The organism is Collinsella aerofaciens, assembly GCF_015670745.1.
Classification (GTDB): Bacteria; Actinomycetota; Coriobacteriia; order Coriobacteriales; family Coriobacteriaceae; genus Collinsella; species Collinsella aerofaciens_T.
Window position 1 is genome coordinate 1 of sequence record NZ_JADPCH010000015.1, and the last position, 57114, is coordinate 57114.

Annotated in this window: 53 protein-coding genes and 1 tRNA gene; 27 read left to right on the forward strand and 27 right to left on the reverse strand. The window is 60.8% G+C overall.

From position 1 onward, the window contains the following. Positions 1-85: 85 nt before the first annotated feature. Complete coding sequence (locus tag I4W07_RS09370; RefSeq protein ID WP_196026031.1) at positions 86-505, forward strand: arginase family protein; 420 nt, start codon at positions 86-88, stop codon at positions 503-505. A 529-nt stretch (positions 506-1034) separates the two neighbouring features. On the opposite strand, the gene I4W07_RS06415 is transcribed toward I4W07_RS09370, so the two are convergent. The 5 genes from I4W07_RS06415 to I4W07_RS06435 all read right to left on the reverse strand — a co-directional run bounded on the left by I4W07_RS06415 (position 1035) and on the right by I4W07_RS06435 (position 3921). After that, positions 1035-1718, reverse strand: a complete 684-nt coding sequence (locus I4W07_RS06415; protein ID WP_117848186.1) for a hypothetical protein — start codon at positions 1716-1718, stop codon at positions 1035-1037. Positions 1719-2131: 413 nt separating this feature from the next. Next, entirely contained in the window at positions 2132-2386 is a 255-nt protein-coding gene (locus I4W07_RS06420; protein WP_117848184.1) for a hypothetical protein, read from the reverse strand. 15 nt (positions 2387-2401) lie between these two features. Beyond that, positions 2402-3025 carry a DUF1700 domain-containing protein gene (locus I4W07_RS06425; protein ID WP_196026007.1) on the reverse strand — a complete coding sequence of 208 codons (624 nt, stop codon included), beginning with the start codon at positions 3023-3025 and terminating at the stop codon, positions 2402-2404. Then, the gene (locus tag I4W07_RS06430; RefSeq protein ID WP_022093836.1) at positions 3012-3332 is read right to left on the reverse strand and encodes a PadR family transcriptional regulator; all 321 of its coding nucleotides are present in this window, start codon (positions 3330-3332) and stop codon (positions 3012-3014) included. The genes I4W07_RS06425 and I4W07_RS06430 overlap by 14 nt, the downstream gene beginning before the upstream one ends. A 412-nt stretch (positions 3333-3744) precedes the next feature. Then, positions 3745-3921 carry a hypothetical protein gene (locus I4W07_RS06435; protein WP_195625189.1) on the reverse strand — a complete coding sequence of 59 codons (177 nt, stop codon included), beginning with the start codon at positions 3919-3921 and terminating at the stop codon, positions 3745-3747. A gap of 66 nt (positions 3922-3987) precedes the next feature. On the opposite strand from I4W07_RS06435, the gene I4W07_RS09165 reads away from it, so the two are divergent. The 3 genes from I4W07_RS09165 to I4W07_RS06450 all read left to right on the forward strand — a co-directional run bounded on the left by I4W07_RS09165 (position 3988) and on the right by I4W07_RS06450 (position 9514). Beyond that, on the forward strand, positions 3988-4992 hold the full coding sequence (locus I4W07_RS09165) for a helix-turn-helix domain-containing protein (protein WP_230317524.1): 1005 nt from the start codon (positions 3988-3990) through the stop codon (positions 4990-4992). 155 nt (positions 4993-5147) lie between these two features. Continuing rightward, positions 5148-6836 (forward strand): Ig-like domain-containing protein, encoded by a 1689-nt coding sequence (locus tag I4W07_RS06445; protein WP_196026008.1) that lies wholly within the window; start codon positions 5148-5150, stop codon positions 6834-6836. 107 nt (positions 6837-6943) lie between these two features. Then, complete coding sequence (locus I4W07_RS06450) at positions 6944-9514, forward strand: hypothetical protein (RefSeq protein ID WP_196026009.1); 2571 nt, start codon at positions 6944-6946, stop codon at positions 9512-9514. A gap of 112 nt (positions 9515-9626) precedes the next feature. Here I4W07_RS06450 and I4W07_RS06455 read toward each other — a convergent pair whose 3' ends face one another. After that, a complete protein-coding gene (locus I4W07_RS06455; RefSeq protein ID WP_161145419.1) occupies positions 9627-10643 on the reverse strand; it encodes a hypothetical protein in 1017 nt (338 codons plus the stop codon). A gap of 406 nt (positions 10644-11049) precedes the next feature. Between I4W07_RS06455 and I4W07_RS09320 the strand changes: the two genes are divergently transcribed. From I4W07_RS09320 to I4W07_RS06475, 4 genes are all read left to right on the forward strand, one after another. Then, on the forward strand, positions 11050-12432 hold the full coding sequence (locus tag I4W07_RS09320) for an ATP-binding protein (RefSeq protein ID WP_040358713.1): 1383 nt from the start codon (positions 11050-11052) through the stop codon (positions 12430-12432). 157 nt (positions 12433-12589) lie between these two features. Further along, on the forward strand, positions 12590-14587 hold the full coding sequence (locus I4W07_RS06465; protein ID WP_196026010.1) for a DNA gyrase/topoisomerase IV subunit B: 1998 nt from the start codon (positions 12590-12592) through the stop codon (positions 14585-14587). A 45-nt stretch (positions 14588-14632) separates the two neighbouring features. Then, positions 14633-16873, forward strand: a complete 2241-nt coding sequence (locus I4W07_RS06470; protein ID WP_196026011.1) for a DNA gyrase subunit A — start codon at positions 14633-14635, stop codon at positions 16871-16873. Between the two features lie 380 nt (positions 16874-17253). Further along, positions 17254-17544, forward strand: coding sequence for a hypothetical protein (locus tag I4W07_RS06475; RefSeq protein WP_147330594.1), 291 nt, complete (start codon positions 17254-17256; stop codon positions 17542-17544). Positions 17545-17652: 108 nt separating this feature from the next. Here the strand turns inward: I4W07_RS06475 and I4W07_RS06480 are convergent, their stop codons facing one another. After that, positions 17653-18183 (reverse strand): flavodoxin family protein, encoded by a 531-nt coding sequence (locus I4W07_RS06480; protein ID WP_195233028.1) that lies wholly within the window; start codon positions 18181-18183, stop codon positions 17653-17655. A gap of 613 nt (positions 18184-18796) precedes the next feature. Between I4W07_RS06480 and I4W07_RS06485 the strand changes: the two genes are divergently transcribed. Then, positions 18797-19216 (forward strand): YjdF family protein, encoded by a 420-nt coding sequence (locus I4W07_RS06485; protein WP_196026012.1) that lies wholly within the window; start codon positions 18797-18799, stop codon positions 19214-19216. A 208-nt stretch (positions 19217-19424) separates the two neighbouring features. On the opposite strand, the gene I4W07_RS06490 is transcribed toward I4W07_RS06485, so the two are convergent. Beyond that, the gene (locus I4W07_RS06490; RefSeq protein WP_196026013.1) at positions 19425-19874 is read right to left on the reverse strand and encodes a hypothetical protein; all 450 of its coding nucleotides are present in this window, start codon (positions 19872-19874) and stop codon (positions 19425-19427) included. Positions 19875-20606: 732 nt separating this feature from the next. On the opposite strand from I4W07_RS06490, the gene I4W07_RS06495 reads away from it, so the two are divergent. Genes I4W07_RS06495 through I4W07_RS06520 form a run of 6 tightly spaced genes read left to right on the forward strand, consistent with a single transcriptional unit; the run spans position 20607 to position 25223 of the window. Beyond that, complete coding sequence (locus tag I4W07_RS06495) at positions 20607-21335, forward strand: lantibiotic protection ABC transporter ATP-binding protein (RefSeq protein ID WP_138374932.1); 729 nt, start codon at positions 20607-20609, stop codon at positions 21333-21335. Then, the gene (locus tag I4W07_RS06500) at positions 21332-22102 is read left to right on the forward strand and encodes an ABC-2 family transporter permease (RefSeq protein WP_196026014.1); all 771 of its coding nucleotides are present in this window, start codon (positions 21332-21334) and stop codon (positions 22100-22102) included. Before I4W07_RS06495 ends, I4W07_RS06500 begins: the two co-directional genes overlap by 4 nt. Beyond that, a complete protein-coding gene (locus I4W07_RS06505) occupies positions 22102-22917 on the forward strand; it encodes an ABC-2 family transporter permease (RefSeq protein WP_196026015.1) in 816 nt (271 codons plus the stop codon). Before I4W07_RS06500 ends, I4W07_RS06505 begins: the two co-directional genes overlap by 1 nt. Beyond that, entirely contained in the window at positions 22910-23092 is a 183-nt protein-coding gene (locus I4W07_RS06510) for a hypothetical protein (protein ID WP_196026016.1), read from the forward strand. Before I4W07_RS06505 ends, I4W07_RS06510 begins: the two co-directional genes overlap by 8 nt. Positions 23093-23136: 44 nt before the next feature. Then, positions 23137-23799, forward strand: a complete 663-nt coding sequence (locus tag I4W07_RS06515; RefSeq protein ID WP_196026017.1) for a response regulator transcription factor — start codon at positions 23137-23139, stop codon at positions 23797-23799. A gap of 26 nt (positions 23800-23825) precedes the next feature. Then, the gene (locus I4W07_RS06520; protein WP_196026018.1) at positions 23826-25223 is read left to right on the forward strand and encodes a sensor histidine kinase; all 1398 of its coding nucleotides are present in this window, start codon (positions 23826-23828) and stop codon (positions 25221-25223) included. Positions 25224-25303: 80 nt separating this feature from the next. On the opposite strand, the gene I4W07_RS09255 is transcribed toward I4W07_RS06520, so the two are convergent. Next, positions 25304-25426 (reverse strand): hypothetical protein, encoded by a 123-nt coding sequence (locus tag I4W07_RS09255; protein ID WP_268865717.1) that lies wholly within the window; start codon positions 25424-25426, stop codon positions 25304-25306. A gap of 89 nt (positions 25427-25515) precedes the next feature. Between I4W07_RS09255 and I4W07_RS06525 the strand changes: the two genes are divergently transcribed. After that, entirely contained in the window at positions 25516-25689 is a 174-nt protein-coding gene (locus tag I4W07_RS06525; protein ID WP_230317525.1) for a hypothetical protein, read from the forward strand. 64 nt (positions 25690-25753) lie between these two features. Continuing rightward, positions 25754-26428, forward strand: a complete 675-nt coding sequence (locus I4W07_RS06530; protein WP_196026019.1) for a DUF3800 domain-containing protein — start codon at positions 25754-25756, stop codon at positions 26426-26428. A gap of 242 nt (positions 26429-26670) precedes the next feature. Here the strand turns inward: I4W07_RS06530 and I4W07_RS06535 are convergent, their stop codons facing one another. From I4W07_RS06535 to I4W07_RS06545, 3 genes are all read right to left on the reverse strand, one after another. Beyond that, complete coding sequence (locus tag I4W07_RS06535) at positions 26671-27255, reverse strand: hypothetical protein (protein WP_196026020.1); 585 nt, start codon at positions 27253-27255, stop codon at positions 26671-26673. 28 nt (positions 27256-27283) lie between these two features. Beyond that, positions 27284-29032 (reverse strand): DUF4365 domain-containing protein, encoded by a 1749-nt coding sequence (locus tag I4W07_RS06540; protein WP_196026021.1) that lies wholly within the window; start codon positions 29030-29032, stop codon positions 27284-27286. Positions 29033-29121: 89 nt separating this feature from the next. Then, on the reverse strand, positions 29122-30387 hold the full coding sequence (locus tag I4W07_RS06545; protein ID WP_230317526.1) for an ATP-binding protein: 1266 nt from the start codon (positions 30385-30387) through the stop codon (positions 29122-29124). Between the two features lie 694 nt (positions 30388-31081). Here I4W07_RS06545 and I4W07_RS06555 point away from each other — a divergent pair. From I4W07_RS06555 to I4W07_RS06565, 3 genes are all read left to right on the forward strand, one after another. Further along, positions 31082-31711 carry a class I SAM-dependent methyltransferase gene (locus I4W07_RS06555; protein ID WP_195443717.1) on the forward strand — a complete coding sequence of 210 codons (630 nt, stop codon included), beginning with the start codon at positions 31082-31084 and terminating at the stop codon, positions 31709-31711. Further along, positions 31698-32303, forward strand: coding sequence for a class I SAM-dependent methyltransferase (locus tag I4W07_RS06560; protein ID WP_196026022.1), 606 nt, complete (start codon positions 31698-31700; stop codon positions 32301-32303). Before I4W07_RS06555 ends, I4W07_RS06560 begins: the two co-directional genes overlap by 14 nt. 115 nt (positions 32304-32418) lie before the next feature. Then, positions 32419-33249, forward strand: coding sequence for a class I SAM-dependent methyltransferase (locus I4W07_RS06565; RefSeq protein ID WP_196026023.1), 831 nt, complete (start codon positions 32419-32421; stop codon positions 33247-33249). Positions 33250-33344: 95 nt separating this feature from the next. Here the strand turns inward: I4W07_RS06565 and I4W07_RS06570 are convergent, their stop codons facing one another. The 7 genes from I4W07_RS06570 to I4W07_RS06600 all read right to left on the reverse strand — a co-directional run bounded on the left by I4W07_RS06570 (position 33345) and on the right by I4W07_RS06600 (position 40840). Continuing rightward, positions 33345-34229: an ROK family protein gene (locus I4W07_RS06570; RefSeq protein WP_230317527.1), complete on the reverse strand. Its 885-nt coding sequence runs from the start codon at positions 34227-34229 to the stop codon at positions 33345-33347. A gap of 79 nt (positions 34230-34308) precedes the next feature. Next, on the reverse strand, positions 34309-35433 hold the full coding sequence (locus I4W07_RS06575) for a glycoside hydrolase family 172 protein (protein WP_172676343.1): 1125 nt from the start codon (positions 35431-35433) through the stop codon (positions 34309-34311). A gap of 12 nt (positions 35434-35445) precedes the next feature. Beyond that, positions 35446-35844 carry a PTS sugar transporter subunit IIA gene (locus I4W07_RS06580; RefSeq protein ID WP_055287011.1) on the reverse strand — a complete coding sequence of 133 codons (399 nt, stop codon included), beginning with the start codon at positions 35842-35844 and terminating at the stop codon, positions 35446-35448. 26 nt (positions 35845-35870) lie between these two features. Further along, positions 35871-36704 (reverse strand): PTS system mannose/fructose/sorbose family transporter subunit IID, encoded by an 834-nt coding sequence (locus tag I4W07_RS06585; RefSeq protein ID WP_055287013.1) that lies wholly within the window; start codon positions 36702-36704, stop codon positions 35871-35873. Between the two features lie 2 nt (positions 36705-36706). Then, a complete protein-coding gene (locus I4W07_RS06590) occupies positions 36707-37492 on the reverse strand; it encodes a PTS mannose/fructose/sorbose/N-acetylgalactosamine transporter subunit IIC (RefSeq protein WP_055287014.1) in 786 nt (261 codons plus the stop codon). Between the two features lie 9 nt (positions 37493-37501). After that, positions 37502-37975 (reverse strand): PTS system mannose/fructose/N-acetylgalactosamine-transporter subunit IIB, encoded by a 474-nt coding sequence (locus I4W07_RS06595; RefSeq protein ID WP_055287016.1) that lies wholly within the window; start codon positions 37973-37975, stop codon positions 37502-37504. Between the two features lie 123 nt (positions 37976-38098). After that, positions 38099-40840 (reverse strand): PRD domain-containing protein, encoded by a 2742-nt coding sequence (locus tag I4W07_RS06600; RefSeq protein ID WP_196026024.1) that lies wholly within the window; start codon positions 40838-40840, stop codon positions 38099-38101. A gap of 59 nt (positions 40841-40899) precedes the next feature. Here I4W07_RS06600 and I4W07_RS06605 point away from each other — a divergent pair, with 59 nt between their 5' ends. Next, a complete protein-coding gene (locus I4W07_RS06605; RefSeq protein ID WP_196026025.1) occupies positions 40900-41325 on the forward strand; it encodes a hypothetical protein in 426 nt (141 codons plus the stop codon). A gap of 257 nt (positions 41326-41582) precedes the next feature. On the opposite strand, the gene guaA is transcribed toward I4W07_RS06605, so the two are convergent. Beyond that, on the reverse strand, positions 41583-43181 hold the full coding sequence (gene guaA, locus I4W07_RS06610) for a glutamine-hydrolyzing GMP synthase (RefSeq protein WP_035136929.1): 1599 nt from the start codon (positions 43179-43181) through the stop codon (positions 41583-41585). 267 nt (positions 43182-43448) lie between these two features. Here guaA and I4W07_RS06615 point away from each other — a divergent pair, with 267 nt between their 5' ends. Next, complete coding sequence (locus tag I4W07_RS06615) at positions 43449-44462, forward strand: asparaginase (protein WP_196026026.1); 1014 nt, start codon at positions 43449-43451, stop codon at positions 44460-44462. A gap of 22 nt (positions 44463-44484) precedes the next feature. On the opposite strand, the gene I4W07_RS09375 is transcribed toward I4W07_RS06615, so the two are convergent. After that, the gene (locus tag I4W07_RS09375) at positions 44485-44703 is read right to left on the reverse strand and encodes a helix-turn-helix domain-containing protein (protein WP_035136926.1); all 219 of its coding nucleotides are present in this window, start codon (positions 44701-44703) and stop codon (positions 44485-44487) included. 76 nt (positions 44704-44779) lie between these two features. Here I4W07_RS09375 and I4W07_RS06625 point away from each other — a divergent pair, with 76 nt between their 5' ends. Next, positions 44780-45169, forward strand: coding sequence for a hypothetical protein (locus I4W07_RS06625; protein ID WP_195240289.1), 390 nt, complete (start codon positions 44780-44782; stop codon positions 45167-45169). A 9-nt stretch (positions 45170-45178) separates the two neighbouring features. Here I4W07_RS06625 and I4W07_RS06630 read toward each other — a convergent pair whose 3' ends face one another. The 6 genes from I4W07_RS06630 to I4W07_RS06655 form a co-directional block, all read right to left on the reverse strand. Beyond that, entirely contained in the window at positions 45179-45562 is a 384-nt protein-coding gene (locus I4W07_RS06630) for a DUF1648 domain-containing protein (protein WP_089572786.1), read from the reverse strand. An 11-nt stretch (positions 45563-45573) separates the two neighbouring features. Beyond that, positions 45574-46650: a redox-regulated ATPase YchF gene (ychF, locus tag I4W07_RS06635; RefSeq protein WP_196026027.1), complete on the reverse strand. Its 1077-nt coding sequence runs from the start codon at positions 46648-46650 to the stop codon at positions 45574-45576. 114 nt (positions 46651-46764) lie between these two features. Beyond that, a complete protein-coding gene (locus tag I4W07_RS06640; protein WP_195443546.1) occupies positions 46765-48018 on the reverse strand; it encodes a 4Fe-4S binding protein in 1254 nt (417 codons plus the stop codon). 151 nt (positions 48019-48169) lie between these two features. After that, the gene (locus I4W07_RS06645) at positions 48170-49237 is read right to left on the reverse strand and encodes a glycerol dehydrogenase (RefSeq protein ID WP_196026028.1); all 1068 of its coding nucleotides are present in this window, start codon (positions 49235-49237) and stop codon (positions 48170-48172) included. Between the two features lie 113 nt (positions 49238-49350). Continuing rightward, positions 49351-50451, reverse strand: coding sequence for a glycerol dehydrogenase (locus I4W07_RS06650; RefSeq protein ID WP_117745718.1), 1101 nt, complete (start codon positions 50449-50451; stop codon positions 49351-49353). A gap of 83 nt (positions 50452-50534) precedes the next feature. Then, the gene (locus tag I4W07_RS06655) at positions 50535-51758 is read right to left on the reverse strand and encodes an iron-containing alcohol dehydrogenase (RefSeq protein ID WP_022093871.1); all 1224 of its coding nucleotides are present in this window, start codon (positions 51756-51758) and stop codon (positions 50535-50537) included. Positions 51759-52258: 500 nt separating this feature from the next. Between I4W07_RS06655 and I4W07_RS06660 the strand changes: the two genes are divergently transcribed. From I4W07_RS06660 to I4W07_RS06680, 4 genes are all read left to right on the forward strand, one after another. Next, complete coding sequence (locus I4W07_RS06660; RefSeq protein WP_196026029.1) at positions 52259-53335, forward strand: tetratricopeptide repeat protein; 1077 nt, start codon at positions 52259-52261, stop codon at positions 53333-53335. Continuing rightward, positions 53335-54378, forward strand: a complete 1044-nt coding sequence (locus tag I4W07_RS06665; protein ID WP_196026030.1) for a hypothetical protein — start codon at positions 53335-53337, stop codon at positions 54376-54378. The genes I4W07_RS06660 and I4W07_RS06665 overlap by 1 nt, the downstream gene beginning before the upstream one ends. Positions 54379-54423: 45 nt before the next feature. Beyond that, on the forward strand, positions 54424-56601 hold the full coding sequence (locus I4W07_RS09180; protein ID WP_230317529.1) for a MurT ligase domain-containing protein: 2178 nt from the start codon (positions 54424-54426) through the stop codon (positions 56599-56601). Positions 56602-56701: 100 nt separating this feature from the next. Next, positions 56702-56778: transfer RNA gene (locus tag I4W07_RS06680), tRNA-Glu, on the forward strand. The last annotated feature ends 336 nt before the right edge of the window (positions 56779-57114 follow it).

Sequence of the window (57114 nt, forward strand, 5' to 3'; positions counted from 1 at the left end):
CATGTCTCCAGTGGAATACGAGCGGCAATACGCTTGAGGATCCTTAAAAGAAAGTCCAGTTTATCCTTCCCACTCCACAGTTCGCATCTATGCCGAGGACGAAGTCCTGGCGGGGATTCAGGATGCGCAGAGGAAGCTTGCGGCAGAAAACCCCGACAGAGTCGTGACCGTCGGCGGCAACTGTATGGTGTCGCCTGCCCTCTTCGATTACCTGCACGGGAAATACGAGAACGTTGGAATCGTCTGGATCTATGCGCATCCGGATGTATCCACGCTGAATGATGGCTACCCCAACGCTCACGCCATGGTACTTGGCAGCCTTTTGGAACAGGGTGCACCGCAACTCGTTTCGCGGATGCGGCATCCGGTGTTTAAGCCGAGCGATGTCCTGCATATCGGGCTACAGCAGCTCCACGACTATCAGGAAGTTTGCTTAAACAAGCATAGGTGTTGCGGTTTTAGCCGATGTCCTCATGGAGGAAAACGACATGCTGGGTCTGTCTGATTAAAGTCCAACAGTTTCCATGAGGCATCTAGCACGGTAAAAGCTAAAGACCCGGGAGACCCCAAACTGTCAACCATCTTTACGGGTGCAAGGGAAACGGGCAAGACAGCCCCCTCTCGCTCCTATCCGAAACGGCGCTTGAACACGGCTGGATTGCAGCGAATGTCTCCGCCATGCCCGGCATGCTCGAAGATATCATCGAGCACACAAAGGAGGCCGCAGGCCGTTACCTCTCGCAGCCCCATACACGCGTGAGCGGAGTTCAAGTTGGGCAGCGGGGCGGTTTAGCGCGCCAATATAATCAAATCGTGCACTTCCATAGCCTCTCGTCTACGTGGTGTACCGTCGTCTCCCCTTTTATCAGAGTTGGGCGATTTTCAGGCACCCGAGCTGAACTCAAATTGAACTCAACGATGCCTTATCGGTCGAGGGCGTCCTAGCGAGAATATACAGAGGCGCACATTTCGCAGGGAACCTCCCATTCGTTATCATATCGGGATGCTGTCAAGGCAGCGTCAATGCGTTCGACCTACACCTTCTCGCTTTTCGAGGCCTCGTCTGCAGGACCATCGGAATCGATACGGAATCGATCGGCATACCATTCATCCGAAGCAATCACCTTATGGAGCATCTGGAGATGCAGGTCGACATAGTGGCAGAACGCCTTGCCGCATTCCACGAGAGGCGCATTGTTTCTCTCGTTGGGCTCGGCTCCAAAATTAAACTCGACCTCATAGCCCTCCCCAGGCACACCCATGCTCGGCAGAATATCAATGGAGAAGTGGACGAATCCAGACGTCACCTTGTATACATCTTTTACCTTTGGATCGAACTTCTCGAGTAAGTCTTGAAGTCTTCCATCGGACATCTTCTCACCCGAGAAATCTTTCAGCTTGTTCACAGGCACACCTTGAAACACCTGCTTGAGAAAGTCATCCTGGTCTTCGGCGGCGAATAATGCGAATGTCCGCAGGCAGACTCCAACCTGTGCGCGGAGAAGCTGGGCGACGCAAACAAGATTCCTCGACTCGAGCATGGAGATGAATCCGTCTATCAGTCTCATCGCATACTCAGAGGAGGATGCCAGATATAGATCCCATTGGGTAAAGTCGCCGTTCATGAAGGGAATCACTGCATTGCGCTCGGCGACTCTCAAGGCACTCAGGCTTTGTTCTATTTTCTCAGCTTCTTGTTTGAACTGTTCGCTATCCAAAATGCCCCCAAATGCCGGCTTCTCAACAAATCAAAAAAGCAAGAGAGACAGAGATTAGGTTCCTGCTCCACTGAACCCACGCTTCCAGTCGAGACACTCCTCCTCGAAGATCTCCCCAGAGTCCCGCCTCTCGCGCCCCTCACGGAACTGTCCATATCAGTGTAGCCAATCCAAGCACAGCCCCACCGCACGGCCCAGTCGCTTCCGGTCCTGCGTGGCCCCGTGAAGGCGGAAGGGCGTGGTTGTCGTCATCGCGTTCCTTTCTCCTCGTACCTTTTTGGGCATGCGTCACGGGCCCCCGCGCGGCGCTGAGAGCGAATCGGCGCAGGCTTGGGGCCAGTTGCGTAGAGGTTGAGGTTCGGGTTTCGCCGGCTTACGCAGCTTGGCGGGCAGAGCGCCCGGGCTCGCTGCGCCTAGGGCGCGGCGGGATCCGCGACGCCGGAGGTGTCGATCTCGCCCAGATTGGCGAGCTGCTCGATGAGGGGGAGGCCCATCGGGTCGTCCACCTCGACGCCGCCGAGCACGATGGTGCTGTCGCGTGTGTCTATATGGGTTGTGAACACGGCCGGGTCGAAACCCGAAGCGATAAAGCCAATGCCCGCGAGGACAACACCCGCGGCAACGAGCCCGCCCGCCACGGCGAGGTAGATCTTCTTCGCACTGGTCATGGTACTCACTCCTTTCTACGCCGCGAGATGCGCGGCAGCGCCGCCCTTCTCGCCCTTACCCTTCCAGAAGGGCGAGGCGGCCTTCCTCGCCCAGAGCGCCGAGAGGCGCGCAATTTGTTTTGAGGCTGCCCAAGCGCCAGCACCAGCGAAGAGCGCCACGCCGACGAGGCCGAGCCCCACGCCCGCCGAGGCGAGGGCGTACGGGAAGTGGCCGATGATGACGCCGCTTACGGCAAGCAGGAGCCCAACTACGCCCACGCCCCCGAGTGCCACCGCGACGATCCACACGCAGAGCGCCAGCACCCAGATGCAGATATAGACCGTGACGGCCACGGCGGCGAAGGCGGCGAGCAGCGGCACCCACACCGGGGAGCCCACGATGGCCAGCACCCACAGCAGCGCGGTGCTGCGCCGGCGCGTCCTCGCGATCGCGCGCGGCACGGCGGGCAGGTCGTCGAGCGTGGCCTCCGCCACCTCGCCGGGCGTGCCCATGGCGGCCACGGCCTCCTCCTCGCTCATACCGTCCTCCATGCGGTCGGCGATGGCCTCCGCATAGAACGCCTTGGTCTCCTCCACCTGCTCGGCCGGCAGGCAGGCGAGCAGCTCGCCCAACCGGCCCAGAAACTCATCGCGCGTCATGGTGCGCCTCCTCAACGTATGCGTAAATCTCCCGTACGGACGGCCACTCGGCCAGGAACTCCTCGATGCGCGCTCGCCCGTCGTCCGTGATGCGGTAGTACCGGCGCAGCCGCCCGTTGTGCTCGGCGGAGCGCGCCGTGATGCACCCGGCCTTCTCCAGGCGCTTGAGCAGCGGGTAGAGCGTCGACTCCGTGAGCCCCATGCTCGCCGGTACGTCCTTCACGATCTGGTAGCCGTAGGACTCCTCGCCGGAGACGGCCGCGAGCACGCAGGCCTCCAGGAAGCCGCGCTTCATCTGTGCCTCCATCCGCACACCTCCTCTCGTCATATACTATGCTATACACTATACGATGCAAGGTATTAGACGTCAACTCTCATCGCGAAGATTCTCCGGCCCCTGCGCGCTGCGAACGTGATATCGCGGGGCGGTTGGCATTATGCATGAAACGTCAAGTAACGCTCTTTTGATCCACTTCCACTCGGCCCCATATGCCTTGTACAACACCCCCCTTCAACCTTGGGTTCAAGGGAGCCGCTAGGCTGGGCGTGCCGGACGGTAAGGTCCTGGACGCGATGGTGGACTTCTCCGATGCCATAGGGGTCATGGGTCTACGCCGATGGAGGCCCACGCACGCGGCAGGGCTCGCCCGTCACCGCTGGTCGCCGGACGGTCCCCACGCCCCGCTCGCCAACGCGCAGGCGACAGCAGCAGTCCAGCGCTAGCTGGAGACGCCGGAATGCCCAGAAGATGCGTTTCCCATCACTGCGACAGAGCTTTTTGCAGGGGTGGCAATTTTTCCTAATATCGAGGTCAGCTTGGCTTCGGTAGCCACCTTGAGAGCATCGCCAATAGACTCTTCCTTTATGCGTTCGGCATAATCGTAGGCAATACCCAAAAATTCCAGTCCCGAGTAACAGGAGTACAATTGCTGCCAGTGTTGCCAGCTGTTGGGAGATGGAAGATGGACTGCGATGGCTACCCATGCGTTCCCATGCCGTTGATGTGCACCGCCTTTGTGCCGGGGCAGATTGACGCTGCGGTTGCAGGCATTTCCGACCCCAATTCGCGTGCCATTGCCACGGCAGAAGCGCTGTACTTTCGCGGACAGGCCACGCTCGCCGCCGAGGCAGCACGCCCCTATCTTGACGCCACCGACCCCGCACTGCGCTATTCCGCATGCCTTATCTGCGGATATGCCAGTCTGTCGCTCAATCGTATCGCCGATGCCCGCCGTTGCCTTGCGGGCATCCTCGATACGCCAACTGACGAGGAATCGCCCGCCGTCCACGCCACGCATATCCTATTCGCCTCCGCCGCGAGCGTCCTGCTGCACTTGCCTTCCCCGCATTCCGCCGAAGAGTTTTATCCGCTTGCGGCGCATCTGCCCGAAGGCCTGCGCCTGTTCGCCAGCTACGTGATGGCGCATGCCCTGTATCTGCGCGGCGAATACGGCCGCAGCCTGGGCATGGTGGAAAATGCCCTGATCATGAAACAGGGAAGCTATCCCATCTCGGAGCTATTCCTGCACTTGTCGGCTTCTATGGCATGCATGAGCCTCAAGGACATCGACGCCGCAAAATCGCACTTCGGAGCCGCTTGGGACACCGCGCGTCCCGACGGCCTTATCGAGCTCATTGGCGAGCACCACGGCCTTTTGCAGGGGCTCATCGAGGCATGCCTAAAATCGCAATACCCTGACGATTTCGCACGCATCATCGAGATCACGTATCGATTCAGCTACGGTTGGCGGCGCATCCACAACCCCGATTCGGGCGAGGACGTGGCCGACGATCTAACGACCACGGAATTCACCATGGCCATGCTCGCCTGTCGTGGGTGGACCAACGCCGAAATCGCACGCCATATGGGAGTATCGCCGGGCACCGTCAAAAACCGCCTATCAGGAGTGTATGCCAAGCTTGGTATCGGAACTCGCGCCGAGCTGGTCGCGCATATGTTACGTTAGCGACCGGACTACCAAGCGCATCGAACGCGTTCCGGAACCCGGCGCTTCGCTCGATCAATTTGGACATTTTGACCCTTGAATGACACTACCGCCACGTGGTGCCTTCTCGCAAAATTGGATTATTTCCACCGATACCTGCGGGATGGGAGCCAAAGATGCTTGATCGCCGTTCGTTACTTGTTGCTGGAGCGTCCTCGCTGGCGAGCATTATGTTGCCGCGCGTGCCGGGAAGCGCAAACGCCTTCATACTGCCGTTCGCGCCCACCGCGGCCTATGCCGACGAAAAAGACCCCTTCAGGGTGCTCGTTCTCTCGCGCACCATGTTTGGTGTGGTCGTAGTCGACGTCGCCAACAAGAATACGCCCATCACGGGTGCCCAAGTCACGCTCACATCGCGCTATGCCGCAGGCAAGCAGCTCACCGCCACGACCGATGACGAAGGCACGGCCATCTTTGAGGTCGCGCCTCTTTCGGAAGGCTACGTGGACGAGGCAACGCTTCTCGACGCGTACGACTTTAACGGCGGCATCTCCATTGGCATGGCGGGCTACCGTGATGTCGAGATTCCCCTTGCGCGTATCCAGGGCGGTACCGCCATAACCGCGCCCACGCGTCCGCTTTCCGACGGCGAGCCGTACTTTCGCCAGCTCACATTCGACGAATGGGACATCCAGTACGCTGAAGCCACGTTCATGACATTGCCGAAGGACGACACGGCAAACGAGCAGCCCGATACGCACGCCTTTACCGTGCAGGCACATCTGCCACAGGGTGGACAGGCAACGCTGCGCATCAACAAAGTGACGCCTGCCGCGGGCAGCTCACCCGAAACCTTCACGCAGATTGGCCAAGTCAAGGCCAGCGCATCGGGCGCGGATAATCTGGCGACGTTCACGCTCGAAGACAAGTTTCTCGACGCGGCAACGGGCCTTCTGGAAGAAGGGTGCAAGCTGCGCTTTGTCCTCGACTATCAGGGCAAAACCTACACGCTCTCATCCCCTATGGCCGTTGTCACCGCTCCGGCCGCAAAGGCGGAATCGGGCTCGACCACCATCGTCCCCACTACCATGGACCAAGAGATCACTCCGTTTGATTTCCCGGCGGCGTTTCCCGGCATCGGCGGCAATAAGTTCACCTGCTGGATGCCCTCGTTCCCCATTTTGTTCGATTTCTCGTTTGCCGGATACGTGCTGTTTGGCGGAGGATACAAACCGGTCGGCTACATGAACGATTCAGGCAGTCCGGATCCGGAGTACTGGAAGAAGTCACCGCGCGAGTCGGGTGCCAAGCAAGCAAACCGCTACCTCGACGAGATGGAGGGGAAGTGGAATCAGTACAAAAGCATGAGTGCCGGTTCGGGCACCGATCCAAGAAACACCAAGCTCCTTCGCCATCATTGCACGCTGCTGTTCACGATGGATATCGCCACACAGCTGTACGGCTCGCTCGCCTACGATTGGGTGGGCAAAACCTGGGGCAACAACAACGACCCCGCATACGGCAATATTAAGGCACTCTTCCAAGTAAGAACCGACCTCAATTGGACCGAGCAGTTTACCCTAGGACCGGTGCCGTTTTTCTTAAACGTCAACCCCTGGGTGCTGGCGAAGCTGGCGCTCGCCGTGGGTGCCCACACGCACGGCAGCGGCGCGGCGTTTTTAAAAACATTTCGCTCGACTATTCAAACACGTCGGGCTCGTTCACCATCCAGATCGGGCTTGCCGTCACCTTTGGCGCCGGCGTTGCAGGCGTCGCCTCGTCTGCCGTGCGCGGCGCCGCATCCCTCACGCTGTTCATTGGGTACGAGAAGGCAGATGGACACCAGCTTCCGCGACTGCGCGTAGGTGCAGATGTCGATGTCGATGTGATACTCCAGTTCGTAATGTTCAAGTGGACCACCAAGGCTTGGTCGGGGTCGTGGCCCACACTCCTCGATTCGTGGAATATGTCGGTGAACAATGGCAACCAGTATGTGCTCCAGCGCTCTGAGCTCGCATTGGGTGGAGATACGCCTTACACGCTGGATGCCTGCTTCGGCACGCCCGGCAACATCGAGGCGGGCGGCGTGCCGCAATTTATCGCATCGGCCACCATCGTCACCAACGCCGAGCTACTCGCACGCGCCGAGGTTGCAGCCACCGCGATAAACGTCGCGCCTGTCGTGCGCGATTGGGATCAAGCGGTCACGCGCATTGAACTCGAGGCAGATGCAGAAAGCGACAACACGGGACAAATCGAGCATTTCGTCCATGCACTGATAGAGAACGGCGAAAACGCCGCGCCGATGTATGCGTACACCCATATCGGGCAGACGAAGGACGCCGTTGCGGACCCCAACGCCAATTCTGCTGGTGTATCGGAGGACGAGCGTGGCGGCATCAAGCCCTCGAGCGACAACGTGCTGTTTACTGGCGTGCTCAGCGAAGCCCACATGAAGCTGACGATTATCGCCGGCGTAGAATGCCTGTTCCGCATCGCCTCGGTGCGCTACGGCGACAATGGCCGCTCGCGTCTGGTGGTGCACACAAAGGCAAACGGCACATGGTCCGCCCCCATGCCCGTGGACTTTCCCCTTGGGTTTGGTGAGGGCGACGTGGAACGCGACGGCATATACGATTACGACTTCGACGTGGTGGAATATACGGACGGAAGAGGAAACCAGGACGCCTACGTGTTGCTGGTCTCGGGCGAGCGGCGTGACGGCGACGACACCCTTTTCGATACGGCAAGCACAGCCGGCATACTGTCCGTTGTGCGTCTGCGCATAAGTAATGACGAGACCCGCGTGGTATCGCACACGTCATGGCGCAGCATTTCGCGCGGCCGCCTGCAAGAGGATGGCTACCATTGCCTGCAGTGCCCGCGCATCACGGTGGGCAAGACGCTGGTCGACGGACGTCTGTCGGGTGCCTACCTCCACCGCCGCGGAACCACCGCAGAAAAGGCGCTCGGCAGCGAGGCCGAGGTTGCGCTGGAGTGCTTTACCCTGTGGTCGGACGTTTCGGGCGACAGCCTGACGTTCCGCCAAGTTCTCCGCTTTCCACAAGCGCCGTCGAGTATCGAGCTGGGCGAGCCCGAGGATATCAACGGCAAAATGGTGGTGCCCGTTGCGTACGAGACTGCAGACGGTTGCGGCTGCGCATCGTACGCCGTGATCGGCCAGTCCATTGCGGGCTGGGGCGTTATGCCACCAGACGCCACGGTACCCCGTGCGGTGCCGTGGCCACAACATTCGGGCTTTTTGGCAACCGTCAACGAACAGCTGCAGCATATTACTTGGACGCAAAGCGCATCGGCATTTGCAACGCAGCCCGTGGGCGCCGCAGGCTGTGGCCCGGCATCGTTTAGCGTAAGCAACAACGGCAGGTGCGTGCTCTATGTAGAGAATACCGATGGCAAGGTGGGACAAACCTACGACGAAGAAGGCAACCCGGTAGCAGTAATGGGCAAGCACTTCCGCATCTTCGCCAGCACCTTGGCAGGCGATCTGTTTACGGAGCCGTTCGTGATGTGCGAGCTGGACCATCCCGTCGATCAGATAACGACATTTTTGACGTCGGGGAGCATGCTCTCCGCGCTCGCCACGCACATTGTGAGCGCGGAGAAGAGCGAGGCAGAACTACACGGCATCGAAGTGCCCTTGGTGGCGTGTGCCACTCCGACGGGCGCAGTCGCTACCTCGGGCGCGGTGGTGCCCGGAGCAGCAGGCGAATCCTTCATGGTCACGGTGCGAAACGACGGCAACACCTTGCTGACCGCCGGCACAATCGATCTGTACCGAGAGGGCTCCAGCCAGCCGTTCTCCAGCGCATCCATCGGGTTCGGAGCGAACACACGCATGGCATCGATCTACGATCCAGAGCTTGCCGAGGACGCTTCGGTCAACGACATGGCACACGTGAAGCACGCGCTCGAAACGCTGGGCACACCTTTTGCAACGCACCCGCTGGTAGCCGACAGTGGCAACGCCGTGCTGGCACCGGGTTGCACGGCACAGTTCCGCATGAGCTTCGCTATCCCCGAGAGTTGGAGCGACGAAGTGGGCAAACGCGTAACGCTGTATGCGAAGGCGCGTAATCTGGTGGCGCTCGATCCCGTAACGCTCGAGGAAATTCGACCGGGCGCAAACTCGGCGCTGGGTGCCGTACTGCACGAGCTTCATGTGCCCGACGCGGCATGCGAACGCTCAGAAGTTCAGGTCGGCGTATGCGACAGCGCGGATACGACAGAACTTCACGACGCCCCGATGACAGTAGACGACGATGGCGGCTCGAGTGGCGGCGGTACCGACGAGGGCGGCGGCTCCGGCGGAAGGAGCTCCGGCAGTGGCAAGGACCACAGCAATAACAAGCGCTCCGGAAAAGCGGGCGCGCTCGCTGGCACGGGCGATGTCAATGCTCCCCTTACGGCAGCCGCTACAGCACTCGCCGCGGCAGGCGCCGGCCTCATCGCCTACAGCGCCCGCCGCACGGCGCTCGAAAAAGACACCGCCAATGAGGTCAATTCGGATAGGTCTCGCTAGCTCCTAGTTACTTTTGTGAGAGACGCCGACTCGGCTCATCGAACACCAAAAGGGGCTGGCCCCGATAACTCGGAGCCAGCCCTGAGTCGCCTGACATGGGAATCGCAACCCGCTACTTGAGCTTCAATGCCTCCATCATGGGCGCGGCGGCGTCCCAATCGATCTTCCAGCCAATCGACACGCGGACGGTCTCGCCCGTCGCGGGAGCCGTCGCAAACAGCGTATGGCCGTTGTCGGGACCGGTAAAGCGCAGCCACGTTATGCCGTTGTACTCGACCTGGTCGGTTGTTGTCTCCTTGCCTTCGTAGACCTGCTCTAGGCTTGCAACCTCTTCCTCCGGCGAGCGCGGGAAGATGCTGATGTTCAGGCGTCCTCCAGTCTCGTCGTGGAAGAAGTTTGCCTTTTCGCGCTCTTCGTCGGACGAATCCAGCGTGTAACCATCGGCGGCCTCGATGCTGTACGATGCGCAGTCGATGCCCGTTAAATCTGCCTTCTCGCCAGAATCGGCCACGCCGCCGGCCGCCTTGAACTCCTTGGTCTCGCATCCCGTGGTGTCAAAGTGCATGGCCTCATGATTCTTGGCGGGGGCATAAGCGTCTACGAACTCGACAGTGATGGGCCCGTAGTACGCCGTCTTGGGCGCCCAGAAATACACGTACTCAACGGTCTCGCCCGGGCCGATATCTGGCCTCTCGGAAAGGTCGATGCCCTCGTGCAGCTCATCGGGAGCCTCGCTTGCAACGTAGTCGAGCACGGCCGCCTTGCCGGAAGTAAACAACGGGTCGCCTGCCTCAAGATCGCCCTGGGCAGCATGCACGTTAAAGGAACTGAACGTCCTGTTCTTTGTGTTGTTGTTGGTGATCTTGATGTGCAGGTAAAAGCCGTCCTGCAGCTTGGCATCGCCGCGATAGAACGTGCCGTGAGCCACCGACTCATAGGTAATGCCTGCCACCTCGACCGTCTGCGAATCATAGGCCCTGGGCTTTTCCTGCACAGGCGCGCTGCCGCCCGAACCGCCAGGCGAGCCGCTCGGAGCACTACCGCCACAGCCGGCCACTGTACACGCCAGCACGGCCGAAAGCGTCACGGTGGGAATTCCTAACAGCAGTTTCTTTGTCATGGGCCTCATCATTCTCACCGCTCCTTTCGGCTTGCAGCTCATCCATTGCCCGAGTCCCAAGTCGACCCCGTGGCATCGGCTTCCACTATGAGCGTATGACGAAACACGGCGCCGGCGAAGTGACCCGTGGCCCAAATAACGACCCACCAGCGTTCCTTATGGGCCAAAAGAACTCGCACATGCACGCCCCCGGCCCATAAAACGAGACGTCTGTCCCAATGTTCGATTCGATCCAACAATCCGCACGACACGTTTTCGACAACGTATCCAACCGCAAACGCAGCAAGACGCATTCGGCCGCCTTCAAATTTACTCGGGCAGAACCGACTCGGTTTTGTCCGAGTAAACTCGAGCATAAACTGATCCATGCGATACAATTAACTCGGACAAAACCGAGTCGGAAGGAACCGAGTAAGTGGAATTTATTGGCAGGGAGCGTGAGCTCGCCCGTATTAAGAAAACGCTCAAAGCACCCGAGCAGCGCAATGTTCTCATTTACGGCAGGCGTCGCGTCGGAAAAAGTGAGCTCATCAAGCAGGCGCTAACCGATTTGTCGGACGTCGCAACGGTCTATTACGAGTGCCGCCAAACCTCCGAGGCAGACAACCTCGAGAGTCTGTCCGTCCTTGTTGCTGAAGCGCTGAGCTTTCCTCCGCTCGCCTTCACAGGCATCCGCGAGCTCATCGAATTTCTGTTTGCCCAAGCTAAAGACAAGAACATTACCCTCGTTCTCGACGAATACCCCTACTTGAGAGATGCGGTTAAAGGCTTAGACAGCATTCTTCAGACCTCAATCGACGCCCACAGGGAAGACTCACGTTTAAACATTGTCCTGTGCGGCTCCTACGTTGAGATTATGAAATCCCTCATCGAGCATGAAAGCCCCCTCTACGGGCGAATTGATCTCGCGCTTGAGCTTAAGCCCATGGATTACTTTGACGCTGCGAAGTTCTATCCCGCGTTCTCGCCCGAGGACAAGGTGCGGCTCTATAGCGTTTTTGGCGGTATCCCCTTTTACAATCGCCTCATCGATCAATCCCAAAGCGTACGCGACAACATCATCGAGCTCGTCACGGAACCTGGCGCCCGCTTAGAAAGCGAGGTGCCGTCCTATCTCAACGCCGAGATCTCGAAGATGACCAACGCCAACGAAGTTTTCGGGGCTCTCGCACAAGGCTACTCCCGTTGGGGGGACGTGCTGGCACAGTCGCACGTCTCGAGCGGTCCGGCCATGGCAGACGTGCTCGACAAGCTCATGTCACTCGAAATCGTCCAAAAGCGTGCACCCATCAACGACCCTACGAACAAGCGCAAGTCTGGCTACTTTGTAGTGGATCCGCTTTCGCTCTTTTACTATCGCTATGTTTTCCGCAATGCCTCAGCGCGTCAGCTGCTCGACCCGGAAGTCTTCTATGATCGTCACGTCTTCCAAGACTTCGAGGAAAACTACGTTCCTCATATGTTCGAGGAGATCTGCCGTCAATACCTCGTGCGGCAGAACAGGACCGGCAAGATCGAACCGGCTTTCGACGCCATAGGCAAGTACTGGTACGACGACCCCGCAAACAAAACGAGCGGCGAATTCGATGTGGTAACGCAAGACCCCGAGGGCTACGCATTCTACGAAGCAAAGTTCCGCAAATCCCCCATCACGCAAAAAATGGTCGACGAGGAAATCGCCCAAGTCGAGGCAACGGGACTCAAGTGCCATCGCTATGGATTCTTCTCCCGTTCGGGCTTCGAAGCTGGCGAAAGCGATCGAACCGTCTTCATCGACCTGCCGCAGATGTTTGGATAGGACAGGACAGGTCCCTCCCGCATTCCAAGCATTCATTATCTAATCGAACGGTTGTTCGATGGATTTCGTGTTGGTTGGAATCGTCTGTGGGCTGGGCTATGCTACCTTGACTATCTATATGACTTAAACGCAGCAAAGGAGCACCGAGAGAGCGAGTATGGCAAAAAACACCGCAAACTATGGTAACGACAGTATCCGCCAGCTCAAGGACGAGGAGCGCGTACGCCTGCGCCCCGCCGTCATCTTTGGCTCGGACGGACTCGACGGCTGCGCGCATGCCGCCTTCGAGATCCTGTCCAACGCCGTTGACGAGGCGCGCCAGGGCTACGGCAAGCTCATCACCCTTACCGCCTTTCGCGATGGTTCCATTCAGGTAGAGGACAACGGCCGCGGCTGCCCGCTCGACTGGAACCCCTCCGAGAAGCGCTTTAACTGGGAGCTCGTCTTTTGCGAGCTCTACGCAGGTGGCAAATACAACAACAACCAGGGCGGCGACTACGACTTCTCGCTCGGTACCAACGGCCTGGGCTCGTGCGCGACCCAGTACGCCTCCGAATACATGGACGTCACGGTTTGGCGCGACGGCAACAAGTACTCCCTGCACTTTAAAAAGGGCAAGGTCGTTGGCGCCAAAAAGAAGGCACTCGAGATTGAGCCCAGCGACGAGGACCGTACCGGCACCACCATCAAATGGCGCCCCGATCTTGAGGTCTTTACCTCCATCAGCATCCCCCACGATTGGTATCGCGAGACCATGCGCCGCCAGGCCGTGGTCAACGCCAACGTGACCTTCCGCCTGCGCATTGAGGGCGACGATGGCGAGTTTTCCGAAGAAGACTTTTGCTATCCCAAGGGCATCGAAGACTACGTGCTCGAGAAGGTCGGTACCGACTACCTCACCGAGCCCTTCTTTATCGAGGCCGACCGTCGCGGTCGCGATCGCGAGGACCTGCCCGACTACAATGTAAAGATCACCGCGTGCATGTGCTTCTCGCGCACCTTCATGATGCAGGAGTACTACCACAACTCATCGTGGCTCGAGAATGGCGGCTCGCCCGAGAAGGCCGCCCGCAGCGCTCTGACCAGTGCCATCGATGCTTACATTAAGCAACAGGGCAAGTACAACAAAAACGAGAGCGGCATTAAGTGGCAGGACGTCCAGGACTGTCTGGTGCTGGTGACCAACTGCTTCTCCACCCAGACGTCCTACGAAAACCAGACTAAGAAGGCCATCAACAACCGCTTTATCCAGCAGGCTATGACGGCCTTCTTTAAGGAGCGCCTCTCGACTTACCTGATCGAGAACAAAGACGCCGCCAACAAGATCATGGAGCAGGTGCTCATCAACAAGCGTTCGCGCGAGAACGCCGAGAAAACGCGCCAGAGTATCAAAACCAACCTGCAGCAGAAGACCGACATGGCCAACCGCGTGCAGAAGTTCATCGACTGCCGCTCCAAGGACAAGAGCCGCCGCGAGATCTACATCGTAGAGGGTGACTCGGCAGCAGGTGCCATTCGCACCTCGCGCGATGCCGAGTTCCAGGGCGTCATGCCCGTCCGCGGCAAGATCCTCAACTGCCTGAAGGAGGATTATCCGCGCATCTTTAAGTCCGACATCATCATGGACCTCATGCGCGTACTGGGCTGCGGCGTGGAGATCAAGGACAAGCGCATCAAGAACCTTGGCGCCTTCGACCTGGACAACCTCAACTGGAACAAGGTCATCATCTGTACGGACGCCGACGTCGACGGTTACCACATCCGCACGCTCGTGCTCACCATGCTCTACCGCCTGGTGCCCACACTTATCGACGAGGGCTACGTGTATATCGCCGAGTCGCCGCTCTACGAGATCAACTGCAAAGAAAAGACCTACTTTGCCTACACCGAGCTCGAGAAGAACGGCATTCTCAAGGAGATTGGCGACCAGAAGTGCTCCATCAACCGCTCCAAGGGTCTTGGTGAGAACGATCCGGACATGATGTGGCTCACCACCATGAACCCCGAGACGCGTCGCCTAATCAAGGTGGAGCCCGAGGACGTCACCAAAATGGAAACCATGTTCAACCTGTTGCTGGGCAACGACGAGGCGGGCCGTAAGCGCCACATCTCCGAGCACGGCAGGGAATACCTGGACCAGCTGGACCTGCAGTAGCAGCAAATCGATAACGACGGCCCATAAGAAGTTCAAGAGGAAATCGTGGCAAAGAAAAAGACGAAGAACCAGCCAAAGAAAAAGCAGGTCAACGCCGAGAACGTCATCGGCCTGCACTCCGAGGTCACCGACCAGCCGATCACGCAGACGCTCGAGGTCAACTACATGCCCTACGCCATGAGCGTCAATGTCTCGCGTGCGTTCCCCGAGATTGACGGCTTTAAGCCCTCGCACCGCAAGCTGCTCTACACCATGTACAAGATGGGTCTGCTCAAGGGCGAGCGCCAGAAGAGCGCCAACATCGTGGGCCAGACCATGAAGCTCAACCCACACGGCGACGCCGCGATCTACGAGACGATGGTACGTCTGGCCACCGGCAACGAGGCGTTGCTCGCGCCGTTCGTTGAGTCGAAGGGCAACTTTGGCAAGTACTATTCGAGCGATCTGAGCTACGCCGCCTCGCGTTATACCGAGGCCAAGCTCTCCCCCATCAGCGCCGAGATCTTCAAGGACATCGACAAGGACCCGGTCGACTTCGTCGACAGCTACGACGGCGCCATGAAGGAACCGCGCCTGCTGCCCACCACGTTCCCCAACATCCTCGTCTCGGCCAATAAGGGCATCGGCGTCGCCATGGCTTCTGACATCTGTGGCTTCAACCTCAACGAGGTCTGCACCGCCACGATGCACTACCTCAAGGATCCCGACTGCGACCTGCTTGAGTATATGCCCACGCCCGACTTCTCGACCGGCGGCGAGATCATCTACCGCCGCGAGGAGATGGAAAAGATTATCGAGACCGGCCTTGGCAGCTTCCAGATCCGCTCCCGCTGGCGCTGGATTCCCGAAGAGCGCATCATCGAGGTCTACGAGATCCCCTACACCACCAAGACCGATGTCATCATCGAGCGCATCGTCAAGCTCTCCAAAGAGGGCAAGGTCAAGGAGATCGCTGACATCCGCGACGAGACCGACCTCTCGGGCCTGCGCATCGCCATCGACCTTAAGCGCGGCGTCGACCCCGACAAGCTCATGGCCAAGCTCTATCGCTCGACCACGCTGCAGGATTCGTTCTCATGCAACTTCAACGTGCTCGTCGATGGTTATCCTCGCGTTATGGGCGTGCGCCAGATCTTGCACGAGTGGGTCAAGTGGCGTATTGAGTCCACGCGTCGCCGCATTAACTTTGACCTGGGCAAAAAGTCCGAGCGCCTGCACCTGCTGCACGGCCTCGAGGCGATCTTGCTCGACATCGACAAGGCTATCGCCATCATCCGTGGCACCAAGCTCGAAGCCGAGGTCGTGCCCAACCTTATGAAGGGTTTCGACATCGACGAGACCCAGGCCGAGTTTGTTGCCGAGCTTAAGCTCCGCAATATCAACGAGGAATACATCCTCAACCGCACCAAGGACATTGCCAAGCTTGAGGGCGAGATTGCCGAGCTTGAGGAGACCCTCTCCAGCGAGGAGAACATCAAGAAGGTCATCAGCGACGAGCTGGCCGCAGTCAACAAGAAGTACGTGATGCCGCGCCGCACGGGCAGGATCGAGCCCCACGAGGTCATCGAGGTAAGCCTGGAGCCCGAGGTCGAGGAGTACCCGGTTACCATCATGCTCTCGCGCGAGGGTTACCTTAAAAAGATGACGGACCGCGTGCTCAAGAAGGCCACCACGCTCAAGTACAAGGATGGCGACAAACCCTTTATCGAGTTCCCGTCCTCCAACACCCACGAGCTGCTGGTCTTTACCAACAAGAGCCAGGTGTACAAATGCAAAGTCGCGGCGTTTGAGGATACCAAGTCGGCCCAGCTGGGCTCGTACCTGCCGACCGATCTTGAGATGGAACCCGACGAGAGCGTCATCTGGGTCATCGACCCCGAGGACTATAAGGCCGACGTGCTGTTTGTCTTTGAGAACGGCCGCGTGGTGCGTGTCGCACTTTCTGGATACGTCACCAAGACCAACCGCAAGCGCCTCAAGAACGCTATCTACGGCGGCAGCAAGCTGCTGTATGCCCAGGTGCTCAAGGAAGACCGCGACATCGCACTGGTCTCGAGCGACTATCGTTTGATGAACTTCAACACGTCGTTGCTCAAGACCAAGACGACTACCAACACGCAGGGCGTCCAGGCCTTTACCGCCAAGAAGGGCCGCTCGGTCACCACCGTCGGCACAACCGAAGAGATCCTTGGCGCCGGCGTCTCGGCCGAGAAGTTCACCGCGCAGAGCCTCCCCTCAGCCGGTGCCCTCATGAAAGAAAACGACATGCCGAGTTTGTTTGATTAGGACGACGGCAGAACCGCCATGGTTTTACAAAGCAGCGGGGCCCGGAGCGCAGCAATATCGCGCCCCGGGCCCCGCTCGTTGCGGAGGTCATCCTCGGAAATGTCGACGATACGGGGGCTTCCCGCACCGTCCTAAGCCGTTAGCAAAACTCGCAAAAGTTAGCAAAAGTTGCAAAAATTAGCAAAACTTGCAAAGGAGCCACCATGGAGTACAGCAAATGGCTCCGCCATGCCAGGCATGCTCGAAGATATTATCGAGCGAACCAAAGAAGCGGCAGATAGCTACCTTTCACAGTCTCACGCGCGCATGAACGGCGTTCAAATTGGTCCAGTGGGCATCGATTGGACATATGTTCAAGAAGCCCAGGGCAACTGGCGCACGTGCATGAATGGCATCTTCAGGCAACTCGAGAAGCATGGCATCGGGCTTCTCTCGAAACGACCTATCGAGAGCTTTCCGATAAAGACATTGAGTTTTTGCTCGCGATGCTGCCCGATTCTGGCCCCAGCAGGATCTCGGAGATAGCCAAACGCATGGGCGTCGCCAGCAACTACGCAAGCCAATACAAACGCCGCCTCCTCGAGGACGGCGTTATCGGGGAACGTGGGCGTGGCCTCGTCGGCTTCGACATCCCCGCGTTCAGAGAATTCTTGAACGAGAAGGCGTTTTAGCACACCGGAATTGTCCGCGGGAGCATCGTTGCATGGCAATCAGCATTCCTCCTGGTAAGGGCAGCAAGCATTTCCGCTAGTGCTGATTGCCATGCGCCCCTCTTGTCCTTAGGCGAGCTTGCGGGCGAGCTCTCGCACCCCTTCCAACTTGGGCGACGATGCCATGCTGTCGCGCTCGGTCATGCCGCTGATGGTGACAATGCCCTGGTCCTCCCACTTGCAGTACGCGCATGTGGCCCTGTACATAGCAATCGCCGCATCATAGACGCCCTCGCTGTGGCTATCGAGCAAAAGGGCCGTCTTGGTGAACGGGAAGCCTGTAGCACCGAAGGCGTACAGGCGGTCGATGGCGGCCTTCTCCTGCGCAGTGATATCAAACCAGTAGATAGGCGAAGCGAAGACAACCATATCGGCGCCTTTCAGCGACTCGATCACGTCGACCATGTCATCCTTCTGCACGCAAGTGCCCTCGTGGGCGAAGCAATACTGACACCCCAGGCAACCACCGATTTTCTTGCTGGCAACACGGACGACCTCGACCGTATTGCCGCCCTCACGCGCGGTCTCGGCAAACGCCTCGACCATGGTGTCGGTATTGGCGCCCCTGCGCGGGCTACCACTCAATACAACGATATTCATAGAAATCTCCCTCCCTCATGCCGCAGGCGCGCGGCACACATTTTGTTGTAACCAAAACGGATGGAGCTATTCAGTCGTCTGCAGGCCACATCACTTGTTCGTGTTCTCTAGACAAGGCGCAAACGGTGCTGCACCCCCCTGTCGCGCTATATCCCTACGCAGTGTTCAGAACCCCTGCTCACCGAGCAGCACCGCGCGAGGTCCAGCACGAGTACGCCTTCCCGGGTACAGGTCTCATGCCCTATGCGGGAGATGAGGACCTTCGGGAACACGTCCCCGATGGGCAGAAGCGACGCGAGCTCCCCCTCAAGCATCAAGTTGATGCTCATATCGCCTCTCACATACGCTCTCCTTCCCGGTTTCGAAACTCGAATTGATTTAAAGTTTCGAAACCGGGAAGGCAATATACAAAAGGATGTGTCGAGGAACGAATCCCAGCCACGTCATGTCGGCAGCGATGAAGGGCGCATCCGCGCGTGCTACAATGCGGGCATCAGAGATGAAAACACAGTCCCCGTCGGGTAGTCGTGGGCGTGCGGGAGTCCGCATCAGTAACCTGCCTCCTTGGTTGTCCCTTCTCTGCATGGTCATCTACATAAAGGAGGAACCAGCCATGCAGATCAGCGTGTCGTCCACCCTGACCGTATATCACGACGGTCAATTCTGGGTCGGGCTGGCGGAGCACGTCGAGGGCGGAAAGTACGGCGTCGCCCGCATCGTCTTCGGCGCGGAGCCGTCCGATGAGGAGATCCTGCGATTCGTTACAAGCGAATGGGAGAAGCTCTCGTTCTTCGGCGACAAGGCCATTGAAACAAACAAGCCCGCGAAGAACCCCAAGCGGCGCGCCCGTGAGGCGGCGAAAGCCCTTAAGCGGCCGGCAGTGAGCACCAAAGCACAACAGGCGCTCGCGGCACAGCGGGAAGCAATGAAGCGGGAGTCGGCTCAAGCAAGAAGCCAGCGTCGCGCGGACGAGACGGAGGTGCGCTTCGAGCAGCGAAAGCTGAAGCGCAAGCAGAAGCATCGTGGGCATTGATCGCCATTTGCAGCAAGGCAAACCATATACAGCAGCGGCGCCAGTTCCACTTGAAGCCGACGCCGCGTAGACGCTGATGGTGACGGCTATGCACGGGCACGGGCGCGCCACCGCACTTCACAGCTTGTTTCTCAAGTATTTGGGACGCACACGCGGCGTTCAAAAATGCGAAGCGACTCCGCATGGCTCGAGACTGAGCCGAGGTGCCCTACTTCTCGCCTTCCAGCAGGCCCACGATGCGATCGATGTCGACGGCAAAGCGGGGCCTTCCCTCGCGCTCATAGAGGTCAAGGTACGCCTGGCACTCGGAGACAATGCGTTTGGTGTTGCCATCGATGATGCGCTGGAGCGTCTCGTAGTAGGCCGAGCCCTCGGTCCTGAAGCGGCGCTGGTAGGCCTTGGTTATGGGGAACATCTTGATGTAGTGGATGCCGTGGCGGCAGCCGGGGCGCGTCGTGGGGCGGGGTGGCAACGCAAAGTACTGGTCTTTGGGCACGTTAGGGGCGATGTTGGAACGCAGCGGCACGGCGAAGTCCCTGCGCTTTCCGCGGAAACGCAGCCTCACCACCACGATGCAGGGGCGATTGTGCTTAAGCATGAGCTCACGGTCGCCATCGACGAGGTCGAAGAAGTCCTGGGAGATGGATACGATCTTCATCGGTTGCGCCCCCTTCATACGAAGCGGGGCCCGCATCGCTGCAGGCCCCTACAGGTGGGCGATATTCTACGCCTTGCGGCACCCCGTCGCCCACGGAGGTTAAACGTACACGTAAGCCGTACTCTGAAAGCCGCGGCTTCCGGCAAGTAGTTTATACCACGAAAGGTCGCTTTCGATGCGCCTAGCTCGCAAAATAACACTCGCTGGGCCGTCACCCCTGGCAGTTACCCTCCAATCTTCATTGGAGTCAGCAGGTCAATTCATATATTCATGGGGTTTATCCTACCGTCGGTGAGCGATTTCGTTAGGGTGTCGAAGCGGTCGAAGATGTCGACGACCTTCTGCTAGGTGCCGATGGATGGGGCGGGAATCTCGACCCTCGATAAGTCCACAGGCGCGGCTTCGATTATCTTTTTCGGTTTAGCGTATTGCTCGTCGGATCATCGTGGTGTGCTCGTAGCCGCGCTCCACGAAGCGCCGCTCGGCAACGTCGAAAAACTTCTCGACCGTCTCCTCCGGGTACTTATTGCGTGCCACGGGCACCTCCGTCCTTATTATCACGATAAACATACCATGAGTGGCGTACAGGTCATGAAGGGCTGGCGCCAAAAGAGCCCAACGGCCGTTACGGCTTCGTTAGAAACGCGCCCCATCATGGATGGTGAACCCGAAAGGTAAGGCGCGCGGGCACGGTGGCTCGGCCCGCGCGCCCGGAAGAGAAAGGATAAACCCATGGGTTACATGCTCGAGACGCGTGGGCTCACCAAGCGCTTCGGCCGCGGCGACCAGGCGCAGGACGCCGTGGCCGACGTGAGCCTTCATATCCGCGAGGGCGAGGTGTACGGGCTGCTCGGCCCCAACGGCGCCGGCAAGTCGACAACGCTCAAGATGATCTGCGGGATGCTGCGGCCGACGGCCGGGGAGATCCTCTTTGCCGGGCACGCCTGGCGCCGCGAGGACCTCTACGCAATCGGCAGCCTCATCGAGGAGGCGCCGCTCTACCCCAACCTCACCGCGCGCGAGAACCTGCGCGTGCGCACCACGCTGCTGGGCCTTCCCGAGAGCCGCATAGATGAGGTGCTCGCCGCCGTGGACCTCGCGGACACCGGGAAGAAGCGCGCCGGGCGCTTCTCAATGGGCATGCGGCAGCGCCTGGGGCTCGCGCTGGCGCTGATCGCCCGGCCACGCCTGCTCGTGCTCGACGAGCCCACCAACGGCCTCGACCCCATCGGCATCGAGGAGCTGCGCGACCAGATCCGCGGCTTCGCGGCGGCGGGCACGACGGTGATCGTCTCGAGCCACATCCTCTCCGAGGTACAGCAGATGGCGGACACCATCGGCATCATCTACGGGGGGCGCCTCGCCTACGAGGATGCGCTTCGACCCGGGCAGGACCTCGAGGAACTCTTCATGAGCGTCTGCCGGGAGGGGCGACGAGCGCGCGGGGAGGTGGCGGCATGACGGGCGAGAAAGGCGGCCTGCTCGCGGGCCTGCGCGCCGAGGCCCTGAAGTCGCGCCACGCGGCACCGGTTCGCCTGGCCGTGCTCATGGCGCTGCCGATGCCGTTGCTCGGCGCGATGCCCTACCGGGGCGTGCAGATCTTCAGCGCGTGGAACTACTGGTACGCGCTCTTCCTGCCCGTGGCTCTCTCGCTCGTGGCGGCTTGCGTCGCGCGGGCGGACGCGCGCACGCGGATGCGGGGGCTTCTAGGCCTGGGCTTCCCGCTCGGGCGCGCCTGGTGGGCCAAGGCGCTCTGGTGCCTCGCGCTTTGCACGCTCTCGAACCTCGTGGTCTTCGGCATCTACCTCGCGGGCTCGGCGTTCTCCTCGCAGGGCCTCACGGCCACGGGCACGCTCACGATGCTCCTCTGCGCGCTCGCCAACACGGTGACCGCGGCGTGGATGATCCCCGCAGGGCTCTTCCTCACGGCGCGGCTCGGCATGCTCGCGGGCATCTTCTGCCCGCTCGCCGTGCAGCTCATGGGTGGGTTCGCCTGGTCGCTGATGCCGCTGCCGCAGCTCTTTCCGCCGTCGGCGAGCATGGTCATCCCCACGAGCTTCATCCCCGTGCTGCCGAGCGGCGAGCCACTCGCGGCGGACATGGCGCTCGGCGGGGCGCTCGCGGCGGACGGCATGCTCACACTGGCAGGCCTTGCGGTCTGCGCGCTCGCGTTCGCCGCGCTCACGGCGGCGGGCGCGGCCTGGTTCGCGCGCTCCGAGGAGAGGTGATGACCGTGACACGACTCTCCGACCCGACGCCACGCATGACTCTCTCGCGGGCCCTGCTCTCCGAGGCCCTGCGCCTGGCGCGCTCCCCGCTCGCAGTGGTGCACCTCGTCTGCGGCCTGGCAGCCGGTCTTGCCTGCGGCGAGTACTTCTCCATAACCCGATGGGACCCGGCGCTGGGCGCGGACGCCTACGCCCAGTTCCTCGGCGCCCTCATGCCGCTCATGTCCGCCATCGTCTGCGGGCTCGCCGTGGACGAGGAGCGCGCTGCCGGGCGCCTCGCCAACCTCACGGCGGTCCCCTCGCGCGGGCGCGCCGTCGCGGCGAAGCTGCTCGCCCTTACGGCGCTCGGCGCGGGCGCGCTGGCCGTGGCGCTCGGCGTGTTCGGGGCCGTGCTCGCCGTCGCCGGGCGCCTGCCGCTCGGGCCCGCTCCGCTTGCGGCCGCCTGGGCGGGCATCGTGCTGGGCAGCCTGCCCCTCTACGCGCTGGGGCTCGGCGTGGCCCTGCGCCTCGGCCGCAACGCCGCCATCGGCGCCGGCGCGGCGGGGATGCTCCTCGCGTTCTTCTCAGTGGGCGGACTTGCGCACGGCCTCATGACCGGCGAGCTCACCGGTGCCCTGGCGACGCCCCTGAGCTGGGTGCCGCTCGCCTGGCCCGCGCGCCTGGGGTCGCTCGGGGTGGAGGCCTTCATCGACGCCGCACGCGCGGCGGCCCCTCTCCTCACGACTGCGATCGCTGGCCTCGTGCTCACCCTGGCAACCGCCGCCGTCCTTATCGCCTGGTTCTGCCGCTTCGAGGACGGGAGGGCAGATGCGTAGGAGTCCGCTCGCCGCCGTGCTCGCCCTCCTCTTCGCAGCGCTCGTCCTGGGCGGGAATGCCCTGCTCGACGCCGGCTGGGGGTCGGCGCTGCGCTCAATCGCCGACCGCGTGCTGCCCAACCCTGAGATCGCCATGTGGGCGCCCGCGGCTGCGCGCGGGGCTCTGGACCGCTGAGTGCGGCGCAAGTACAATGCAACGGAAGTTTCAGGAGGTCGAACATGGCGAGAATACTGGCAGTGGATGACGAGCGGGCGATCCTCGACGCGATCGCGCGCGTCCTCGGCCGCGACGGCCATGAGGTCGTCAAGGCAGCGGACCCGACGGCGGTCCCGGGGATGGACCTCTCGCGCTTCGACCTCGTGCTCTGCGACGTCATGATGCCGGGGCTCGACGGCTTCGAGCTCGTGCGGCAGATCCGCCCAGACTTCGACGGGCCCATCGTCTTCCTGACCGCGCGCGTGGCCGAGGAGGACGCCGTGGCCGGCTACGGCCTGGGCGCCGACGACTACGTCCGCAAGCCCTTCGGAGCCGCGGAGCTGCGTGCCAAGGTCGCGGCCCATCTACGCCGTGAGCGCCGGCCGCGCTCGCACGCCCTCTCCTTCGGGGAGGTGCGGATCGACCTCGGGGCGCACGGCCTCGCCGTGGGTGGCGAGGCCGTGCCGCTCACGCCCACCGAGTACGCCATCTGCGAGTACCTCGCCCGCCACCCCGGGCAGGTCATGAGCCGCGCGCAGATCCGCGAGGCGGTGCTCGGCTGGGAGAGCGACGCCGACGACGCGGCCATATCCATGCAGGTCAGCCGCGCCCGGAGGAAACTCTCCGAGGCCGGCGCCGACCCGATCGCGACCGTCTGGGGGATGGGGTACAAGTGGCAGCTCTGAGGACCGGGGCGCGAGGTCGCGGGGGCATGCCGCTCTCCTTCGTCATCGCGCGCTATTTCGCCTACGCGTTCGCGGCGGTCGCCACGGCGTGGCTCGCCTCGTTCATGGCGCTCTCCGCGGCGATCAACGCGGGCTTCGTCTACGAGGCAAGCTGGGGGCCGGCCAATGCGCGCGAGGTCGCGGAGGGACTGGCACGCGACGGCGTCTGCGGACAGCAGGACGTGCCGACGGCGTACCGCTACCTCATCCTGAATAAGGACGGATACGTGCTGATGACAGACCTCGAGGGCACGCGGCTCGAGGACGCGACGGAAATGGCCTGTGCGGCACTCGCCGCGGATCCGGGCACAGTGGAGATCGAGGGCGGGGGCTCGGGCCTCACCTACGCCGCGTTCCCGCTCAAGGGCGGCGGGGCCTGCGCACTCGTCAGCGAGTACCTACCGCAGTGGGTCTCGCGCGACCTCGCCGGCCTGCTTCCCAACCCGCAGAACCTCATGCTCGTCGGCGCCGCTGCGGGAAGCGCGCTCGCGCTCGCGCTCGTGGCGCGCCGTGCGAGCCGCGTGATCTCGCGCAAGATGGCGCCGCTCGCGGAGGCGGCGGGGCGCGTCGGCGCGGGGGAGCTCGACTTCGCGGTCGGCAGCACCAACGTGCGCGAGGTGAACGACGTCCTCGCAGCGATGGACGCCATGCGGGCCTCCCTCGCCGAGTCGCTCGAGGCCCGCTGGGCCGCGGAGCGGGGGCAGCGCGAGCAGATGGCGTCGCTCGCCCACGACCTCAAGACGCCGCTCACCGTGCTGCGCGCCAACGCCGACTTCGTGGCGGAGGAGCTGGAAGACGAGAAAGACGCCGACCTCGCGGCCGCCGCGCGCGACATAGCCGGCAGTGTCGAAAGGCTCGACGGCTACGTGCGCCTGCTCATCGAGGCCTCGCGCGGGTCCGGCGGGGCGGAGAGGGCCCCCATGCGGCCGGCCAAGCTCTGCGAGCAGGTCCTCGCCGAGGCCGCCCAGATCGCCCGGGCGCGAGGCGTGACGCTCGACGCGGCCACGGGCCCTGCTGTCGCGGGCGCGCCCGAGGCCCCGCTCGACCGAACCGCCCTGGCGCGAGCCGCCGCGAACCTCGTGGCCAACGCCGCCGAGCACGCGCGCTCGCGCGTGGCGGTCTCCTGCGACGTCGAGGGCGGCCACCTCGTCATCGAGGTGGCCGACGACGGACCGGGCTTCTCTCCCGCCGCCCTCGAACGCGGCTGCGAGCGCCTCTTCACAGACGACTCCTCCCGCTCCTCGCGCGACGGAGGCCGCCACTACGGGCTCGGCCTCCATGCCGCCTCCGAGGCCGCGAGCGCCCACGGGGGCTCCGTCTCGCTCGCCAACAGTCCCTCGGGCGGCGCGGTGGCCACCATCGCGGTCCCCCTGTGCGGGGCATGACGACTCAGGCCCCGCACACCGGCGTGGCTCGCAATCAAACGCTTCCCGGATAATAATGCCCGTTGCAGGGATCGCCCTGGCTAGTCGCCGCCCATATGCATGAGCATGTCGGCGATGCGAGTCGCCATCTCGTCCGCCGCTGCACGGATGTTGGCGACCCAGGACGCAAGGCCGGCCTGATCGGATGCCTCCGCCTCAAGCACGTCGCAAATGACGGCCGCGACCGCCCCGGGAGCCGCCCGCGGCCGGGCACGCGAGGGAGCCTCGAGACGAAAGGAGCTCGAGGACGACCATGACCAAGAGCATTAACAGGAGCCAGGTGAGGCTCATCGCATCGACCAACGCGATATTCGGCGCCGACGAGGCGTGCGCGATGCCGCGCATCAGCCGCGACGCCATGTACCGGCTCGCCCCCCCCTTGATCTTACCGTCAGAGCATGCTATAAGGTTGTTGGTGGCTCATTAAGCTACCTCCAAGTGCCGGGGGAGTCCCCCGGCTATTTTTTTATCCATTCCATTAGGAGTCCCCATTGGCCAAGGAGCTCAGCATCTTCGTCGACGAGAGCGGCGACCGCGGCGGCAAAGCTCGCTACTACCCGCTCGTACTCGCCTTTCACGACCATGCAGGCAGCATCGCCGAGGCGGTCACGGGCTATGAGGCCAAGCTTGTCAGGGCCGATCTCCCTAACATTCCGTTTCACTCCGAGCCTCTCATGAACGGGCACAAGGACTATGAGTTTCTTGACATCGAGCAGCGCAAGGTTATGCTCGCCCGTTTCTCCTCGTTCGTCCGCAAACTTCCCATTTCCTACATCACGTTCGTCTACCACCGCAGCCAGTTCGAAGACCCGGCAAGGCTAATGGAACGTATGGGGCGCGATATCTCCTCTGCCATGATTGAACACCTGGGCTTCTTTCAATCCTTCGACGATGTGAAGGTTTACTACGACAACGGTCAGGACATTGTCAAACAGGCGCTTGACCGCTCGGTGGGCAAGGTCCTCTCAAAAGGGGTCGTCCGACGCCGCAAGACCTCGATGACCGATTACCGCCTCGAGCAAGTGGCGGATTACCTCTGCACCATCGAACTTGCCTTGGTCAAGTACGAGGCCAAGGAGAACGGTGAGACGTACAACAAGTTCTTCGGAGGTATAGGTTCTTTCAAGAGGAACTGGTTCAAGCAAGCCCGCAGCAAGCGGATATAGGTGGTTCCGCAGTCTCGCGGGGAGCGGTCGTCTCTCCTCCGGCTAGGGCCCCAAGCGACACGCTTCGAGCAGCGATAGCGAAACGCAAGCAACGGCGTCGCGGGCGCCTCGTGCGCCATAGTGTCCATGTGGTCATCTCCTATCGTCTCAGCGTGGTAGCTGAAGATTCTAGGCGCTGGCCACACCCCTTTTCCGGGGCGCCAACACCAACGTTTAGCACACAAGGAGTTTGACGAGATGGCTCAGCGAGTATTGAATCTATCCGCCCATGCAGCCACGTCGAATAACTCCAGATTGGGGTAACTGACCGTTTCGCCCGTTTCTTTAAGACAGGCCTCCGCGGCGTTGCACATCGAGCTCGCGAGCGACGCCGCATCAACGCGGAACGTCACGCTCTTAGTCGCACGCATCCCGCTCTTGGGCGACGGCCAGGAAGAGCAGAGGGCGTTACACCCGTGGAGGACAAGCTCGAACTTGTAGTCGTAGTCGAAGCTCTCGTCTTTCTCGGGAGCATCGACCGACACATCGTAGTCGCCTGAATGCAACAGGGAGCACCGGAGCTTCCAGCACATCTTCCCATTAAAGATTTGACCTGGAATCGTTTCACCTTCGTTCGAGGGGTCTCCCGAAAACAGGAAGTCGTTTGCCGCCCAGTCATCAAACCACTTCACATACTGCCGCCCCGCCGCTCTTTTCCCGTTATGAAGGACGAGATTGGGATAAAGAAGCTGCCCCATGGCGTCGGGAATGGTAAGGGAAGACATAAGGGCTGGGATAAGGCAGTCTTTCTCAACCGCATTTCTAATCGATTCGACGAGTAGCTTCATTTCGATGCCTCAAAAAGTCTATGCGGTCTTATGCGAAGAAACGGCCGATCGGCCATGAGCCGAGCGTCGTTCGTGCCTCTTCGTCAAGTGACGCTCTGAGCGCAGAGGCCATGTCCGAGTCTCCGCGCAAGGCTGCTGCGCATGCTTTCGACAGCGCACTATCTGAATTCAGCTGGATTGCCATTAACTCAGATTTCTCCTCGCTAGTAAGATCTCGCTTTCGAGCGGCAATTTGATATCGATTTATCAGGGTTGCCTCTCGATCCGCAAAAGCTTCCAGGGCGTCTACGGTCATCTCGCAGCATTTCAGCAACTCTTCCTTACAGCACGCATCTTGATCGTAGGCTGATAGCATTTCAAGCATCTTGTCGTTGACGTAGGCAGAGCTAACTTCGGTGACTGGATACTGCTTCAACGTAGCGGCAAACACCTCGGCATCGATATTGGCAAGCCTCATATAGTCCTGCATCGTTTGGACGAACAGAGGCGCGACGACTACGGGGGCATCCCCCTCGCCCCGGAAGAACACCGAGACCGTCAGGTCATCCAGTCGAAGCCCATCGACCATTCGGTACATATCTTCAGATACTTGGTAAAACACGAGCTTAATCGGATGGTTCCCCAGATTGATATATCCGAATCCGTTTTGGCGATCCTTGTAGTGGAGGGGTGCGTTCTCAACCAATCCCTTGTAAATTGTCTCGATGTTTCTTAAATCCTGAGTGGTCAACGCGCTGATATCGAGCTCTGGCTTGTAATGAAGAGCGTCGACAACCCGCTTGATAATCTCCAGCGACTGTAATCGACTCTCAAGGGCGTCGAGGTCGCCTCCGCTCAACTTGCACCCGCGAGCAAAGCCGCTTCCGTCTATGGAAAGCGTACCGGTTTGCATCAATGCGCGCATGAGGGCCAACTCTTCCATGCGCTCGACAAGGGTTCCGGTCTCGCTGAGGGTGATTGTGTTGGTGGAGAGGCATATGTCGAAACCCCTGAAGAAAACGTGCTCGCCATTCTCATTTTCTCCGGCCATGACCACCGCATTTAGGGAAACATCACCAGAGCTGACGTCATGCCGAGACCCAATCGCGACGCCAACTATGTTTTCAAGCTTATTCAAGGGATACAGCTCTCCCCAGGGGCTCTTCCCGTAGATATACAGCCCGTTCCTGTATGGAGCCAAGCTTGCGGGCGACTCGCCCTCGAGCAGCTCGATTCCAAACTCGCACTCATCAAAGCAAAGGCCGTCGTCCTTAAATTCCTCGATTGTCTTGGGGGCGATGCCAGCGACTGCTCGCTGCTTTGCTCTGTCCTTGACCGCCCTTCTGACAAGCCGCGTCAATTCCGCCGCGTCTGATGGAAGCCGGTCGAAACGCAAAGAGATGCGCTCTTGTTGCTCCGGAATATCGGCCAGAATCTTCTTTAGGTCATAGGGAAGCAAAAGTCTGTAGAAAACCTCCGCTGAACGAGCCTCGCTCCCACAGTAGACGTAAAAATAGATGCAGCCTCCAGCAATGTTGAGATAGTGCTTGAGGTCTGAAACTCGAACTTGCCGCTTAGGTCGGTCCGATTTTCTTTTCGAAGTGGTCCCCTTGACCTGAAGCGGCAACTGGCCTTCAACGGTCTCAATCGTGAAGGAAGAAGACGAGTAGACTTGCAGGTGCCCGTCGGTGCATTCGGTCTTGTCGTTCTCATCTATATACGCATAGACGCAAGCGACATCGCCGAAAGCCTGCTTGACAGCATTGACCGCGTTCTGCTCGATTTTGCGATTGTCCAAGCTTCTCCTTACTGTTCTAGATCGTCAGCAAACCGATGTCAGGCATGTTTCTCACTTGACCTAACTGCCTCGCGATGAATCGCATGGCCCTAGAGGAAAAAGTCTCTCGCGCTCACGATGCGGATGCCGTCGATATCCGTGTCGTAGGAACCCTGCCTCACGACCACGATCTTCTCGTGGTTGTCTCGTATCGACTTCAGAGGGGCGATCTCTCGCTCCCTGGTCTCGCTTGCGAACATCTCGTCAGTCGCCTGCACGTAGAGCACGCGCCCGTCCTTCGTCGCAACGAAGTCGACTTCCTTGCCATAGAGCTTGCCCACATGCACGCTCCATCCTTCGTAGAGCAGCTGGAGATACACGGCGTTCTCGAACAGACGGCCAGTATCCGTGACCCTATAGCCGGCCATCCAGGTCCTGAAGCCGGTGTCGACGATGTACTCCTTTGGGTTCGTCTTGAGGAGCGCCTTGCCGTGCAAATCGTAACGCGTGGCACGATAGAACAGGAAGGCCTCCTCAAGCGCACCCACATACGAGGAAACGGTCTTGTTCGTGGTCTTCGGCCCCGCAGAAGTTAACGCGCCGGCGATTCGACTCGACGAGCACTCGTTGCCGATGTTGTCCGCCAGGAATTCGGCCACATGGCGCAGCAGGGAAGAGTCAGTCACCGCACTTTTGCCCTTCCCGCGCTCACGGTTGACAATATCACGCACGGCGATGGCTTCGTAGACGCCGGACATGTACGCCGAGTGCTGCGCCTGGGTCGTCGAGAGGGATGCGATGGCTGGCATGCCCCCGTACTCAAGGTAACGAGTAAGCATGTCGTCGAAGAGAACGGGATCCCCCTCGGGAGTGAGAGCCACCGAAGTTCCCGATACGAACTCGATTCCGCAGAAGTCGGCGAACTCGGAGAAGGACAGGGGCAGCATCTTTACCTCTACGTAGCGCCCGGAGAGATAGGTGGCCAGCTCGCTCGAGAGAAGATACGCATTCGAGCCCGTGAGGTAGATGTCGCAATCGAAGTCGATCCTCATTGCGTTGACCGCATCCTGCCAGCCATCGATTCTCTGGGGCTCGTCTATGAAAACGTAGGTGCGACCCTTGTCCGACAGGCGCCCGCGAACGTAATCATAAAGCTGGTCCTCCGTCTTGATGCCCGTACCCTTGCTTTCCAGGTTGACGCTCACAAAGCCGCGGCCAGCGACTCCTTCAGACTCGACGGCCATCCTAATTAGATCGAGAAGGCTCGACTTGCCGCACCTGCGCACGCCCGTGATCACCTTGATGAGGTCGGTGTCACGGAAGAGCATCGCCTCCTCGAGGTATCTATCGCGGTTCCTGAGTCTGCCACCCTTCAAAAGCTGCTCCTAAAACTCGAATCTGGTTACACTTTTAGGAGTATCGTAACTCCACGCCACAAGATGAGCAAAGAGCGCACCTCGAGACGGATCGACCAAGGGGATTACGCACCTGCCGGGAGGCAGGGCAGCTTGCTCGATCGACGCGGACTACCAATTGATAAACCCCAAAAGCCGGACCGCACGGCGGCGCTCGTTTCGCTAAATCGGCTTGATGGGATGGCGAATCACGGTCTTGAGCTTCTCCGGCGCGTACTTGCGCGGGTCGGAGAGGTAAATCTCGTGACAGAGGCGGGATTCGGAGAAGTCGGGCGCATATCCCCGTTCCGCCGCAAATGCACGCATGGCGCCTATGATCGTCAGCTCGTCATCGTAAGGCCCGTATAGCAATGGGCGCGGATTCGGAAGATGCCGCGCCCATTGGCAAACACTATAGCATAGAATCGAACGTCTGTTCTACTCCCACTCAATGACTAGAGCCCTGGTGAAATTGGCTGGATCACCGTTCCGGGAACCGGTATCGACCTACCTGTCCGCCAAGCTCCTTCTTCAGCTCCAGCCTAGTATCTGACTCGCGCCGTTATAAGCGAAAACCGAAGAGATGCATCTTAGCCAAGAAATAAGGTTAGCCTTATTTTACTGTATGATTCGTGTGTTATAGTTAGATGGCTCTAACTGTTTGGGGGCGATAGCCATGCACGAACGCAAGGGCTTCTGGGACAAGAATGCCGGTCGATACGACCGTTTCATGCGAAACGACCGGGCGGCGTATGAGAAGATGTATGGACTGATCAGGCCGGTAGTGAAAGCAAAAACCGTACTGGAGGTTGCCACCGGCACGGGGCTTATCGCAAAGAGCATCGTGAATGCGGCGGCACACATCGAGGCTACAGACGCTTCTGCACAGATGATCCTTGAAGCAAAGCGGGACAATCAATCCGCAAAGCTGCACTTTTCCGTACAAGATATGTTCCGCCTGCCCTATGCACAGAAGTCCTTCGAAGTGGTGATCGCGTCCAACGCGCTTCACATAGTGCCGCATCCAGAAAAGGCCCTGCAAGAAATCAGGCGGGTGCTGAAGGACGACGGCGTGCTCATCGCGCCAACCTTCACCCACGCGGGAAACTCGGTTTCCGGCAAGGTAAAAGCCTTTTTCATGAGTATGGCAGGATTCCCCCTCCACAGCAGGTGGACAAGCGAGGAATACCTGTGTTTCCTGCGTCAAAACGGCTGGGCGGTGCAGAAAAGCGCGGTGCTGAAGGCTTCGTTCCCGTTGACCTATGCGGAATGCACGAAATCGGAGGGACCAGATGTCGTTCTTTGAAAACACCCGCAAGCCCGTGGGCCTCGGCGGAAAACTTATGGTTGCCATGATGAATCTGGGGCACAGCCCTGTGGCGCGGTGGGGACTTCGATTTCTACGACTTGCGCCAAATGCCAAGGTGCTGGATTGCGGCTGCGGCGGCGGGGCGAACATAAAACGGCTGCTGAAAAAATGCCCGCATGGCGTCGTCAAGGGCATCGACTATTCGCCCGTCAGCGTGGAGAAGACTAGAAAGCTCAACCGAACTGCAATTCAGGAGGGGCGTTGCGCCGTTCTGCAAGGCAGTGTGGCGGATATGGCATTTGAGGATAGCTGTTTCGATGCAGTCACGGCCTTTGAGACCGTCTACTTTTGGCCCGATTTGCCCCGATGCTTCCGTGAGGTCCGGCGGACGCTGAAGCCGGGCGGAACAATTCTTATCTGCAACGAGAGCAATGGCGATACGGACAAGGACGAAAGGTGGACGCAAATCATCGGCGGCATGACCATCTACAAGGACATTGAATTAAAGGCGTGTCTGGAGCAGGCGGGTTTTCACGAGGTGCAGATACGCAAAAAGATAAGGTGGCTCTGCGTCACGGCGCGGAAGTAAGGGTATCAAGCACGGGCATTTTTGCATCCATCCTGCACATGGCGATAGGCATGACGGTCATAGCGGCTGTGCTGGCGGCACTTATGACAGTTTTTATTCACTGAGGAAGAAACCTATGAAATGTAAAATTGAGAAAAACACCGTTCAGGAGACGCTGATCCTCCCGCTGTATTCCCGGAAGCTGTGTACGGAGCTGTACCCGAACCTTTATAGGGATGAAACAGCGGTTCGCTTGCTCGACCAAATCGACTACGACTTTTCAGAGGTAGAGAAAAATTCCCGCAGCCTGATGCAGCGCTTTGGTGCGCTGGAGGTGGCCACACGGCAGAGTGATCTTGCTTTCGAGGTGCGGGATTACCTGAAAGGCCACCCCAATGCGGCGGTGGTCAATCTGGGCTGCGGGCTGGACAACACCGGCAGAACCTGCGACAACGGTAGATGCAAGATCTACAATCTGGACTTCCCGGATGTGATTGCCTTGCGGCAGCAGCTGCTGCCCGCCGAGGATCGAGAACAAAATATCCCCTGCGATCTGAAAGACACCGCATGGTTTGGCAAAATCGATGCCTCCGGCGGGGCGGTGTTCTTTGCCTCCGGGGTGTTCTATTACTTTCTGACCCAGCAGGTCCGGGAACTGGTGCGGGAGATGGCGGACGCTTTCCCCGGCGGTGTGCTGATCTTTGATGCTGCCAATCGGACGGCAGTAAAGATGATCGCAAAAACATGGCTTAAGACTGCAAAAATCAAGGATGTTGGGGCATATTTTGCGGTTTCGGATGCCGCCAAGGAAATCGGCGCGTGGGACAGCCGTCTGCAGGTCACAAGTCGCGGCTATATGCTGGGTTACAACGATTTGAGAGACCCTTCCGTCAGCGGCTTTTTCCGGTTTCTCGCAAGGGTCGGTGACAACGGGATGAAAATGCAAATCGTGAAAATAAGATTTTGAGAGGCAAAAATGCAAAAGACGAGCACTTCTTGCCGCCCAATTGGCAAGAAGCGCTCGTCTTTTCTTAACGCGTTGTATGGCGGAGAGAGCGCAAGTTACGCGAGCGCCCTTCTTGCCAGCTCGGCCGCGCCAAGGATTCCTTGGTCGCCGCCGCAGCCCGGGGCGCAGATGTAGCTCTCTATGTCCTTAAGCTCGGCGGTCTGGATGTAGCCACCCAGATATTCGAGGGTCTTCTTGCGGACGATGCCGTAGAGCTGCTCCTGGTGCATCACGCCGCCGCCGAGGACGATACGGCGAGGCGAGTACATGAGCACGAGGTTCGCGCACATCTGCCCCAGATAATCCCCCTCGAGCGCCCACACCTCAGCGTTGTCCGCGAGCTCGGCCGCGGGCTTTCCCCAGCGCGCGGCGATGGCGGGGCCGGAGGCGAGGCCCTCGAGACAGCTCGCGTGGCTCGGGCAGACGCAGCGTCCCTCCTCGGTGGGACGGGTCCTTACCAGCATGTGGCCGGCCTCGGGGTGCAGCATGCCGTGAAGGAGCCTGCCCGCGCACATGACGCCCGCGCCCACGCCGGTGCCGATGGTCACGTAGACGGCGTCCTCGAGCCCCTTGCAGCAGCCGAAGACTACTTCGCCGAGGCAGGCAACGTTCACGTCCGTGTCGTAGGCCACCGGAATCCCGAGGGCGTCGGCGAACGCGGCGCGAAGACCATAGCCTCGCCACGCGAGCTTGGGCGTCTGAAGGATGGAACCGTAGCGCTCATCGTTGGGGTCGACGCAGGTCGGGCCGAAGGCGCCGATGCCCAACGCGTTCACATCACGGGCGGTGAACCACTCGACCATTTGTGGGACGGTCTCGGCGGGCATAAGCGTCGGGGTCTCCATACGGTCGAGGACCTCGCCGTCGCCGGACACCACGGCACAGACCATCTTGGTCCCGCCGGCCTCGAGGGCGCCGAGCCTCATTTGCTTTTCGCTCATGTGATCCTCCTTACAAAGGGACGCCCGCAGTCATGGTCAACCGCGGGCGCCCATAACGTTGGCTTGTTTCGAGGCGACCCTACCTGGGCACGCGGTCCTGCCTTGCGGCAAACGGGGCGAGCACGGCGTGCGGCTCGCTTTGGTACCAGTAGGCGACGGTGGAGATGTCGTCCTCGCGCTCGTAGAGCTTGATGTCGTCGTTGCCGAGGTCCTGGAACGTCACGCGCAGGTCCTCCTTGAACGAGATCGGGTCGGGAAGGTGCCACCTGTAGAGGCCATGCCTGGGCAGCGCGTCGTCGTTGGTCGCGAGCATCGGGTTCGGGTTCGGCTTGCCCGCGCTGAAGCGGTCGCGCGTGGCGTCGCGCGTCGAGCGGTACGGGTAGCCGGCGAACAGCGTGTTGAAGCACTGCGCCTCGGGCAGCGCGTGGGGCGGCCTGTCGAGGAAGGCCCAGGCACCGCCGAAGTAGTCCTCGGCTCCCGTCGAGGTGACCGTGGGGAACTCCTCGTCGCCGTCGAGGAAGAACTTCATCTCGCCCTCGCCCCACCAATAGCGCTCCAGGGCGCACAGGGCCATGTAGGTGCCGACGTAGTAGCCCTTACCGCGCACGCCGTCGAGCACGGTGTAGTCGACGCCCCTGCGGGTGCTGCGCTCGCGGTTAAAACGGGCGTGGAAGTACATGGCGTCGTCCGGCACGTCGGTGAGCGCGTAGTTGAACGTGTAGAAGATGTACTTAATGAACCCGGGGTGCTCGCTCGTAAGCGTGACCTTGGCGTGCTTCCTGAAAGGCATCTCGAAGTAGCAGTTCATGCCGCCCGTCGGGTTCACGCAGATGGGCATCGAGTTGACGATGGCGCGCTCACCGAAGCCGTTGCAGAAGAAGTCGCCGACAGGGCACTCGACCGAGGGGGTCTCCTCGTCGTCCCAGTAGAAGCGCAGCACGAGGTCGCGCATGACGAAGCTGCCGGCGGCGGTCTTGTCGGGGACGGTCATCCAGATGTGGCGGATGATGCCGGGGCCCTCGATGTCCGCGAGCGTGATGGTCTCGCCGGACTCAAGGGGCACGCAGCACGAGCCCTTGCGGCCGACGCCGAGGTGGCTGGCCGACATGGCGGCACGGCCCTTCTCGCCCGTGATGTTCTCGGGGGTGATGGCGCGGCTTTCCTCACCGCCGTGCATCCACACGTCCTTAAGGAACTCTCTCATCGTCGACCTCCTCTATTCGTCGTCTTCGCACTCGGCGGAACTGGCACCGTTCACGTAGACGATCTGCTGGCGCGCCTCGTCGACGAGGGCGTCGAAGTCGAGTTTCTCGTCGGGGCGCGCGAGCGCGACCGTCATGGCGAGCGGGAGGTTGACACCCGCGATCACGTGGATCCGGTCGGAGGCGAAGCGGGAGAAGCGCTGGTTCACGCTGCCGCCGAGCGCGTCGGTGAGGACGACGACCTCGTCAGTGCCCGAAAGAGCCGCCTCGACCGCCGCGTCGAGCCCCTCGCCGTTGTCGTTCACGTAGGCGCACACGGCGTTGACGGCGTCGCTCTTACCCGTAAGGAACTCGAGGGTGTCCTTGAAGCCCTGGGCGAGAAGGGAATGGCTCGCCACAACTATCTTTCTCATTGATTCACCAATCTCTTGGGTCGAAGCTAAGCGAGGATGCCAGCGGCGGAGGCGACCATCGCGAGGACGATCACCACGAGGATGAGGACCGTCATGCTCGCGTTCTTCTTGGTAAGAAGGTAATACGCGCTTCCCGTGATGGCGGCGGGGATCATGGCAGGCAGGATCTTGTCGAGCAGCGGCTGAATCTCCATCGAGACGTCGCCGAAGCTGAAGCTAATCGGGCAGGTGACGCCGATGACCGAGGCGATGAGGCAGCCGACCACGGTGAGGCCGAGCACGGAGGCGGCGGCAGTGAGGTTGGGAAGCTTCTCGCTGAAGTCGGTGACGAGCTTCACGCCCTGCTTGTAGCCGAACTCGAGGGCGTGCATGCGGACCCAGAAGATGGCCAGGATGAGCGCGAACCAGATGCCGGCTCCCACGGGGTTGCCCTCGATGGCCATGTAGGCGGCGATGGAGCCCATGATGGTCGGGATCATGGTCATGAGCAGGGAGTCGCCGACGCCGGCGAGCGGTCCCATGGTGCCGATCTTCAGGTCTTGGACGGCGTCCGCCGCCGCTAGGCCGTCGCGTTCCTCCATGGCCACGCAGGCGCCGAGGATGATGGCGGCGAGCCAAGGCTGGGTATTGTAGTAGCGGAAGTGGTTGTTGAGCGCTTGCTTATAGTCCTCGTCGTTCGTGTAGATCTTCCTCAGGACCGGCGAGAGGGCGTAGGCGACTGAGGCGCCCTGCTGGGTCTGGTAGTTGAAGGTGCACACGCTCATGAGCCAGCGCCAGTTCGCGTTGCGCAGGTCCTTCTTGGTGACCTTGTAGCCGGAGGGCTTGCCCTCGGCGACGGCGGTGATGTTCTCGTTTTCCATGGTTACTCATCCTCTCCGATGAAGGCGTCTGCGGAAGCGTGGGCGGCGAGCTCGGTGTCCCTCTCGGCACGCTGGTAGAACGCGATCGCGAGGGCAACGCCGACGATGGCGGCGCCGATGATGGGCACGTTCAGGAAGGCCGAGAGGAAGAAGCCGACGAGCAGGTACTGGAAGTACTTGCCGGTGGGCATGTAGCGGAGCAGCATGGCGATACCGATGGCCGGGAGCATCTTGCCGGCGAGGGTGAGGCCGGAGAGGAACCACTGAGGCATGACCTCGAGGAGCCAGTTGACGGCGGGCTGGCCGAGCGTCACGGAGACAAAGACGGGCAGGGCGGCGCACAGGCCGAAGAGCGCGGGGCAGACCCACAGGATGGCGTTCATCTGATTGAACTTACCCTCGTTGCAGAACTTCTGGGACTTCTCGACGACGAAGCCGTTGAGGATCTTGACGATGACGTCGAGCTGGATGCCGAGCATGCCGACCGGCAGGCCGATGGCGAGGCCCGTGTCCGCGCCCAGGGTCACGCCGTAGGCGGTGGCGATGATGGCCATCGTGCCGTAGTCGGGAATCGACGAGCCGCCGAAGCCCGCGACGCCGAGCTGCATGAGCTGGATGGTGCCGCCGATGACGAGGCCGGTCTGCCAGTCGCCCATGACGACGCCGGTGATAAGGCCCCAGAAGACGGCATAGTTGACGAAGATCATCGGGATGCCGTAGTAGTCCACGTGCTTGATGAAGGCCAGCAGGGTCAAAAGGACGACCTGAAGGATAGTGAAGTTGACCATGATCCCTCCTTAGATGAGGTCGGCGACGGAGACGGGCTTGTCGGCGGGCACGAACTGTGCCGTCACCTTGACGCCGCGGGCGATGAGCGCCTTGTAGCTCTGGACGTTCTCGGCGGAGGCATAGGCGCGCTGGGTGAGCTGGACGCCGCCCTCCTTGACGAGCGAGCCGCCGACGATCAGCGACGGGAGCTCGATGCCCGACTCGACCAGGTGAAGGATCGTCTCGGGCTCCTTGGCGATGACAAAGACCTTCTCGCGGTCGTACTTGCCCGCCGCGAAGTTCTTGAGCGCGGTCTGCTCGGAGATGATCGAGACGGCCATGCCCGCGGGGCGCGCCATCCTCATAGTGGACTTCAGGACCTCGTCGCCGGCGACCTTGTCGTCGATGACCATGACTCGGGTCGCGCCCGACACCGGGGCCCACTGCGTCACGATGATGCCGTGAAGCAGGCGATTGTCGATTCGTGCCATAACAACACTCATGTTTGCTCCTATCAAATGAAGTTTTACGTTCGGTACTGCCTCGGCGCTATCCGGATTCGCGCCGGGCAAGGGGTTATCGGATTATTGAGGACGCGCAGTCAGCTTGCGGCGGCGCGGGGAAGGTCACTCGTCGAGCAGGAGGTCCGAGGAGCCGAGGCGCTCTTCTCGCGCCGGGGCGGCGCTCACGCTTATGTAGTCGAAGACATATGCGATCTCGCTTACGGGAACCTCTACGCGATAACGCGTCGAGATGCTCGAGAAGCTCTGCCTGAAGGACTCGATGAAATCGGCACGCTCCTCCTCGAAGCGGTCCTGACCAACGTAGGTCTCAATGGGGTTTCTGGTAACAAGGCGCTCGACGAGACAGCAGAGGTGGACGTAGAGCCCAATGATGGCGTTGCTGCCGATCTTCTCGCCTGTCCTGCGCTGAAGCTCGTGCACGGCGCTCTCGATCTCGTGGAATAGCCGCTCCGGGTCGAGGATGGTGATGGAGCGGATGACGTTCTGCAGCGTCATGTTCGAGAGCAGCTTCTCGTGGAAAGAAGAGAGCTCGGAAGCGTCAAGCCACCTGCCGAACACGGCATCGACCTTAGAGGCGGACGCCGTCGACATGATGTCCTCGAGGGCGACGAAGGGGACGGAGGCGACCCCGGGGTCTCCCGTGCCGATGACGGCGCAGACGCGGTGCTCGGAGAAAACGGCGTCATTCGACCCGTTCGCGACGAGCTGCTTGAAGGGCCTCGTGAGCAGGCGCGCGCCTATGGTGCGCGGGAGGCTCTGCGAGACGAGCTGGCGTATCCTCTCCGCGGCGTCGACCCCGGACTCGGAGCAGAAGACGATGGCGTCCTCACGGTTGACGCGCTCGATCACCTTGCAGTGCGTCACGCACGCGGCGGTCGCATCGCCAAGAACCTCGGCGATGGACTTGCCGCCGAGCAGCCCGACCCCGATCTCGAGCGCAAGACCGGTAGAGACGTTGTTCACCACGCCGATAGTGGAGTCGGTAACGTTCTCGAGGGCCTTATAGGCCTCCTCCAAGGAGCCCATGTCGACGAGGAACACGACCCCGGTGCAGTAGGAATGGCGGTCGACGAGGCGCTGGAGCGGACCGACGATGTCCTTCAGCTGCTGGTCGTAGGGCATGTCGACCGCCTCGTACACATGCATGCCGAGCATACGGTTCGCCGCGTCGGCGATGCTCGTCGCCGTTGAGTAGCCGTGGGACAAGATGACGCAGAGCGTTCGAAGGGCCTTCGCGTCGCGAGACTCCGATGCGACGCACAGCGTCAGAAGCGTCTTCGTGAAGTGATCGAGCGAGATTCCCAGCGCCCCTTCCACGTCTGCGGCGACCTGATCGGAGACGCTCGAGGCAAACGGTAATTCGGAGGTCACGGCACCGAGGAGATGGGAGATTTGCTCCGCACAGGCAGACTTTCGCTTAGCCAGGCCGATGCCCGGCCACAACTGCAGGCAAATCTCCTGGGCCAGTAGAAAAGCGACCTTCCTCGAAAGCTCGATGCCATAAGAAGAGCCTGCGTCGGCAAGGACCGCGCCCACGATGCGCTCGAAGGCGCGCGACCTCGAGGAGGTAACGCCGCGGCCGAAGATCAAGTGATCCTCAACGCCGCGCACAGCGGAGACAGCTTGCGAGACGAGCTCGGAGACAGAGAGCTCCCCGGCGCAGAATCGCTCATCGAGAGAGCACAAGGCATCGAGCGCCTGCTCGACCGGCCCTGTGCTCCCGGCGGCATCCAGGGACGCGTCGATCAGAACGCCATCATCGGGCTGTTGATCGATCTGCGCGGAGGAGAGGAGCCCGCTGGGAAGAAGATACGGGCGAACGACGACGTAGTCGACCTCGCGATTGAGGAACGCTTTGGCGCAGCAGTTCGTCACGCAGGCGCGCAAGCCGGCGATGTTATCGGAAAAGTCCGCGTTCACGAGGCAACGGTATGCGCCGCGGCTAATCTTCACATCAGAACCGATTCGGCACCCCTCGCTGCGCAGGAAGCTCAAGATGAGATCCTCGCGCTCCTCGGGGGTCCGCTCCTTGAGTGAGGGGACGCGGGCACAGATGGGCATTTTGCTGTAGGCCGAGGAAACCTTCAGGTCATCGGCGGAAAGCGTCGTCGAAAGAACGAGGCGAGCGCGCGGCGCATCCTGGGAGGCATCGAGCCCGAGGGCCGTCGCAAGGCAGTGCTCCATCGCAGAGGGAGAGAGTGCCTCGATGCCGTTGACAAAAACCACACCCCCGCGCGATTTCGCGATCGACTCGTCAAGAAGCCCGTTGAACGAGGCGGCGTCCGGGACCCCGGCGCAGTCGATGCGCACATAGGAGGAGTCGCGGGACAGCAAGCCCTGGTTCTTGCCGTACTCGTACACAAGACGAGAAAGGAAAGACTTGCCGACACCCACGCCGCCGCTCAAGAGGATGGGCAGGCCGAACGGAGGGTACTGAACCGCAGCCTTGCACTGCTCGACAACGGAGCTGAGGCTCAGGTCGAAGCCCACGGCACGCGCGAAGTCGCGGTGATCGGCGATTCCCGTCGCCTGGATGAGGTCGGCGAGCGAGGCGTACTCGCTTGCAGAGAGCTTTACCTGAAAACGCTTCTGGAACGCGCGGCGATGAAAATAACGGACAGGCCTGCCCGCCACCTTAACCACAAGGCCGGCGCGAACAAGGTCGTTGAGGTACTGGCTCGCCAGGCTCCTGGAGATGATGAGCGTCTCGGCGATGTCGGAGGTGGACAGACGGACAAGGTCATCGAGCGAGACGGCAGAGGTGAGGGCCTCGAGATGCTCGAGAATCCTGTCCCTCATGTCGACGGGTTTCTTTGCCAAGCTGTCCTGTGTGGTCTTGTCCATGACTTCTTACCTCCTCGTACAAGGAGTATAAGGGGAGAACAGAGAACGGAAGGGGGCGCGTGGGGGAATCAACAGCTCCGAGGAAAAGTCCACCACTTGAGGGACAGAAAACAACGGTCATTGAACATTCAGGGCCGACGCTCAACACTTCGGCTCGACACTTCGCTTTGGAAAGGGCCCTGCGCGATGGTGCAGCCCTCCATCTCGCAGCACAGGTCGCCGAAGGTCGCGAGGATGCGCTCCTTCTGTTCCGCGGGCGAGACGACTCGGTGGGCAAGGTCCTCTCAAAAGGGGTCGTCCGACGCCGCAAGACCTCGATGACCGACTACCGCCTCGAGCAAGCGGCGGATTACCTCTGCACTATCGAACTTGCCTTGGTCAAGTGCGAGGCCAAGGAGAACGGTGAGACGTACAACAAGTTCTTCGGAGGTATAGGCTCTTTCAAGAGGAACTGGCTCAAGCAAGCCCGCAGCAAGCGGATATAGCTGGTCTCGCGGTTTCGCAAGGAACGGTCAGTTCTCCTCTGGCGAGGAACCCCGGGCGACGTGCTTCGAGCAGCGGAAGCTGAAGCGCAAGCAGAAGCAGCGCGGGCATTGATCGGTGCCGACATGGGCCCAGACGTGAACAGTGCTACATCCCCTGATCACGGGGCGCGAAACCGCAAAGGTTGCACAGAGGTTGCAAAATAAGAAGCCCCCGACCTGTTTTCGCAGGTCAGAGGCTTGAAATCAACGAATATCGTTTATTCCCACTCGATGGTCGCGGGCGGCTTGGACGTGATGTCGTAGCACACGCGGTTGGCGCCGGGAACCTCGGCAACGATGCGGCCGGAGATGCGGGCCAGCACGTCGTAGGGCAGTTTGGCCCAGTCGGCGGTCATGGCATCGCTGGACTCGACGGCACGCAGGATGATCGGGCGCTGATAGGTGCGCTCGTCGCCCATAACGCCGACGGACTTAATGTCGGGCAAAACCGCAAAGTACTGCCAGCAGCTGTGCTCGGAGTTGCGCTCGCCGGTCTGCTCAAACAGACGCTGGTTGTAAGCGTCGAGCTCCTCGCGCACGATAGCGTCGGCGTTCTTGAGGATCTCGAGCTTCTCCTTGTCGACCGCACCGATGATGCGGATGGCAAGACCCGGGCCCGGGAAAGGCTGGCGAAACACGATGTGACCCGGCAGGCCCAGCGCCAGACCAAGCGCGCGGACCTCGTCCTTAAAGAAGTGGTCGAGCGGCTCAATGAGGTCAAAGTGCACGCCCTCGGGGAACGGGATCAGGTTGTGGTGGCTCTTGATGGTGGCCGTCTTGCCGCCCGTCTTGCGAGCTCCGGACTCGATGATGTCGGGGTAGATAGTGCCCTGAGCCAGGTACTTGACCGGCTTGCCATCGGTCTCGAGCTGCTGCGCCACGGCGAAGAACTCTTTCCAGAACTGCGTACCGATGATGCGGCGCTTCTCCTCGGGCTCGGTCACGCCGGCCAGAAGCTCGGCATAACGGTCCTCGGCGTGGACGTGAATAAAGTCGACGTCAAACTGCTTGGTGAAGACCTCCTCCACTTGCTCGGGCTCGCCCTTGCGCAGCAGGCCGTGGTTGATGAACACGCAGGTCATCTGCTTGCCCACGGCGCGGGCGCCCAGCGCAGCCACGACGGAGGAGTCGACGCCACCGGACAGAGCCAGAATCACGCGGTCGTCGCCGACCTTCTCGCGAAACTCGGCCGTCATGGTCTCGACCAGGTTGTCCATGCTCCAGTTGGGCTCCAGGCCGCAGATCTCAAACAGGAAGTTGCTCAGCAGCTGCTGACCGTACTCGGAATGCTTGACCTCGGGGTGAAACTGCGTGGTGAAGATCTTGCGCTCGACGCACTCCATGGCGGCAACCGGGCACACGTCGGTGCTGGCGGTAACGGTAAAGCCCTCGGGTACCTCGGACACGGCGTCGCGGTGGCTCATCCACACAGTCTGCTCCATGGGCGTGGAGTTAAAGAGCTTGGCGCCGGCCGTGCGCGTGATGGTGGCGCGGCCGTACTCGCCCACCTCGGAGTGGCCGACCTTGCCGCCAAGCGTCACGGCCGTGATCTGATGGCCATAGCAAAAGCCCAGGACGGGAAGGCCCAGGTCAAAGATGGCAGGATCGATGGACGGAGCGTCCTCGGCATACACAGAAGCCGGGCCGCCGGAAAGGATGAGCGCAGAGGCGTTCATCTCGCGAATCTCGTCGGCCGAGATGTCGCAGGGGACAATCTCGGAATACACGTTGAGGTCGCGGACGCGACGGGCAATGAGCTGACCGTACTGCGCACCAAAGTCGAGTACGAGGACCTTTGCGGAAGCCTTTTGATCCATGGTTCCCCCTCTTGTTGGCGGGGAGCCGGTGCCCACCCGCGTGAATGAACGAAAATAGCCTTCATAGTGTACACGTTATATGGGGTTTCTCGCCCCTCGCAGCCATCAGCGCACGGCAAACGCACGACCTAGGCCCCTATTTGACGGCAATTGAAGTGTTACCAAACGTTACAGATGATGTAATACGTTTGAACATTGGACGCCCTGTGCCACAATACTGCCGAACGACTCCGCCCTTGCGGCGGCAAATACGATAGGAATACCAGCATGAAGCGCATCCTTCTCATCGCCACGGGCGGCACCATCGCATCGACCGAGGACGGCAACGGCCTCTCCCCCGCCCTGACCGGTGAGGAGCTCGCCCAGAGCGTCCCCGAGATCTCGGGCCTCTGCGAGCTCGACGTCGTGCAGCCCATGAACATCGACAGCACCAATATGCGCCCGAGCGACTGGATGCGTATCCGCGACGTCATCGTCAAGGGCTATGCCGACCACGACGGCTTCGTGATTCTACACGGCACCGACACCATGAGCTACACCGCGGCAGCACTTTCCTATCTGATTCAGGACAGCCCCAAGCCCATCGTGCTCACCGGCTCGCAAAAGCCCATGGGCAACCCCTTTACCGACGCCAAGCTCAACCTGTACCAGAGCCTGCTCTATGCGCTCGACGAGCATTCGCACGATGTGTCGATCGTGTTTGGCGGCGTCGCCATTGCCGGCACGCGCGCCCGCAAGCAGCGCACCATGAGCTTTAACGCGTTCATTAGCGTCAACTATCCGCCCATTGCCTACATCCGCAACGACCGCATTGTGCGCAACGGGCTCCACGGCACTCATCAGGGCGAAAACCCGGTGCGTTTCTACGACAGCATCGACCCGCGCGTATTTGTACTCAAGCTTACGCCCGGCGTAAACCCGGGCATCCTCGACGCCCTTGCCGATAGCTACGACGCCGTGATTCTGGAGACCTTTGGCATTGGCGGTATTCCCGAGTTTGGCGAGTCGGGCGAGTCGTTCCAAGAGGCAATTTTCCGCTGGGTCGATTCGGGTCGCACCGTCGTTATGACCACGCAGGTCCCCGAAGAGGGCCTCGATCTGGGCATTTATGAGGTCGGCCGTGCTTACGCCAATCATCCGGGCATTCTGCGCGGCGACGACATGACCACCGAGACGCTCGTGGCCAAGACCATGTGGGCACTCGGCCAGTCACGCGATGCGGCCGAGATCCAGCGCCTGTTCTACAGCCAAGTCAACCACGACCGCATCCCGATGGAGTAATTCAGTTGTCGACGGGTATCCCCTATTCGATACCCTCGAGAAGCTCTGACACCGTCATGCCGAGTGCGGGCGCGATCTTAAATAGAACCTTGAGCGTGAAATTTGCCGTCCCATCTTCGATTCGGTCGAGGTAGGGTCGGCTGATTCCTGTCGCCACACAAAAATCAACCTTGGAGATACCAAGGTCCCTGCGTGTCTCTTCGACCCGCCTGCCAAGAATCTGTTTCGCACGTTCGTCCATGCAGCCGAGTTTGAAATGGAGCCGAACATAAACGTAAACTATAGTTTACGTTTTCCCGAATACACAGGAGTTTTCTATGTCGGGTTCTTCGGTCCGCATGTACCGAGCCACGCTTCGCACAAACAGCGCGCCGCCCAAGCTCGTCGTCGTTGAAGCTGAATGCCTTTCGCCCGATGAGCGCACAGCATTTGCATTGCTATCAAGTCGCGTCGCCGCCGTTCTGGTCCCTTGCCCGGCGCGAGGTGAACTTGCCATCCGATGCCAAACGCACGGCTGCTCGCTCAATCAGGCTGCCGTAATCGCAACCAGCCAACGCGGCCTGCCGCTCCTTTTAGAAGCCGGCATAGCACTCGCCCTTCGCGGCGCCGGATACGAAAACGAGGCCGCCGCCGATGCAGTCTTTCAACCACGATCGAGCGGCGGCCTCGCAGCAGCCATCGAATATGCTTGCAGGCTCGTTGCCTAAAAGGACAAGTTAGAAACCAAAGCCAAAGCCCGTTCCGGTAATCGCCGAGTACATAAAGTAAACGTTGATCACGTTGAGGAACACACCCGTGATACAACCGTTGCGCAGGTAGCGCTCGCACACGATGCGCGCCATGGCGGCGGAGTCATCATTGTTTTTAGCCTGGCGTCCCGCCGTAAAGTACGTCGCCACGCTCAGCAGTAGGTTGAGCACCGGCAGTGCCAGCAGCTCGTAGCTCTTACCCCAGCGCGTCACCTCGCCGGCTGCGTTAAACTTCGTTGCCACCTCGGGGCCAATGTTGGGGATAACACACGCTGCAACCACCAGCGGAATCACCGCAAGTACGAGCAGCGCAATACCCATGTAGCCAGCTTTTTTGCCATATTTAAACATGCGCGTCGTCCTTACACGTTAAAGCGGAAGTGCACGACGTCGCCATCGGCCATAACATAGTCCTTGCCCTCAATACGCAGTTTGCCGGCGGCCTTGGCGCCTTGCTCACCGCCGAGCTCGATGTAGTCGTCATAGCCAATGACCTCGGCCTTAATAAAGCCGCGCTCAAAATCGGTGTGGATGACGCCGGCGGCCTGCGGGGCGGTCGCGCCCTGACGAACCGTCCAGGCCTTGACCTCCATCTCGCCGGCCGTAAAGAACGACTGCAGGCCGAGCAGCTTGTAGGCAGCCTGAGCGAGCACGTCCAGGCCGGGCTGCTCCAGGCCCAGGCTCTCCAGGTAGTCGGCGGCGTCCTCGGGATCGAGCTCGGAAAGCTCTGCCTCGATCTTGGCGCAGATGGGCAGCGGCTTGACACCATCGATGGGCGCCAGATCGTCGTTGAGCATATCCTCGTCCACGTTGGCCACATACAGGATGGGCTTCATGGTGAGCAGGAACAGGCCCTTGGCGGCGGCACGCTCCTCGTCGGTCATCTCCATGGATGCGGCGCGCTTGCCCTCGTTGAGCCAGGCAAGCAGGCGCTTGGCCACCTCGAACTTGGGCATGAGCTCCTTGTCGCGCTTGGCCTCCTTCTCGAGCTTGGGCAGCTGCTTCTCGAGCGTGCCCATGTCGGCCAGGATGAGCTCGGTCATGATGGTGTCGGCATCGCCGGCGGGATCGACGAACTCGCCCGTGCGGCCCACCTCACGCATGACGTTGGGGTCCTTAAAGTAGCGCACGACCTCGCAGATGGCATCGGTCTCGCGGATGTTTGCCAAGAACTGGTTGCCCAGGCCCTCGCCCTCGTTAGCGCCCTTCACCAGACCTGCAATGTCGACAAACTCGACCGTCGCCGGCACAATGCGGCCCGGGCTGACGATGTCGGCGAGCTTTTGCAGGCGGCTATCGGGCACATCGACGATACCCACGTTGGGGTCGATCGTGGCAAACGGGTAGTTGGCGGCAAGGCCGGTCTTTTTGGTAAGCGCGGTGAACAACGTCGACTTGCCCACGTTGGGCAGGCCCACGATACCGATGGAAAGGGACACGACAGCTCCTTTTGGTACAGGTACTTCAAACTGCATAAGTATAGCGCCGCCGCAGCATCCGGGCGAATCCGGACACCGCGGCGGCGCAAATGAAGCAAAGATTGGGGTCGCTGGCTAGTCCGCGAGCTTCTCCACCTGATCGAGCATCTTGTCGAGCTTGGCCTTTGCTTCGGCCTTGACCTTCTCAGCTTCTTCGTGAGCCTTCGCCTTCTGGGCGGCCTTTTCCTCGGCCTCGGGGTCGACGACGACCAGATTGGACGCGTCATGCTCAACCAACTTGAGCGCATGCTCGGGGCACACCTTGACGCAGGCACCGCAGCCCAAGCAATACGTCGACTCCAACGCAAAGCGGCCGCTTCCCACCAAATCGCAGGCGAACGTGGGGCATACATTGACGCACTCGCCGCACGACGTGCACTTGTCAAAATCGCACTCCGGCGTGCTCACCTGCATGTTCTGGGCAAGCTCGGGGTGGTTTTGCAGCGTCGAGAGCACCAGCTGGCGCCCGTGCGTGAGCGAACGGCGGCGCTTGGTCGTCGTGGTACCGCACATGGTGTTGAGCGTGCGCTCAAGCTGCGTGATCTGGTGACGGTGGGCCTTCAACTTCTGCGTCACCGAGGCCAGTGCCGCAGTCGCCGGATTGAGCTTGGTCACCGTCAGGCCCGTGGTGCGGGCAATCTTTTCCATGTACTCCTTGCGCTCGTACTCGCGGCGCTTATGGCATTTGAGGCTCTTGGAGTCGACCTCCAAGCCCATACCCGTGCCGGACCACTCCTCGGCCTTCGCAATCGCCTCGCCCAGAATGTCCTCACCGCCGGTGTTGCGGCACTTATCGCACACGCCCAACGGCAGGTAGACGCTCACGTTGGGATAGTCGGCCAGTACCGAGAACCAGGTCTCGGCCGTAATATCGCCCACGCAGGCGACGACGACCTCGTTTTCGCGCGGCATGCGCTTAAGGGCGCGCGTGCAGGTAACGTAGGCGGTCTCGTGGCTCGTAGCAGCAGAGACGATATCGTCATACAGGTTTTTGGGCGCCAGGCGCGGCGAGATGATTGCCTCGGTCGGACAGGCAGCGGCGCACAGGCCGCACTTGCGACAGGAGTCGAGGATCTCGATGGCGTCTTCCTCGACCTCGATAGCGTTGACCGGGCACACGTCCATGCACGCGGTGCAGCCGCTCTTTTCGTTTTTGCAGGTCAAGCACGGAATGGTGTTGCCGCGCGGGCGCTCCTTGTAGTCGGCAGGATTCCACTGCGGCGCCGATGGATCGAGTGCATCGGTCACGCCGCCAAGCGGGTTTTTAAGAAAGTCGAAACCCTTGCTGATCTCGATAATGTCATCAAACAGATCGTGTTCCTGCGCCATGCGCGGCCCCTCCCTGAGCAGTGCAAACAAGCAAGAGATAATGATACGCTATCGGCCCACGCCTCGGGCAAATTACACGCGGAGCATCTTTGCGGCAAATAGCCCATGGCCTATCGCCGCCTCGATTGCACAAGGTCAATCAAGTGCCAAGCTATGCCTCGCACATGAGCTGCACGAGTTTTTGTTTGGTCACCTTGGCCTGCTCGTTGGCCATATTGCGCTCGTTTCTAAAGACCGCATTTGCAACGCTCATCAGGTCGGTATCGGAAATCTCGCCAAGTCCCAGCTCCGCGAGCGTCGTCGGTAGACCAACGCGCTGGCAAAACTCGAGCACCTGATCAAGCTCGGGCGCACGCTCCAGGCGCAGCTGCACCACCAGGCCAAATGCCACGGCCTCACCATGCATGGCCTTGCACTCGGGCAGAATCGTCAGGCCGTTGGCTATGGCATGGGCAAGCGCTAAGCCACCACTCTCAAAGCCAACACCCGAGAGCAGAATATTGCACTCGATCAGGCGCTCAACCGCTGGCGATGTACGGCCCTTTTTGAGATCGCGCTTGGCAGCGACGCCGCACTCCATGAGTGTGTCATAGCAGGCACGAGCCGCAACCAAGGCCAAGTGTCCCGGCGCGCCACCGTGCTCGTTGGCGCCGTGCGCCGCGGCGCACGAACGCGCCTCGAAATACGTTGCCAGCGCATCGCCCATACCAGCGACCGTCATACGCAGCGGGGCCGCCGCGACCACGTTGGTATCGACCACGACCAAGTCTGGATTCTTCTCGAGCATCAGGTAGCGGTCGAACGACCCATCCTCGTGATACAGCACCGAAATCGCGCTGCACGGACCGTCCATCGACGCCGCCGTGGGACATACGCACAACGGCAACTCGGCATAAAACGCAACGGCCTTGGCGATATCGAGCATCTTGCCGCCGCCAATGCCCACCACCATGTCGCAATACTCGGCCCGGGCTTCCTTGGCCATTTCGACAACGGCATCTTCCGTACACGGACCGTTGTAAATCTTAAAGAACGGCTCGCTTAGATCTTCATCCAGAAATCCATCGACGATCTGCTTGCACAGCCGATCCTCGGTGCCCTGGTCAAACAGGACATAGGCAGCGCAACCCAACCATGACAAATACCTGCCCTGACGCGAGAGCTCACCCGGCCCCTGAACATACCGGCCAGGACCGCCATAAACCATGGGAAGCGCCATACGAGAATCCGCCCTTCATCAAACAACGATTGGTGCAAAGTAACCCGACCCCTTTGCACCATAGCAAAAAGGGGCAAAGTCATCTGCTGGCTTTGCCCCTTCCTTAGCTTGATTTACTCATCCATGAGATAGTAGTGGCCCAGCGCGTCGGCACCCAGGATGGCGTTTGCGACCATCTCGGGCGTCACCTCAAACGGCATATTGCACATGGTGTCCTCGGGCGCGCACGCGGCCTCGGCAACAATCATGGCCTGCTCGCGCGTAAGCTCGGCAACGCCAAGTTCCTTCATCGTGACCGGCAGGCCAAGCTCAATGCAGAAGCCCAAGACTTCCTCGAGCTTCTCGGTCGGGGCATCCTCGAGTACCAGCTGGACGATAGTGCCGAAGGCGACCTTCTCGCCGTGATACATGCCGTGGCACTCGGGCAGCATCGTCAGACCATTGTGGATGGCATGAGCAGCGGCAAGGCCCGAGCTCTCAAAGCCAATGCCCGAAAGCAGCGTATTGGCCTCAATGATGTGCTCGACGGCAGGCGTGAGCGCGCCCTTCTCCAGCGCGACCTTGGCCTTGACGCCATCGGCCATAAGCGTCTCGTAGCAGAGCTTGGCGAGCGCCAGACCGGCCATTCCGCCCTTGCCGCCGGCGCAGGTGCCGCCGTCGGCATCGTGCGTCGCCTGAGCCTCGAAATAGGTTGCGAGCGCATCGCCCATACCGGAAACCGTCAGGCGCACCGGGCTCGCCGCGATAACCGTCGTATCCATAAGGACGATATTGGGGTTTGCCTTAAGGAAGAGGTATTTGTCGAACTGGCCGTCATCGGTATAGAGCACCGAAAGCGCCGAACACGGGGCATCGGTCGAAGCAATGGTGGGGCAAATGATAACCGGGGACTCCAGGTAATAGGCGACGGCCTTCGCGGTGTCGAGGATCTTGCCGCCACCGACGCCGACGATGATGTCGCAACCGTTGTCGCGAGCGAGCGCAACCAGGCGATCGACCTCGCCCTTGGAGCACTCGCCGTTAAAGTCCTCAAACAGCAGCTCGGCCTTAGCCTCGGTAAAACCGCCCTCGATCTTGGCACCGACGCGCTTCTTGCCCGAAGGCGTCACGATGACGAGGGCCTTAGCGCCGAGCGGCTCAACGTAAGAGCCGAGCTTGGCGAGCTCGTCCGGACCCTGGATGTACTTGCTGGGGCTATTGAAAATTGCAGCCATAACTATCCCATTCTCTAAAAGAAAAAAGAAAGGGGCTCCGTACAGATACGTGCGGAGCCCCTCGTTACGATAACAAGAGTCGATTAGAAATCGATGTCGGTGTCGTAGTAGCAGGCCTTGAGGATCTTCTCGAAGTCGGCAGCCTTGGTCTCACGCGGGTTCTCGGGCGTGCAGGCGTCCTGCTCGGCGTTCGCGGCGATCTCGGGCAGCTTGGCGAGGAACTCCTCCTCGGAAACCATCTGCGGGTTCTCGGCGTCGACCTTCACGCCACCATTCGCGTAATCCTTGATGGACTGCGGAATGTTGAGCTGGTCGTTGAGGTCGCGAATCTTCTGGACGAGTGCAGCGATGAGCTCCTCGTTGGTCTCGCCGGGAAGGTGCAGGATCTCCTTGGCCACGTAAGCGTAACGCTCGGCAGCACGGGGATCCTTGGAGTTCCACTGGATGACCTTGCCCAGGTACATGGCGTTAGCAGCACCGTGGATGATGTGGCCGTTCTCGAAGGCAGCACCGGTCTTGTGAGCCATGGAGTGAACGATGCCGAGCAGGCCCGAGGAGAAGGCGATACCGGCGATGCACTGAGCCTCGTGCATGTGCTGACGGGCCTCATGGTCGCCAGCATAGGACTTGGGCAGCCACTCGACGATCTCGCGGATGCCGTGCAGAGCGTTGGCATCGGTGAACATAGAGGCGCAGGTGGAAACGTAGGCCTCCATGCAGTGGGTCAGAGCATCCATGCCGGTGTGAGCGCACAGCTTGGCGGGCATGGTGTAGGTGAGCTCGGGGTCGACGATGGCGACATCAGGGGTGATGTTGAAGTCGGCCAGCGGGTACTTGATGCCCTTTTCGTAATCCGTGATGACGGAGAATGCGGTGACCTCGGTAGCGGTGCCGGAGGTAGAGGAAATGGCGCAGAAGTGAGCCTTCTGACGCAGCTCGGGGAAGCTGAACGGCTGGATAATGTTGTCGAAGGACTCCTCGGGATACTCGTAGAAGACCCACATGGCCTTAGCAGCATCGATGGGCGAACCGCCGCCGATAGCAACGATCCAGTCGGGCTCGAAGTCGCGCATAGCGGCTGCGCCCTTCATGACGGTCTCGATGGAGGGATCGGACTCGACGCCCTCGAACAGCTTGACCTCCATGCCGGCCTCTTTGAGGTCGGCCTCAACGTCCTGCAGGAACCCGCCGCGGCGCATAGAGCTGCCGCCAGAAACGATGATGGCCTTCTTGCCCTTGAGGTTCTTCACCTCGTGGCGAGCGCCCTCACCAAAGTACAGATCGCGAGGATTGGTAAAACGTCCCATACTGTGCCTCCTAAACAAGCCCCTCTTAGACTTGCGTATATAACGGAGCACCCAATTGGCTCCGTTAGGACCGGTTTGCGCGTTGCCGGCGATGACAATGCGCGATGTCTAAACGTCTCAACACTCAGACAAACACTATTTTACCGTTCTGGTTGGTCAGTTATTCACCTAAAGCCGCCAATGATGAAACGTTTTTTCTATCCCTGAAGACCCTTGTGCGGCATTCATACTCCCAAGCTGGGCAAACGTTTTATCAAGGTTGACTACATATCCCGGGCAGGACCGTGCCCCTCCAAAATATGCACCGTTCGCCGCCAAAAATCGACCGTTTGCGGCACCGTGATACCACTCGGTCGTCCAAGGTGCCGACATTTGTGCGACATCCGTCTTCGTGGTGCAAAGGTGCAAGTCCAAGTGCGGCACCCCCGTTGTGCCACATGCGGGTAAACTAGAACTTTATATAGAAACATTTGAACCCTAACCGCAGCAAAGGAGGCCCCATGGCATTCGATCCCATTCAAGAGGATTGCCATCGCCTCGTTCTTGAGGCCTTGCGCCGCGACAATATCCCGCTCACCGACGCTGCCGCCGTAGAACATCTGATGGAACAATTCACCCGCAACCCCGCACCGCTCATCGTGCACGACCGCGACCGCGCCGGGCACCTCATTGCCAAGGTGGTCGAGGCTGTCGACTACCGCATTCCCTTTATCCCTGACGATACCCAGGCAGAGCAGGAAGAGGCAGCTGCCGAGAACATGCTCCGCGAGGCAGCCGCGCTCGACCCCACCAACTGGGACGCTCAGCGCATGCTGACCGCCCTCGCCGCCGAATCCAACGAGGAATACGTGCAGTATCTGGTGTCCAAGTGCGACGAGGTGGAGCACGATCTGGCGCTTAAGATCGCCTCGGCGCAGGACCCCTACGAGCGCGAGGCCGCTGGCGACCTTATGCGCCGCCCCTACCTGCGCTGGCTTGCCGCCTTGGCATCGCGCGCGCTCATTAGCGGCCGCTATCGCATGTCGCTCGAAGCCGCAAACCGCAGCCTCGACTTTGCCCCCAACGATCCTGCCGGCGTCCGCCACACCGCGATGCTCGCCATGGCAAAGCTCGAATACCCCGCCGAGGAGCTCAAGCGCTTTCGCTCTGCCCACTCCGTCCCCTATCTCGCCAACACGCCGCTGCGCCGTCGTCCCAAGGATGCGGAGCGCGACTTGGACCCGTGGACGCTCATCGCGCTGATGAGCGCTGCCTGGCGCGAGCTGGACTACGAGGGTGCCGAGCACTACTTGCGCATCCTTGCACGCTCGTGTCCGCACGCAGCCGAGGCACTCTACTTCCAAACCGAGTTTCCCGATGGCGTCTATGCCCGCGTCAACGTAGGCGTAGGCTCCACCGACGAGCTTGTCCTCGCGCTGTCCGAGGCGACGCCGGTGCTGCAGGAGGGCCTGGGCGCCCCCGACAACGCCAGCTTTGCCGCCTGGGTCGCCACCAACGATATCGTGCGTTCCCAAATCGATGAGCGCATCCTGCAGGCGGCCGAGCAGGGTTTGCCGTTTAAGGGAGGAGACCTCTAATGGATCCGAGCGTCTACATCCCCGCCTACCTGGAGCGCACCTATCTGGCGTCGCACCCCGAGCTCACCGATGCAGCACGCGAGCTTGTCCATAACGACATTAGCGCGAATCCCCAAAAGTATGCGCAGTCCGAGCATGCCCAGGCGCTGCTGTCCTACGCCGGTGTTCATCGCCACCTGCTCGACGAGCTTCATCGCATCGAGGACATGGGCAGCGACGAGGAGTTCGAGCAGACGCGCAATCGTCTGTTCGACGACATGCGAGATGAGCTGCTCAAGATTGTCCGCGTCGATGCGCTGGCCGTCGATGCCCAGCTGCTCGCCATCATTTTGGCGGACACGCCCGTTGACGCCTGCCTGGGCGACCTGATGAAGCTCGAGGCGACCACGGCCGATTACCTGCAGCAAAGTGTGCCCGGGTTCGATATGGAGGCCCCACACTACTGGGCCAACAATGTTTTGGCCGACGGTGTCACCGCAGCAGACCTTACCGTGAGCGAGCCGGCTCTAATCGGGTGGCTTCACACACTCGAGGCCATCTCGCAGCTGTGCATGGCGAGCGCTCGTTACCGTGCTGCCGCCAACTACGCCCGCCGTGTTCTTAAGGCAGAAGGCTATCCCACCCGAGCTGCAGGCACCGTGCTACTCGCCCTCGCTCGCTTGGAAGACGAGGACGGCTTTTTTGCCCTGGCCCACCAGCTCGAGGAAGAGATCGGGGCTGACGCGCTCGAGAACTCTCCTTGGTATCTGCTCGCCCGCACAATCCTCTTGTTCAAAACGAACAAGATGCGTCCGGCGGTGCGTGCGCTGCGTGAGTTCGCTAACCGCTGCGAGGGCGGCGCATTCTTCTTGCTGAATCCCATGTACCAGACACCGTACCTTCCCTGCCGACCCGAGCCGCGCGACCCCTGGGACCTCTCGCACCAGGCGGTTTGGGAAGCCGACGGCATTATCTCGGACACCCCCGACTTTGCCCCCTGGGCCAACGCCTGCGAAGATGTATCGCAGCTTGCCCAGGAATTTGCGCGCCGCTACGGATTTTAGTGACGCACTCGACCCGACCATGTCGTTTACGTTAGGAACGGTTTCATGAATCTCCGCTCATCTCTTGCCTGCACCTCGAGCGATATCGCTCGCTGGGGACTGCGCTCTGTCCTCAAACGCCAGGGCGGCGTACTCCCCGGCCGCATCGCCATGAAGATCGATCCCGAGTTGCTGAGCGACCTCGCTGGCCTTGTCGACCGCAGCGTGGTGATTACGGGTACTAATGGCAAGACCACCACCTCCAACCTCATCGCCGACGCCGTTGCTGCCAGCGGTGCTGCCGTGGTGTGCAACCGTGCCGGCAACAATATGGAGCCTGGTGTGGTAGGTGCTCTGCTCGAGGCCCGCGGCGGCCTTAAACACACCAGCAGCGGCAAGCGCGTGGGCGTTTTTGAGTGCGATGAGCTTTACACCGTACGCGTTCTGCCCAAGCTCAAGCCGACGTACTTTGTGCTGCTCAACCTGTTCCGCGACCAGCTAGATCGCTATGGCGAGATCGATCACACCCAGGAGGTCATCGCCCACGCGTTGGAGCTTTCGCCGGCAACGACGCTCATCTACAACGCCGACGACCCGCTGTGCGCCTCGATTGCCGCGCGCGTTCCCAATGCGAGTATTGCCTTTGGCATCGACGGCGCCACCGACACCGAGTCCGACCGCATTAGCGACTCGCGCTTTTGCTCGCAGTGCAACGCCCCGTTGGAGTACGACTACGTGCAATACGGCCAGCTTGGCGCATACCATTGCCCCTCGTGCGGTTGGGCACGCCCCGCACTGGTCCGCCGTGTGACGGGCGTGAAGCTCGGCTGCGACGGCTACGGCTTCGACCTGGTCTTTGGATCTGCGCCCGACGCGGCTGCCGTACACATCGCCACACGCTACAACGGTCTGTACATGGTCTATAACGTTGCCGCCGCCTTCTTTGCCGCACGCGAGTTGGGCGTGGACACGGCGTTTCTACAGCCTACGCTCGATGCCTACGTCCCCGCCGGCGGACGTATGGGCCGCTGGGAGATCGCCGGCCGTACCGTCGAGGCAAACCTGGCCAAAAATCCCGTGGGCTTCGATCGCCAGATCCAGTCCATTAAAACGGCAGGCGGCAGGCTCTGCGCCTTCTTCCTGAACGACAACGACGCCGACGGCCACGATGTCTCGTGGATCTACGACGTCGACTTCGAGCGCATCGCCGACACACCGGGTCTTGTCGCCTTTGCCGGAGGCACGCGTGCGCACGACATGCAGGTACGCCTCAAGTACGCCGGCATCGATGCCGCGATTATCTCGGACGTCGCGCAGGCAATTGGCGCCGTTGCGGATGAAGCCGCAGGCGACACTTTCTATGCCGTCGCCAACTACACGGCCTTCCCGCCGCTGGTCAAAGAACTCGATGGGCTGAAGGGTGCCGATGCAGCCACGGTTGCTGCCCGCGCTGCAACGTGTGCCGATGGCAGTGCCGTCCCCGTCGGCATCGCGCCAGTCGAGCTTTCGCGCCCGCTGCGCATCGTCTACCTGTACCCCGATGCCCTCAACCTCTACGGCGACGGCGGCAACGTTATCGCCCTCGAGCGTCGCTGCGCCTGGCGCGGCATCCCCGTTCGCGTGGACGAGGTCCGTATGGGCGAGTCACTCGATCTCACCGATGCCGATATCGTCATGATGGGTGGCGGCTCCGACCGCGACCAGCTAGCCGTGGCACACGAGCTGCTCGCCCAAAAAGACGAGGTCGCATCCTATGTTGAGGATGGCGGCTCGCTGCTCGCCATCTGTGGCAGCTATCAGCTGCTCGGCCGTTCGTACTATATGGGCGAGGATCGCATTGAGGGTCTGGGGGTCATTGCTGCCGAAACCGTACGCGGCTCCGACCGCCTGATCGGCAACGTAGCCGTCAAAACCGACCTGGCACCTGAGCCCTTTGTGGGATTCGAGAACCATGGCGGCCGCACGCTTTTGGACGCCGATGCCACGCCGCTCGGAACGTCCGTCGTCACGGGCACCGGCAACAACGGCGACGATGGCTTTGAGGGCCTGATCTACAAGGGCGTCATCGGCACGTACCTGCATGGCCCGGCGCTGCCCAAGAACCCCGAGCTCGCCGACTGGTTGATCGCCCATGCCCTCGAGCGCCGTGGCGATGCACAGGCTGCCGCCCTGCTGCCGCTCAAGCCCCTCGACGACACCTACGAGCACGCCGCCCACGACGCCGCCATGAAGCTCCTCCCCTAGCACCTCACCACCACAAAGGGGACAGGCACCTTTGTGGTGGTTTTTCAGTTTGCCAACGATATGTGAACGGCTAAAAAAGTCTGCTATACTCTTTCCCGCTGTCCCCATCGTCTAGCGGCCAAGGACGCCACCCTTTCAAGGTGGATATCGCGGGTTCGAATCCCGCTGGGGGCACCATTTGAATTGAAGAGCCCGTTACCCTCGCGGTAGCGGGCTTTTTGCTACCGATATGCCGGGATTCGAACCCGACAGGGTGCGAAGCTGAGGAAACGCGCAAGCGTTTTCCAGCGCAGCACGCAAGGAGCGGAGCGACGCAGCGGAAGCGGGCGGCGCCAGCCGCACGCGGACATCCCGCTGGGGGCACCATTTGAAATGTGAAGCCCGTTACCAATTTGAACTGCCTCCCATTTCTTGGACATGAGAAATGGGAGGCTTTTGGAGTGGGTATGATGAATTGGACACCTAGTTAAGAGCGAAAGGTGTTCAAGATGGCCCAAAGAAGAAAGCGATACG

Coding starts and splice junctions, on each gene's coding strand:
- I4W07_RS06420 (WP_117848184.1), bottom strand. CDS start 2,386: ATGACCAGTGCGAAGAAGATCTACCTCGCCGTGGCGGGCGGGCTCGTT.
- I4W07_RS06425 (WP_196026007.1), bottom strand. CDS start 3,025: ATGACGCGCGATGAGTTTCTGGGCCGGTTGGGCGAGCTGCTCGCCTGC.
- I4W07_RS06430 (WP_022093836.1), bottom strand. CDS start 3,332: ATGGAGGCACAGATGAAGCGCGGCTTCCTGGAGGCCTGCGTGCTCGCG.
- I4W07_RS09165 (WP_230317524.1), top strand. CDS start 3,988: ATGGACTGCGATGGCTACCCATGCGTTCCCATGCCGTTGATGTGCACC.
- I4W07_RS06445 (WP_196026008.1), top strand. CDS start 5,148: ATGCTTGATCGCCGTTCGTTACTTGTTGCTGGAGCGTCCTCGCTGGCG.
- I4W07_RS06455 (WP_161145419.1), bottom strand. CDS start 10,643: ATGAGGCCCATGACAAAGAAACTGCTGTTAGGAATTCCCACCGTGACG.
- I4W07_RS06465 (WP_196026010.1), top strand. CDS start 12,590: ATGGCAAAAAACACCGCAAACTATGGTAACGACAGTATCCGCCAGCTC.
- I4W07_RS06480 (WP_195233028.1), bottom strand. CDS start 18,183: ATGAATATCGTTGTATTGAGTGGTAGCCCGCGCAGGGGCGCCAATACC.
- I4W07_RS06485 (WP_196026012.1), top strand. CDS start 18,797: ATGCAGATCAGCGTGTCGTCCACCCTGACCGTATATCACGACGGTCAA.
- I4W07_RS06490 (WP_196026013.1), bottom strand. CDS start 19,874: ATGAAGATCGTATCCATCTCCCAGGACTTCTTCGACCTCGTCGATGGC.
- I4W07_RS06495 (WP_138374932.1), top strand. CDS start 20,607: ATGGGTTACATGCTCGAGACGCGTGGGCTCACCAAGCGCTTCGGCCGC.
- I4W07_RS06500 (WP_196026014.1), top strand. CDS start 21,332: ATGACGGGCGAGAAAGGCGGCCTGCTCGCGGGCCTGCGCGCCGAGGCC.
- I4W07_RS06505 (WP_196026015.1), top strand. CDS start 22,102: ATGACCGTGACACGACTCTCCGACCCGACGCCACGCATGACTCTCTCG.
- I4W07_RS06510 (WP_196026016.1), top strand. CDS start 22,910: ATGCGTAGGAGTCCGCTCGCCGCCGTGCTCGCCCTCCTCTTCGCAGCG.
- I4W07_RS06515 (WP_196026017.1), top strand. CDS start 23,137: ATGGCGAGAATACTGGCAGTGGATGACGAGCGGGCGATCCTCGACGCG.
- I4W07_RS06520 (WP_196026018.1), top strand. CDS start 23,826: ATGCCGCTCTCCTTCGTCATCGCGCGCTATTTCGCCTACGCGTTCGCG.
- I4W07_RS06525 (WP_230317525.1), top strand. CDS start 25,516: ATGACCAAGAGCATTAACAGGAGCCAGGTGAGGCTCATCGCATCGACC.
- I4W07_RS06535 (WP_196026020.1), bottom strand. CDS start 27,255: ATGAAGCTACTCGTCGAATCGATTAGAAATGCGGTTGAGAAAGACTGC.
- I4W07_RS06555 (WP_195443717.1), top strand. CDS start 31,082: ATGCACGAACGCAAGGGCTTCTGGGACAAGAATGCCGGTCGATACGAC.
- I4W07_RS06560 (WP_196026022.1), top strand. CDS start 31,698: ATGTCGTTCTTTGAAAACACCCGCAAGCCCGTGGGCCTCGGCGGAAAA.
- I4W07_RS06565 (WP_196026023.1), top strand. CDS start 32,419: ATGAAATGTAAAATTGAGAAAAACACCGTTCAGGAGACGCTGATCCTC.
- I4W07_RS06570 (WP_230317527.1), bottom strand. CDS start 34,229: ATGAGCGAAAAGCAAATGAGGCTCGGCGCCCTCGAGGCCGGCGGGACC.
- I4W07_RS06575 (WP_172676343.1), bottom strand. CDS start 35,433: ATGAGAGAGTTCCTTAAGGACGTGTGGATGCACGGCGGTGAGGAAAGC.
- I4W07_RS06580 (WP_055287011.1), bottom strand. CDS start 35,844: ATGAGAAAGATAGTTGTGGCGAGCCATTCCCTTCTCGCCCAGGGCTTC.
- I4W07_RS06585 (WP_055287013.1), bottom strand. CDS start 36,704: ATGGAAAACGAGAACATCACCGCCGTCGCCGAGGGCAAGCCCTCCGGC.
- I4W07_RS06590 (WP_055287014.1), bottom strand. CDS start 37,492: ATGGTCAACTTCACTATCCTTCAGGTCGTCCTTTTGACCCTGCTGGCC.
- I4W07_RS06595 (WP_055287016.1), bottom strand. CDS start 37,975: ATGAGTGTTGTTATGGCACGAATCGACAATCGCCTGCTTCACGGCATC.
- I4W07_RS06600 (WP_196026024.1), bottom strand. CDS start 40,840: ATGGACAAGACCACACAGGACAGCTTGGCAAAGAAACCCGTCGACATG.
- guaA (WP_035136929.1), bottom strand. CDS start 43,181: ATGGATCAAAAGGCTTCCGCAAAGGTCCTCGTACTCGACTTTGGTGCG.
- I4W07_RS06615 (WP_196026026.1), top strand. CDS start 43,449: ATGAAGCGCATCCTTCTCATCGCCACGGGCGGCACCATCGCATCGACC.
- I4W07_RS09375 (WP_035136926.1), bottom strand. CDS start 44,703: ATGGACGAACGTGCGAAACAGATTCTTGGCAGGCGGGTCGAAGAGACA.
- I4W07_RS06625 (WP_195240289.1), top strand. CDS start 44,780: ATGTCGGGTTCTTCGGTCCGCATGTACCGAGCCACGCTTCGCACAAAC.
- I4W07_RS06630 (WP_089572786.1), bottom strand. CDS start 45,562: ATGTTTAAATATGGCAAAAAAGCTGGCTACATGGGTATTGCGCTGCTC.
- I4W07_RS06640 (WP_195443546.1), bottom strand. CDS start 48,018: ATGGCGCAGGAACACGATCTGTTTGATGACATTATCGAGATCAGCAAG.
- I4W07_RS06645 (WP_196026028.1), bottom strand. CDS start 49,237: ATGGCGCTTCCCATGGTTTATGGCGGTCCTGGCCGGTATGTTCAGGGG.
- I4W07_RS06650 (WP_117745718.1), bottom strand. CDS start 50,451: ATGGCTGCAATTTTCAATAGCCCCAGCAAGTACATCCAGGGTCCGGAC.
- I4W07_RS06655 (WP_022093871.1), bottom strand. CDS start 51,758: ATGGGACGTTTTACCAATCCTCGCGATCTGTACTTTGGTGAGGGCGCT.
- I4W07_RS06660 (WP_196026029.1), top strand. CDS start 52,259: ATGGCATTCGATCCCATTCAAGAGGATTGCCATCGCCTCGTTCTTGAG.
- I4W07_RS06665 (WP_196026030.1), top strand. CDS start 53,335: ATGGATCCGAGCGTCTACATCCCCGCCTACCTGGAGCGCACCTATCTG.
- I4W07_RS09180 (WP_230317529.1), top strand. CDS start 54,424: ATGAATCTCCGCTCATCTCTTGCCTGCACCTCGAGCGATATCGCTCGC.